We start from the raw sequence: 56,118 nt of genomic DNA on the forward strand, positions 1-56,118 counted from the left end.
TCGGCTCAGCCGAGCCAGTTCATTTCGTCCGGGTCCGGGCCGAGGCGGCTGTCCGAGTTCAGTGCCTCCACGGCGCCCATGTCGGCCGCGTCGAGCTCGAATCCGAAGACGTCGATGTTCTCGCGGATGCGGGACGGCGTGACGGACTTGGGGATCACGACGTTCCCGATCTGCAGGTGCCAGCGCAGCACGACCTGGGCGACGGTCCGCCCGTGCTTCTCGGCGATGCCGGTGAGGACCGGGTCCTGCAGCAGGTCCTTGCCCTGGCCGAGCGGCGACCACGCCTCGGTGGCGATCCCCTGGTCGGCGTGGTAGGCGCGGGGCACCGGCTGCTGGAGCCGCGGATGCAGCTCGATCTGGTTGAGGGCCGGCACGGTGCCGGATTCGTCGATCACGCGCTGCAGGTGCGAGGGGTGGAAGTTGGACACGCCGATGGCGCGGGCCCTGCCGTCCGCCAGGATGCGCTCCAGAGCCTTCCATGTCTCCGCGTAGCGGTCCTGTTCCGGCACGGGCCAGTGGATCAGGTACAGGTCGACGTACTCCAGGCCCAGTCGCTCCAGCGAGGCGTCGAAGGCGCGGAGCGTGCTGTCGAAGCCCTGCTCGCTGTTCCACAGCTTGGTGGTCACGAAGAGCTCGTCCCGCGGGATGTCCGAGGACGCCAGCGCCTGGCCGGTGCCCTTCTCGTTCTCGTAGATCGCCGCGGTGTCGATGCTGCGGTACCCCGCATCGAGGGCCGCACCGACCGCGTCGGCGGCCTCGGCGTCCGGCACCTGCCAGACACCGAAGCCGAGCTGCGGCATCGTGACGCCGTTGTTGAGGGTGATCGTGGGGACGGTGGGGGTGGTGGTCACCGAGTATCGTCCTAACAAGTCGGGTCGGCGATGGTTCCGACGGACACAACGATCACCGGACCCGGCGCATTCCCCGCCGCGGTGCGAAGGTTCCGGTTCCGGCCCGACGTGCCTGGGCGCACGCGGTCCCACCGTCATCACGCATGGTAGAGAGCTTCGATCTCCACCGCGTAGGCCTTCTCGATCGCGTTCCGCTTGAGTTTGAGGGACGGAGTGATCAGTCCCTCCTCCTCGGTGAACTGCGATGCCAGTATCCGGAAGGTCCGGATGGACTCCGCCTTGGAAACCTGCGTGTTCGCGGACACCACCGCGCGCCGGATCTCCGTCTCCAGGTCGGGGTCGCGCACCAGCTCCGCGGCGCCCATGGACGGTTTCCGCCGCATGGAGAGCCAGTGGTCGACGGCCTCCGGGTCGAGCGTGACCAGCGCGGAGACGTACGGCCGGTCGTTGCCCACGACGATGCACTGCGCGACCAGGGGATGCGCCCGCACGCGGTCCTCCAGCGCGACGGGGGAGACCGTCTTGCCGCCGGAGGTGACCAGCACCTCCTTCTTGCGCCCGGTGATCGTCAGGTAGCCGTCCTCGTCGAGGTGACCGAGGTCGCCGGTGGAGAACCAGCCGCCGTGCAGGGACCCCGACGTCGCCTGGGGGTTGTTGAGGTATCCGCCGAACACCTGACCGCCGTGCACCCAGACCTCGCCGTCCGGCGCGACGTGGATCGTGGTGCCGGGGATGGGGCGTCCCACCGTGCCGAAGCGGGTCTGCTCCGGCGGGTTCGCCGTCGCAGCCGCCGTCGTCTCGGTGAGTCCGTACCCCTCGAAGATGCGCACGCCCGCACCGTCGAAGAACAGCCCGAGCCGCCGTTCCATTGCGCTGCCGCCCGACATCGCGTGGACGCAGCGCCCGCCGAGCGCGGCACGCAGCTTGCTGAACACCATCTTGTCGAAGAACTGGTGCTGCAGGCGCAGCGAGGCGCCGGGCCCCGGGCCTCTCCCGAACGCGCGCCGCTCGGTGGCCTCCGCGTACCGGACCGCCACTTCCACGGCCCGGTCGAACGGGCCTTCCTTCCCATCGAGTTCCGCCTTCCGCCGCGCTGCCCCGAAGACCCGCTCGAAGATGTAGGGGACGGCGAGGATGAAGGTGGGCCGGAAGGCCTTCAGGTCAGGCAGCAGCGCCGTCGCGTTGAGGTTCGGCTGGTGCCCCAGCTTCACGCGCCCCCGCACCGTCGCCACCTCGACCATCCGCCCGAAGACGTGGGCGAGCGGCAGGAACAGCAGCGTCGACGCCTCGTCGCCGGGACGGGAGTGGAACACCGGCTCGTACTTGGCGACGATGTTGTCCGTCTCGGCCATGAAGTTCGCGTGGGTCAGCACGCAGCCCTTGGGGCGGCCCGTGGTGCCGGACGTGTAGATGATCGTGGCGATGCTGTCGGGAGTGATCGCCAGCCTGTGCCGGAGCACCACGTCGTCGTCGATGTGTGCGCCGGCGGCCGTCAGCGCGCCCTCCGCGTCCGAGTCCATCTGCCACAACTGCTTGAGCGCGGGCAGCCGTCCGACGACCGACCCGATCGTCATCGCGTGGTCCTCGTGCTCCACGACCGCTGCGGAGACGTTCGCGTCGTGCAGCATCCAGTAGACCTGCTCGGCCGACGACGTGGGATAGATCGGGACGGGCTGGGCGCCGATCGTCCACAGCGCGAAATCGAACAGCGTCCACTCGTACCGGGTACGTGACATGATGGCGACCCGGTCGCCGAAGCGGACACCCTGCGAGAGGAGTCCCTTCGCAAGAGCGAGCACCTGGTCGCGGAAGGCGCCGGCAGTGACATCACGCCACTGCCCGTCGGCGCCTTTTCGGGCAAGAGCGACCCGGTCCGGATCGGTTTCGGCATGCTGGAAGACGCAGTCGGCCAGACCTCCGACCTCCGGCTCCGTCACCACAGCGGGGACGGTGAACTCGCGCAATGGTTCCGCTCCTCCAATGGCAGGGCGACAGCGACGCGACCGTATCCGATTTCGAACGGCGTGTGACAGGCGTTACTCTGCCGGGCAGCCGGGTAATTGTGGTCACACCCGGACGTCGCGGACCAGGTCGTTGCGAATCGCTCCGCACATCTGCACCGAACCTCCGCCGCACCGGGGCGGCAGGTGACCGGATCCAGCCGGGCACCGGAACACGCGAGGAACGGACCGCCCCCGGATCGTCGCCCGGACGACTGGACGCCGCCGTCCCGACGCTCTCGCGTCACCGGCCGTTCGCCCGGGTGAACTGGAGTGGAGACGGGCCGGGGCACGATTCCCGGCCCGGAGACACGGCACGTCGGTGCCACCGGGGGAGTCCCGGAGGCACCACCAGCGAAGAGAGGCGTCAACGGATGCGGGACGCGCGCAAGCACAACGTCGGCAAGGGACTGCGCCGCCGGGGACGGCTGCTCGCAGAAGCGCTGCGTCCGCCGCAGCGCACGGGCGGTACCGTCCCCGGTCGGGTACCCTCGCACGGTTCTCCCGCGCGCACCCGTGCGGAAGGCGGCGCCAAGGCGGCCGACGACTCCGCGCCCGCGCCGAAGAAGGGCGAGTACGTGGCGCCCCGCGCCACCCGGCTCGTCGAGTCCCCGGTCTTCCTGCTGTCACCCGTGCGTTCCGGCTCGACGCTGCTGCGCGTCCTCCTCAACAGCCACACGCAGATCCGTGCCCCGCACGAGATGCACCTGCGCACCGTGCACGTGAGGATGAGCCGCGACTTCACACCCAAGGCCATGCGGGAGCTCGAACTCGACCGCAGCGAGCTGGAACACCTGCTGTGGGACCGGATCCTCCACCTGGAGCTCGAGCGGACCGGCAAGAGCGTCGTCGTCGACAAGACACCGGCCAACACCTTTGTGTGGCGCCGCCTCCACGAGAGCTGGCCCGACGCCCGCTACCTCTTCCTGCTGCGCGACCCTGCGGCGATCGTCACCTCGCTGGTGAACCGCCGGCAGGACCCCGACCTGGAGCAGATCCACACCGAGGTCACGCGGTACACCGAGCGGCTGGAGGAGGCCCGGCAGAAGCTGGACGGACTCACCGTGCGGTACGAGGAACTCACCGCCGAGCCGGAGAAGGTCACCCGCAGCATCTGCGACCACCTCGGCGTCGAGTGGGAAGCCGGCATGCTCGACTACGGCACCCACGACCACGGAACGTTCCGCCCGCACATCGGCGACTGGAGCAGCAACATCCGCTCCGGCCGCATCCAGCCCGCACGCACGGAGAGCGGCGTCGAGCTCCCGCCCCGGCTGGAGCGCATCGCCGAGAAGTGGGGCTACCGCGCGGACGGCTGAACCGGCGGCTCCTGCACCCCGGCCCCCGCCACGCGGTGCGTCCCGGTGTAGACGTTCATCGAGCTGCCGCGGAGGAAGCCGACCAGCGTCATGCCGGCCTCCTCCGCCAGCTCCACGGCGAGCGACGAGGGAGCCGACACCGCGGCGAGTACCGGGATCCCGGCCATGACGGCCTTCTGGACCAGCTCGAACGACGCCCGGCCGGACACCAGCAGCACTGCCTCCGCCAGCGGCAGCAGGCCCTGCCGCAGCGCCCGGCCCACCAGCTTGTCCACCGCGTTGTGACGCCCGACGTCCTCCCGCACGTCCAGCAGGTCGCCGTCCGGGGTGAACAGTGCGGCCGCGTGCAGGCCGCCGGTGCGCTCGAACACCCGCTGGGCGGAGCGCAGCGTGTCCGGCAGGGTGCTCAAGGTCTCCGGGGCCAGCGTCAACGGCGAGGCGGACCCCTCGTCCGGCGGCCAGCGGGCGGTGGTGCGGACCGCTTCCAGGCTCGCCTTGCCGCAGACGCCGCAGGACGAGGTGGTGTAGACGTTGCGCTCCAGCGTGATGTCCGGGACCGGGACACCTTCCGTCAGCCGCACGTCGACCACGTTGTAGGTGTTGCCGCCGTCCTCGGTGGCGCCTGCGCAGTACACGACCTGCCGCACCTCCTCGGCGGCGGCCACCACGCCCTCGCTGACCAGGAATCCCGTCGCCAGCGCGAAGTCGTCGCCCGGGGTCCGCATCGTCACCGCGAGCCGGCGTCCGTTCAGCCGGAGCTCCAGCGGCTCCTCGGCCACGAGCGTGTCCGGCCGCTCCGACACGACGCCGTCCCGGATACGGACGATCCGCCGCCGTTCGGTGACCCGTCCCATGCGTGCAACTCCCGTCCGTGGCGTCGATTCAGTGTTGTCGTCCCCACCCGGTTCGGGCCGCCGCGGCGGCCCGAACCGGGTGCGCGCTCCCATCGTCCCCCACGCGCACGGCACGGGACCGCCGGGAACCCGGGCCGGCCGGAAGAAGCCGACGAGGACGGCGGGTGCCCGCCGCGGGTACCGTCGGGCGTGTCGGGCTCCGACCCCACTCACCCGAAGGAGGACGCGTGACCTCTGCCCGCCCGCTCGCGGTCTTCGACCTCGACGGCACGCTGTCCGACGTGCGGCACCGCCTGCACCACCTCGCGTCGGTCCCCAAGAACTGGGACGCGTTCTTCCGTTCCGCCGTGGACGACCTGCCGCTGCACGCGGGCATCGCGCTCGCGAAGGAGTGGGCGGAGCGCGCGGACCTCGGCTACGTCACCGGGCGGCCGGAACGCTGCCGCCGGGACACCGAGGACTGGCTCGCGGCGCAGGGACTGCCGGCCGGAGAGCTGTGGATGCGCGACGACACCGACCGGCGGCCCGCCCGGGTCACCAAACCACGACTGCTGGGCCGGGTCGCACGCGACCGCACGGTCGCCGTGGTCGTGGACGACGATCCGTTCGTCTGCGACGCCTACCGGCGGGCCGGTTTCAGCGTCGTCCGCGCCGACTGGATGCCCCCTTCCGAGGACCTCGAACAGGCGCAGGAGGACAGCGGTCGCACCTGACGCCCCAGGCGGCGCGCGACGCCGCACCATCGGCTACCGGTCGACGCGTCGCTCCGCACATCGGAATGGGCCGAACGAGCGACAGTATCCCGCCAAGAGGTGGATGTCCCCGTACGACCGCGTCTGGTGCGATAAGACCGATGCGCACACACCGCAGGACGCGGAGCACGTCTCCGCGCACACACTCGGGAGCACTCACATGCGCATCCTCCGACTCGCCGCGGCTGCCCTCGGCGCCACGGCTCTGCTCACCTCCGTCGTGACTCCGGCCACCGCGGACTCCCTCGGTGGTGGCAAGCACCCCGTCCACGGCTGGGCCTACCTGAACGGCGACCAGGAGGTCCCCGGGCCGGGTGACCGCAACGGCAGCGGGCGTTTCCGCTACACGATCAAGCACAAGACGCTCTGCTACAGCCTCAGCGTCCGCCGTATCCAGACCCCGACCGCCGCCCACATCCACTTCGGCCCGAGAGGCCAGGCGGGACCGGTGGCCGTCACCCTGGACACCCCGCCCCGCAACGGCTGGGTCCGGGACTGCATCCGTGCCCGCAGCTGGCAGAACCCGAGCAACGCTGACCGCGTGCTGACCTTCTGGGAGCTGAAGGGCATCAAGAAGGACCCGTACTTCTTCTACGTCAACGTGCACAACGACAGGTACCCGGACGGGGCGATCCGCGGCCAGCTCATGAGCCGCCGCTGACAGCGCGCCGCTGATCGCGACGGGGTGGGAGGTCGGTCGGACCGGCCTCCCACCCCGTCGGTTTACCCAGGTGAGGAGCACCGGAGATCCTTGATAAGGTGTTCTCCGTCGGCACGGCGATCCGCCGTGCGAGACACCCTGTCCGGGTGGCGGAATGGCAGACGCGCTAGCTTGAGGTGCTAGTGCCCTTTATCGGGCGTGGGGGTTCAAGTCCCCCCTCGGACACCACGCTTCTTTGTGCCGTCCACCGTGTGGACGGCTTCCTTTTGGGATGTTCCGGGCGGAGTTCTTCCGCAGCTTCGGCATCCGCTTCTTCTCTCTCGCTCCTCACCGAGGCCCGCCTTGGTGGGCGCAGTTCCGCCTGAGTAGGGTCTGCCCGTACTCGGCCCGATGCGGCCGGTGACGAACAGACGAAAACCGGGGGAGATCATGCGTCGTTGGGTGAAGGCCGCGGTGGCGGCAACGGTGTGCGTGGCGCTGGGAGGCTGGTTCGCCGTACCGTACGCCCAGGGCTGGTGGAACACCCTCGACCCCTGCGACGGAGCTCTGCCGTCCGACGCGGTTCGGGAACTCGTCCCGGACGGCCACCACGTGACGACTGAGCGGACGCGGCACGTCGAGAGGCTCGGATCCATGAGCTGCGTGATCCTGCTCGAAGAAACCGAGCTCGGGCACGCATGGCTGCTCGAGGCCGACGCGTTCACGCGGAGGGATGACCAGGACCGGGAGCTGATGTCTGCTTTCTCGGACCAGGGATTTGAGGCACAGTCACCACTGCCCGACGGACTGCCAGGATTCCGCGACAGGGCGAACAATGTCGTTCTCCGACTCCCCTGCCCGGCACTCGGCAACGACGCCTCCGGAAGGCCCCGAACGATGCTGGTGAACTTCACCATGAGCGTGGAAGTGCACTTCGAGGAACCGCGGCGCGCCCCCTACGAGGCGGCCGTGGCCTTCGCCAACTCCTCCTCGAAGAATCTGGGATGCGGTGCCGAACCGCTCGAGGTCCCGGACGAGGACCGACTGCCCTCCTCGCCTCCCGACCCGGAGCATCCCAGGACGGTGCCGCTGTCCGAGGTGACGGGCGCGACCTGCGGCTGGCTCACCGAGGCGGAGCTCCCCCGTACCAGGACCTGGCGCGTCTCCGTCCGGTCGAACGGAGACGGCCCCACCGGCCGTTGCGACGTGGACACACCGGTCGACGCGTACGACGAGACGGACGCGGGGATGACCTTCTTCGCCTGGTACGGGGACTGGAGCCGCCGCCTGGTGACCCAGGACGGCACACTGCGGGACATGACGGCGACGGCCCGTTGCCGGGGAGAGGCCGCCCACTTCGCCCTGCGCTACGCGGAAACGGTGCCCGGGCTCGACCCCCGGGCCCAGCGCAACCTGCTGAAGCGCTTCGCCCGCAACGAGACCCACCGGCGTGACTGCTCGGGCCTCCGCTTCCACTGGTGAGCCTCCGTGCGACGAGCGGGATCACACTCCCGTGTGCCACAGCCCGCGTACGTAACCGTCCTCCAGCAGTTGACGCATCACCTTCGCTCGCTCGCTCGGCACCCCTCGCAGTTCTGCCCACCGGTCGAACACGGTGAAAAGCTGGTGCCTTCCGTCCATCAGCGGGCCACGGATCGGTCCCGTCACCGGGCGTTCGGCGATGCGGCCCATCGGCTGAACCGAGGTCAACCGACGTGATGCGGGGCGAAAGGTGCCACGGGTACGGTGGCGGACGACTGCGTCGAATGCCTCGAGGTCACTGATCGTGCCCCGTCTGGCGTGGTCGGCGCGGTTCTGCATCAGGTTGGCGACGTTCTCGCCGGTTTGCCTCAGGTCGCGCTCGACCCAGGACGAGTGCTTGTCCTCGGCATCCTTCTGTGGTCGGTAGTTCGGGTCTTCACCCTGGTCGGTGAGGTGTTCGAGGTAGTAGGCGAAACGGGCGCGCTCGGCGTCGTACAGCGTGGCGAACGCCACCGGGTCCTTCGCCAGTTCGGCGATCAGCTGTTCGAGGTTGGGGTGGGGGACGCCGGCGGAGCTGTCGTACGCGAAGCCTGCGAAGCTGTCGCGCGGCGACAGAAACCTGCCGGTACGGGTGAAGCCGCTCGGGTCGAGTGCGGCTGCGGAGGAGGGGAGCGCCGGGGCCTCTTCGCCGTGGTGTTCCCACAGGAGACCTCTGGTCACGTCCAGGGGATACTCGGCCAGCATGCGGGCGACGCCGGGGGCGAGTCCCTCGGGTATCTCCCGGTAGGACAGGACCGCGACCACCGCGTAGGCGCTCCGCGCCTGAGCCATGGTGTGCGGTCCGCCCTTACCCGCCGCCCCGGTCGCGGCCTCCACCATCCGGCCGAGTACGCGGGCGCCGTCGCCGCAAACGTGGTCGTGGGTCAGGAGCGAGGAGGCTTCGTCGATCCGGAAGAGGCTTTCACCCGGGTCCAACGCCTCGGTCGCCTCGGCTGGAGCGTCCGCCAACTCCTCGACCGAGGCGGGTACCTCCCAGCAGTCCGGCTCCCCGGATGCCACGACGGGAACGGTCACGCCCGACCCGATCAGCGCCGTCACTGCCGTCGCCAGGATCACCCAGTGACGCCGCCGCATCCGGCTGAACCGGCGTGCCGTCCGCCGCGCTTCCCCGCCTTCGGTGCCGTCCGGTCCGGCGCCGGTCCCGGGGTGCGTCTCCGCCGTCGCGTGGAGTTCCGTACCGTCATCTTCTGTGTTTTCCCCGTTACTCACCCGAGCAGGGTAGCGGTGGCGTCCGCTGCGCGGGGGACCGGCTGCGCCTCGCCCGGAGGGCGGGCCTCACCCCTTCAAGCCCGTGGCGGCGACGCTGCGGATGAACCAGCGCTGGAAGACCAGGAAGACCAGCAGCACGGGCGCCACCATCATCACGCCGAACGCCATGATGTCCCCCCACTGCAGTGGTGGGAGGGTCTGGAAACTGCTGATCCCCACTGACAGGGGACGGTACTCGGCACCGCTGGTCACCATCACCGGCCACAGGAACGAGCCCCACTGCATGAGGAAGCTCAGGATGGCCACCGTGGCCATGACGGGTTTCGCCAGCGGCACGACGACCTGGAGGAAGGTGCGCCACGGGCCGGCACCGTCGATGCGGGCGGCCTCCTCCAACTCCGTCGGTACGTCGAGGAAGAAGGTGTAGAAGAGGTACACCGAGAGGGCGTTGGCCACGAACGGCACGATCTGCACCTCGTACGAGTCGCGCCACCCCCATTCGGTGACCATGGCGAACAGCGGGATCGCGATCGCCTCGAACGGCAGGATCATCAGGGCCAGTACCACGGTGAGCGCCACCCGCCGTCCGCCCCAGGGGAGTCGGGCCAGCGCGTAGCCGGCGAGCGAGTTCACCACGATTCCGCCGGCGACGACCGCGCCGGTGATGAGCAGGGAGTTGAGCAGGAAGCGTGTGAAGTCGACCCGGTCGAACACGTCGCCGTAGTTCGTCAGCGAGGCGTCCGTGGGCCACAGCGCGCGCCAGGAGTCGCCGTCGGCGAGGACCCGGCCGTCCGGTTTGAAGCTCGCCACGATCATGAAGACGAGCGGTGCGGCGAAGAGCAGCGTCACGGCGACCAGCGCCAGGTACCGGCCGGTGGTGGAGCGCGCCCTGCGGGCACGCGCCGCGCGGCGGGCGGCGCCGGCCGAGGTGGTGGGCACGGTCATCGTGGGTCACTCCCCTTCCGCACGGCCCGCCGCTGCAGCAGCGCCAGGCCGAGGACGATCACGAAGAAGACCACGGTCATCGCGCTCGCCTCGCCGATCTGCTGGCGTTCGAACGCGGTGGTGACCGTCTGGTACATCACCGTCGTGGTGCGGTCGTCGGGACCGCCGGAGGTCATGATGTAGATCTGGTCGAACAGCCGGAAGGCGAGCACGGTGGTGACGAGTCCGACGAAGACCAGGGTGTTCCGCAGGCCCGGCAGCGTGACGTGGCGGAACTGCCGCCACTTGCCCGCACGGTCCAGCGAGGCGGCTTCGTACAGCTCTCCGGGGATCTGCTGCAGTCCCGCCAGCACGATCACCATCTGGAAGCCGACGCCCTGCCACAGCGAGGTCAGGATGATCGCGGGCATGGCCCACGCCGGGTCGTTCAGCCAGTCCGTCGGATCCCAGGCCCCGAAGGAGACTGTGTGCAGTACCGCGTTCAGGACACCGGACGGCCCGGGGGCGTAGATGAGCATCCACACCACCGACACCAGAGCCATGGGGAAGACCACGGGCAGGAAGACGACGGAACGGAAGAAGGACATGCCCTTGAGTGGCCGGTTGAGCAGCAGCGCGAGCCCGAGGGCGAGGGACGTCTGCACCGGCACCACGATTCCGGCGAACAGGGTGTTGTTCAGCAGGCCGTGGAGGAACTCGGTGTCCGTGAGGATACGGGCGTAGTTGCGCAGCCCGACGAACCCGGTGGGCAGCGGTGAGTCGAGGCTCCGGTCGGTGAAGGAGTAGAAGACCGCCAGCACGAACGGCACGGCGATGAACAGGCCGAGGCCGGTGAGTGCCGGGGCGGCCATCAGCCGGCCGGCCCGGCGGCGCGGGGCGTCCGTGGCCGACGATGCGCCGGTGCGCTTCCCGGTGCGGGACCGGTCCGGCGTCTTCGGTGGTGCGGCGGAGGTGGTCATGGCGTGCCTTCGAGGTCGGGCGGGCGCCCGGGTGCGGGACGGCGGATCGTCCCGCCCCCGGGCGTGGCGTCAGGGCTGCTCGTAGCCGTGGTTGTCCTCGATGTCCTGGTCGATCTCCTCGACGGCGTCGTCCAGCGCGGCCTTCGGGTCACCGCCGTCGTAGATGTCCTCCCACGCCTGCTGGAAGGCGGAGGTGATGACCGGGTACGCCGGGGTCAGCGGCCGGGGCACCGCGATGCAGTCGGGCGTGGGCTGCCCGGTGCCGCAGCTGGCGTCCAGCTGTGCGGCGAAGCGCTCGAGCGGCTTGCCCGGCCCGTACAGCTTCGACTTCTCCATGGCGCTGCTGGTCGCCGGAGGGGCGCCGTTGGCCTCGGACATGGCGAGCACCTGCTCGTCCTGCATCAGGTAGAGGAGGAACTTCGCCGCTGCCTTCTGGTTGTCCGAGGAGGAGGTGATGCCCCAGTTCCACGAACCCTGACCGGTCTTGGTGCCGTTGCCGAAGTCGGGCAGCGGCAGGACGACCAGGTCGTCGCCGAGGGCCTCGGAGAAGGTGGGGTACTGCCAGTGGCCGTTCCAGGACAGCGCGGTGCGGCCCTCGACGAACCCGGAGGCGTCGGTGTCCGGGTCGATGTTCTTCTTCCAGCCCTGAACGGTGCGGAAGGCGTCCACCACCTTCGGCGAGTTGAGCGTGCCGTCCGCGCTCGCGTAGTCCTTGCGGTCGATGAGGTCGCCGCCCGCGGACCAGATCACGGGGCTGTAGCCGTAGGTGAACCACTCGCCCTTGCCGTTGCCCAGGCCCAGGTCGAGGACCTTCTCCCGGCCGGTCTCGGCGGCCACCTTCTTCACCGCCGCGGCGAACTCGTCCGCGGTCCAGGAGCCGCCCGGCTTCTCGGGGTAGTCGACGCCCGCGGCGTCGAGCATCTTCTTGTTGCCGTAGATGCCCATGCCGGAGTCGAACGTGGCGAGGGAGTACAGCTTGCCGTCGTAGGTGCCCTGCGCCTTGGAGGCCTCAGTGAGGTTCTTCTCCACGTCGTCGGGCACGAGGTCGTCGAGCGGTGTGAGCTTCTGCTTGTAGACGTAGTTGTAGAGGAACGGGCCGTCGAAGTCGAGGAGGTCGGGGAGGTCGCCCGCCGCCGACGCCGCCTGCACCTGGTCGTTGTACGACCCCTCCGGCAGCAGCGTCAGCTCGACCTTGACGTCCTTCTGGGAGGCGTTGAACTCCTTGACCTGCCGTTGCAGCGTCTCGCGTTCCGAGCCCTGGCCCGAGTGGAACCAGACGGTGACCTTGCCGGTGCCGTCTCCGGCGGAACCGGCTTCGGACCCGGAGGAGGAGCAGGCGCCCGCGGTCAGTGCGAGGGCCGCGGCGGCGGCGACCGCGGTGGTGGTGCGGCGCCGGGTGCGGGGGGTGCGGTTCGGGGTTCTGCGGGTTTCTCCAGTTGGTGACATGGCGGCTTCCTTGGCTAGGAGGGACGGGCCGGGGACGGGGTGCGATCGCTTCCCGGCGGGGGTCCGGTGGACCCCCGCAGGACGAGTTCGGTGGGCTCCACACGGTGGGCGGGGGCGCGGTCCGCGTTCTCGGTGAGCGCGGCCAGGAGCTGCTGCCCCGCGACGGCGCCCAGTTCGCACAGCGGCTGCACGACGGTGGACAGGCCCATCAGCTCCGACATGTCGTGGCCGTCGAAGCCGATGACGGAGACATCGCCCGGCACGTCCAGACCTGCCTGGCGCAGCGCCCGCATGGCGCCGTACGCCATTTCGTCGGAGTGCGCGAAGACAGCTGTGGGTACCGGGCCGTCGCCGGAGAGCAGCCGGGTCATGGCGCGGGTGCCGCCGTCGACGGTGAAGTCGGCGACCGCCTCGGTGGCCGGGTCGGGTTCGACCCCGGCCTCCCGCAGCGCGTCGAGGTAGCCGGTGCGCCGGTCGATCTGGGAGGTGAACGGCATGCCCTGGTCGTAGCCGACACCGCCGATCAGGCCGATGCGGCGGTGTCCGAGGTGCAGGAGGTGGCGCACGGCGGTCCGGGCGGCGGCGACGTCGTCGATCCGCACGCCGAAGAACTCCGGTTCCAGGGCGCCCACGACGGCTACGGGCACGTCGAGCGACCGGAGCGCTTCCTTCTCCTCCTGCGTCATGGGCAGGTAGAGCACGAGGACGGCGTCGACGCGGCCGCGCAGACGGTTGCCGGCGAACATGCGGCGGCGGCCCTCGGCATCGGCCAGGTTGTACAGGAGCATGTCGAGCCCGGCCATGCGGAGCACGGCCTCGGCGCCCTCGATGATCTGGCCGTACGACCAGCGACTGACGAACGGGACCACGACCGCGACCGTGCCCGTCCGGCCGGTGGCAAGGCGGGAGGCGGAGGGGGACACGCTGTAGCCGAGCTCCTGCGCGGCCTCTCTCACCCTGGCCCGCGTCGATTCCGCGACCCGTCCGACACCCCGCAGGGCACGCGAGACGGTGGCCGTGGAGACTCCGGCCCGTCGTGCGACGTCGCCGATGTCGGCCATGGTCGTACCCTTCCGTTCCACGGCGGGCACCAGTGCACCGCCGCCGAGCCGTGACGAACGCTGGGAGCGTAAGCACCGGCCACACCGTGAGTAAACCCTTGCACTCAAGATTTTCTGCTTCTGAGCTTGTGGCACCCGGTTGCACGGGCTCTATGGTGGAGCCTCCGATGCAAACGCTTGCTCACCGAGGAGTGCCGTGCGCTACGCACCTCCGGGCCTGTGCCTGAACGACTTCGATCTGCAGCACGTGGACGGCGAGTGGCGCCTGCTGCACCTCCAGGCGCCCCCGCTGCACCCGTTCGACGCCTCGGTCCTGGAGACCTCGTACGGGCACGCCGCCTCCAGCGATCTGGTGAACTGGACGCCGCTGCCTCCCGCTTTCGGGATAGGCAGGCCGGGCGCCTTCGACGACAGCGCCGTGTGGACGATGCATCAGGTGCCCACCGCGGAAGGGTCGGCACTCTTCTACACCGGCGTGAGTCAGGGCGACGACGGCGGCGCCCGCCAGGCCGTCGGCCTGGCGTTCTCCGACCGCCGGGACGGCACGGGATGGCGTCGCGCCAACGGCGGCCGCCCCGTCGTCACCGCCGATCCCGCCTGGTACCGGACCGGCCCCGACATGGCGTGGCGCGACCCCTTCGTGGTCCGGGACGACGCCCAGGACCGCTGGTTGATGGTGATCTGCGCACGGGTTGCCGACGGCCCCGCGGAGCGCAGCGGTTGCGTGGGCACGGCCACCTCCACCGACCTGCTCCACTGGACGGCCGGCCCGCCGCTGCTCGTGCCCGGCGACATCGACGAGTTCGAGTGCCCGGTGCTCGAACGCGTCGCCGACGGCTGGCTGTTGATCGGCAGCATCGGTCCGGACCACGACGTGCACACCTGGCACGCCCCGGACCTGTCGGGCCCGTGGGCACCGCAGGGCCGCCTCGGCCCCGCCGGCATCTACGCCCCCCGGCTGACCTCGCACGACGGGCGGCGCCTGCTGCTCCACACTCTCCAGCGCCGGCACGGCCTCACCGACACCGGACCGCTGGGCCGCGGTGTCCTGGCGCAGCCCAAGGTGCTGCACCACACCCCGGGAACGGCGCCGCAACTCCTGTGGTGGGAGGGCTCGGACCGCCACCTGCAGGCCGATCGTGCCGAGGGGGCCGCCGAGGGCGACACCGCGCGGGACGGCTGCCTCGACGCGGTGTTCGACGGTCCGGTCGCGGACTTCTCGCTGCGGCTGCGCGGAGATGGGACCGGCGACGGAAAGGGAGCCGTGCTGCTGGAGTACCGGAACGAGGAGCTGACGGTCTCCTACCCCGACGGCACTCCGCTGGCCGGGACTGCCGTGCCCGCGGCACCGGCCCGCTCGCTGCGGGTGCTGCACGTGGGCGAGTACGTGGAGGTGTATCTCGACGACGTGTTCGTGCTCGCCACCTGTGCCTACGAGCCCTCCGGCGACGAGGCGGACCTCACGGTCGGCGGCGCGCCGCACCCGCTGCGCCGGCGCCGGCTCGCGCCGGCCGATCGTCGCGACGACGTCGGCGCCGTGAGGACTCCGGCTCCCTGACCGGGCATCGTCCCGAAGTCCCCGCGGGCGTCGCCCGCGGTCCGGCACGGGTGACGCCCGCGCGACCCGTCGCCGTGCGGGACGGTGTGCCGTGCGGGCGCCGGTGCCGGCATGACCGCGTGACGCCTCCCAGGGCGTCCCGTGGTCAGCGGGAGAGCGACTTGAGCGTTTCCTGCAGGTCGCCGGTGCGCGGCCGGTTGTGGGGGAGCTTGCCCAGCATGACCGCCATTCCGCAGGTGTTCGTCACGGCGGAGAAGACGAGCCCGGCCGCGATGCCGGCCGAGAGCAGCTGGAACGCGGGGTGCACCAGGAGGCCCAGCAGGAGGCCGAGCAGTACGACGGAGCCCGCGGTGAAGCGCACCTGGCGCTCCATGCCCCAGGTGGCACGGGCGCCCTCGGGCTGGTGCACGTCGTGGCCTGCTTTGGACCAGGCGTCGGTGCCGCCGTCCATCGTGGTGGCGGCGATTCCCTCCGCCGCGAGCTTCTCGCAGGCCTGTCCGGAACGGGCACCGGAGGCGCACACGACGAGCAGTTCGGTGCGGGCGGAGGCGTCGCGCAGCGCCGCGAGGGCGGAGGGGAGCTCGTCCAGCGGGATGTTCAGTGCGCCCGGCACATGGCCGGAGGCGTACTCGCCGGGGGTCCGGACGTCGATGACGGTGTACTCGGCGAGCCGCGGGGCTGCCTGGGCTGGGAGAATCGTGCTGGGGGCGGGCATCGGCGGATGTCCTCTCGTGATGGTCTGACCGGTTCCCCCAGAGACGATACAATACCCTCAGGGGTATCGGAGAGGAGTGGTTGTGCAACTGGACATGGCCGCCGACGAACTCAAGTCGGCACTGAACCGGCTTCGACGGGCCCAGGGCCAGCTGGCCGGGGTCATCAAGATGATCGAGGAGGGCCGCGACTGCGAGGACGTCGTGACGCAGCTGGCCGCTGTCTCCCGGGCGCTCGACCGCGCCGGCTTCGCGATCATCGCCACCGGACTGCAGCACTGCCTCACCGAGGAGGTCCAGGAGACCGGCGGGCGGGAGCAGCTGCGGGCCCGCCTGGAGAAGCTCTTCCTCTCGCTGGCCTGACTCGCGTCTGCCGCGCAGTCGCGGAAGTCTCGACCGCTGCGCTTCTCCCGTCCTCGCGCCGGGCCGGGCATCCGGTCCGGCGCCGATGCGTGAGGTCGGCGAGCTGCCGGTGTCCCTGATCTCTTCCTCTCTCCTCTCGCCCCGTTCCCTCCTCCGATGCGGTACCACCGGCGCTCCGGGGGTACCCGGAGTCCTCGTGGGGGTCGCTGTGGAATAAATACCCCGTGGGGTATTGTCGGAGCAGTTGGAGTCGGCGGCCGCTGCCGCAGTCCCTGTGCTGCGTCCGTCGTTCACCACAACCTGAAAAATACCCCCTGGGGTAGAGGAGGTTTGCTGATGCGCCACACGGTGCGCGAGGTGACCGTGGAAGAGCTGGACGCCGCACGCGGAGCGGGTGCTCAGGTTCTGGACGTCCGCTCGCCGCAGGAATTCGCAGAGGGCCATGTTCCGGGTGCGGTGAACGTGCCGCTGGAGGACCTGCTGGCAGCCCCCGCCGCCTCGGCCGAGGAAGGTGCACACGTCGTGTGCCGTTCGGGACGCCGCAGCGCCGAAGCGGTCGGCGCCCTCGCCGCAGCCGGCGTGAACGCCGTCTCCGTCGCGGGCGGCACGGTGGCGTGGATCGACTCCGGCCGCGAGATCGAAGGAGGAGAGCAGTGACTGGCACCGCAACCGAACGGGGAACCGGGACTCCGGCCGGTGGACTCACGGTGTCCACCGTGGCGACGTCCTCGCTGGGCGACCGCAGCTATCTCGCGTCGGACGGCGCCGTGGCGGTGGTCGTCGACCCGCAGCGCGACGTGGACCGGATGCTCGCCGAGGCAGGCCGCATGGGCGTGCGTATCGCCGCGGTGCTCGAGACGCACGTGCACAACGACTACGTCTCCGGCGGCCTGGAGCTCTCCCGGCTGACCGGCGCCGAGTACGGGGTCTCCGCGGCCGACGAGGCACCGTTCCCGCACCGGCCGCTGCACGACGGCGACGTGCTGGAGATCTCCGGCCGCATGCGGGTACGCGTCGTCGCCACGCCGGGGCACACCTTCCACCACCTCTCCTACGTGCTGGAGGGCGACGATGGTCCGGTCGGCGTGTTCACCGGTGGGTCCCTGCTGCTGGGCACCACCGGCCGCACCGACCTCCTCGGCGAGGAGCACAGCCACGAACTCGCCCGCCACCAGTACACCTCCGCCCGCAAGCTCGCCGACCTGCTGCCCGACGGCGCACAGGTGTGGCCCACCCACGGGTTCGGCAGCTTCTGCTCCGCCACGCAGGCGGCCGGCGACACCGCGGACATCGGGGAGCAGCGGCGCATCAACCCGGCGCTCACCCTCGCGGAGGACGAGTTCGTCGAGCAGACACTCGCCGGACTCGACGCCTACCCCGCGTACTACGCCCACATGGGCGTCCGCAACGCCAACGGGCCCGCCCCCGTCGACCTGCGGCAGCCCGCCACGGCCTCGCCGCAGGAACTGGCCCGCCGTCTCGCTGCGGGGGAGTGGGTCATCGACCTGCGCCACCGGAAGGCGTACGCCTCCTCGCACCTCGCGGGGATCGTCAGTCTCGGCCTGGACGGCCCGATGGTCACCTGGCTCGGCTGGATGATCGAATGGGGCGCGCCGATCACGCTCGTCGGCGAGACGAGCGAGCAGGTCGCCGAGGCGCAGCGGGAACTGGCCCGCATCGGCATCGACGACCTGGCCGGGGCCGCCACCGGAACGCCCTCCGAACTCGCGGCCGAGCCCGCCCAGTTGCGGGAGGAGCCGACGGCGACCTTCGAGGACCTGGCTGCCGCCCTGGACGGCCGCCCCGGCACGCTGCCCGCCCCGGACGTCGTGCTGGACGTGCGTACCCACAACGAGTTCCGGTCGGCGCACGTGAAGGACGCCGTGCACATCCCGCTGTACGAGCTCAAGGAACGTCTCCCGGAGCTCCCCGAGGGAGCCGTCTGGGTGCACTGCGGAAGCGGCTACCGGGCCGCTGCCGCGTACTCCCTGCTGGAGCAGGCGGGCCGCACCGCGGTCGCGGTCGACGACCTCTTCGCCTCCGCCGAGGGAGCCAGCGTGCCCATGGCGGACGTCTGACGCTCCGCGACCGGGTCACCCGCCCGTCCGCCCCGCTGCCGCACGCCGCGCCCGGTGGGCGGGTGACCCCTGCCGCCCCGCCCCGTTGCCCGTACGAAACGACAAGAGGTGATCAGCATCCTGGCGGTGCTCTTCGGAGCCGTCATCGGACTCACCCTGGGACTCCTCGGAGCCGGTGGTTCGATCCTGGCGGTACCCGCCCTCGTCTACGGTGTCGGGCAGCCGCTCGACTCCGCCATCCCCACCTCCCTCGCGGTGGTCGCCGTCTCCGCCCTCGGCGGCGTGCTGCCGCGGGAGCGCCGCCGGGCGGTGCAGTGGCGCATCGCCCTCGTCTTCGGCGTCGCCGGTATCCCCGCCGCCTTCGCGGGCACCGCCCTCGGCCGACTCATGCCGCAGCGCTGGCTGTTCCTCGCCTTCGCCGTCCTGATGACAGTGGTGGCGATCCGGATGCTGCGCGGCGGTGACGAACCCACCGGCGCGTGCCGCACCAAGGACGGGGGCGTCGACTGGCGCAGCTGCCTGCCCAAGAGCCTGCTCGCCGGCGCGGGCGTGGGTGTGCTGACCGGACTGTTCGGCGTCGGGGGCGGATTCGTCATCGTTCCCGCCCTGAGTCTGCTGCTCGGCCTGGGCGCCCAGGCGGCCGTCGCCACGTCGCTGGCGGTCGTCCTGCTCAACGCCGTCGCCGGCCTCGCCGCCCACGCGAGCACCGTGGGCAGCATCGACTACTCCGTGCTGGTGCTCTTCGCCGCTTCCTCGCTCGTCGTGTCACTGGCGGCCGCGCGCCTGGCACCGCGACTCCCCGCCGCGACGGTGCGCCGCTGGTTCGCCTACGTCGTCCTGGCGGTCGCCGCGGCCGTCGCCGTGACGGCGCTGTGGGCCCCCTCGGTACTGACCGGCTGACCGTCCGGAGCGCCGGACGCGACGGCACTGCCGGCCGCGCACCGTGCGCGGCCGGCAGCACTGCGTTCGCGGCGTCAGTCCGTGCCTGCGGAGTCCTCGAACCAGGCGTCGAGGACCTCGTCGAGCTGTGTGGTCCACTCCTCCAGTCTGGTGCGGGACGCGGCCTGCACCTCGGCGTCGAACCGGCGGTGGTCCGTCGTGCCGACCGCCACCTCGAAACGGCGCCCGAAGCGCGAGGAACCGATCTCGACACTGCCGATCTCGCTCCACGCGAAGCGGGCCTCGGTCTCGTCCAGACGGAAGACGATGCCTTCCCCGTCCGCGGCGATCGAGCCGCGGTGGTCCGACACCTCGAACGACGGGCCCTCGGGCGGCGCGTCGTCGCTCTCGCCGCTCTCCGTTCCGTCCTCGCTTCTCTCCTCCTCGTCCACCGCGTCGGCCACCGGATCAGCCGGTGCCGCCGCGGTCTTCTCCGGCTCGTCGGACTCGACCGGGTCGAGGCCCGGGATGTGGGTCGGGTCGGTGCCCGCACCGAGCACGACCGGGCTGGGGGTTTCAGGACGTTGCTCCACGGCGCCCCAGTATGGCCCCTCCACGGGCGAGCACGCCCACCAGCCCCTGCCGTGCCCGCCCTTCCCCGGCGGAGCGGGCGGCCCGGGCGTGTCCTGCCGGCGCCGTCGGGCCCTGCCCGAGTCAGCGTGCACGGGCCGCGTTGAGTGCGTCCACCGCGGCCTTCGCGTTCCCCAGACTCGCGAAGTCGACCGCGACGAAGTTCACCGGCCGGCCCCGTTCCGCCCGGCAGCGCCGCGCCCGCCTGAGCACGAAGTCCCGCGCGTTCACCCGAGCGGCCTCGATGCGGCTCCCGCCGCCGTCCGTGACGAAGTGGTTCATGAGGAACAGCCGCTTCCCGGTCCCGCCGCGATTCGGGAGGCAGTTCATCTCCTCCGGGGAGGAGAACGCGTACGGCGTCTCCATGCCGTAGCGGTAGAAGTTCCGGTACCACCGCGCGGGGCCGTCCTCCCGCTCCGCGAACACGACCAGACGGTCGTTGGCCTCGACCATCTCGCCCAGCGTCGGCCACGGAGCCCGGGGATCGTCGTCCGGGGTGTACAGCAGGTGCTTCAGCCCCGCCCGCTCGAAAGCGGAACGCGTCTGCTCGCCGGTGATGCCGTCCTGCACGATGAGCGTCACCACCTCGCGCGGATGCTCCGCCATCCAGTCGCCGATGGTGCGCAGGGTGCCGACGAGCGGGCTGGCCCCGCCCCTGCAGACCGCGTGACACAGCCACAGCCCCGGTCGGGTCGGGCCCGTGCGGCCGACGGCGTCCGTGATCCGTTGCTGCATTCCGGGCCCGAACTCCGACAGCTTCAGGCGCCGCGTGATCTCGTCCGGCCGCTCCCAGGTGTGCGTGTCGAGCAGCAGCGCCCGGGCGCCGTTGTCGAGCTGGCTGGTGATGTTCCCGTCGTGCAGCGGACTGATGAACCTGTCGGCGGTCGTGGACATCGAGTTGTGCGTCGCCAGGTACGCGCCCTGGTCGTACCGCAGGTCGCACAGTGCCGCCGAGCCGTTGCAGTACTCCGGGTCGGTGTCGCGGGCCGCTGCCGGAGCCAGCGCCACCCCGAGCACGACCGCGGAGGTGGTGAGCACCGCCGACCCCACCAGCACCGCGGTACGGCGCCGGATCGGCAGCGGCCGCGGGTTGCGGCGGCGGGCCCACAGCGAGCACCCGCCCGCCAGGACGGCCCCGACGAGCAGCGGCGTGCCGGCCGCCACGACTCCGGCATCGGCGAGGGTGTGCAGCCCGTTGCCCTCCAGATCCTCCACGAGGGCTGCCAGCGACGGCGGCCACGACGCAGGGGCACGCCACACCAGCTCGTCCGCCCACCAGCCGAGAGCGGCGAACAGCAGCGCCGACAGCGCTCCGCCTGCCCCGATGATCCAGCCCACGGCCCGCAGCCGGCGCGTCCTCCCCGGGGGACCCGAGAGCCACAGGAACACGACCGACAGGACGCCCAGCAGCACCGACAGGGTCTGCGCCGGCCCCATCGCCAGGCTGACCGCGTCACGTGCCGAGTCCAGCGCACGCAGGTCCACGCCGGCGCCCCGCAGGTCGCGGACCACGTCCCAACTGCCACCCTCGGTGAGGCGGACCAGATCCCGCTTCCCCTGCTCGCTGCGGTCCTCGACCCTGCTGCCGGGCAGATGCGGTCCGACGACGGCGAGCGCGGTCGCCACGTCGCCCACCTCGAGAGCCCTGGAGACCTGCGGGCGCAGTGTCGCCCGCTCACGGTCCGGAACGCCGGACAGCAATACCTGTGTCGCCTTCCGCGCCGCCGGTTCGCTCAGTTCCACGTGCGGCAGGTCCGCAGGCCGCTCGCCCGCGGCCACCCGGTCCAGGGCGGCGTCGATCCGCGCCAGCGTCGCCGCGAGGTCGGCGTCGCTGCGCTCCTCCGGGCGCCCGGAAACCAGGCCGCCCAGGTAGACCTGCGCCAGCTGGTCCACGTTCGCCAGTACCGGCTTCAGATCCACCGACACCGACAGAGTGTCGGACTCCCCGCGCAGGTAGCCGAGCACACTGTCGATCTGTCCTCCCGTCAACTCCCGCACCGTGACCGGCGGCAGCACGATCTTCAGATTCGCCGTCACCACCGCCTCCGGCACCGGCAGACTGGCCAGCAGCCCCTGCGTCACCGGCCGCGCCTCCGGATCGACGAGCACCTCGTCGTACAGGCGGTCGTACGCGCGTTCGTCGTCCAGGACGCCCTGGTAGAAGCCGCGCTCCAGGACCGTGCTGCGCAGTGTGCCCGCAGTGGCCAGGACCATCACGCACAGGATCGCCACCGTGTACGCGAGCGCACGGGCGAAGGGCACCCACCGCGCCGACTGCCATCCTCTTCGCGGGACGAGCCGGGAGAGAGTCGCTCGTACGACGGAGGATGCGGCACGCAACGCCGTCCGCCGTTCGGGTTCCACGGCACGGGTACTCATGGGGCACGACCCTAGGCGGACCTCGCCACCGCAGGGAGCCCGCCACCCGCACCGCGGCGCAGTGCCGCCCCGTCGGCCGATCGGCCGCATGGCGCAGGCACGCCGTGGCATGCGGGTGGCCGTCCCCGCAGCGGCTGCCCCGGACGGCGGAAGAGGGGCAGACTTGGAGTGACAGCCCGTCGGAGTCCGGAGTGCCCATGCCAACGCCCCGACGCGGACCGGACACAGCTCCGGTTCCGTTCAGCCGTCCGGTCGCTGCGGTGATCGAGGCGGACGGCACCGTGGCGTTCTGGAGCCGTGAGGCGGCGGCGCTCCTGGGGCACGACGCCCGTGACGTGGTCGGCACCCCGGCACGGAACCTGCTCTCCGGACGGCACTATGCCAAGGACGCCGAACCGCAGGGCGGCGCCCCCGGCGGACGGGTGCTGCGGCTGCGGCACCGGGACGGCGGCATCGTCGACCTGTGGGTGCGGCTGCTGCCGCTCAGCGGCACCTCAGCCGTCCTGGCGCTCGGGATGACCGTGGAGGAACTGGGAGCCTGGAGCGACACCACCTCGATGGGGCGGTCGATCCTCGGCCAGGACTTCTGGCAGGTCGCCCTGCTCGGCCCCGACCTGCGCGTCACCGGAGCCAGCCCGGCCGCGCGGTCCGGCCGCAGGCTCCGACCGGGCGAGGAGGACCCGGCCTGCCGGATGGCCCTGCAGGAGGGCGAAGGAACCGGCGCCGACCTGCTCAAACAGGTGATCGAGACCGGGCGCCCCATCACCTCCCACGTTCTCAGGGAACCCCGGCCCGGCCGGCACGACACCTACTACGCCCTGCGGGCCATGCCGCTCCACGACCTGAAGGGGCAGGTGAGCGGTGCCCTCACCTCACTCGTCGACGTCACCGACCGCTATCGCTCGGCACGCCGTCTGGACATCCTGTACCAGGCCTCCCGCGTCAGCATGGGCAGCCTCAACGTGGAACACACCGCTCAGGGCCTGGTGGACGTCCTCGTGCCCGCTCTCGGAGACCTCGCGGCCGTCGAGATCGCCGACGCCACCCTCCGGGGACGCGAGCCGTCACGCAGCGTGCACGGTCTGCGCGGCGACTACCGCAGGATCGCCGCCAAGAACGCCCACGGCCCCTGGCCCGCCGACCAGGTCCAGCCTGGCCAACTGCTGCCCCCCGTACCCGACCAGCCCGGATTCCGCCGACTCGAGCAGGGAGAAGTCCTCGTCGCCAACGACCCCCGGGAGTACCGCGACTTCCTCGGCGGAGCCCCCCGCGGCAACGAAGTCCTCCCCGAGGGCCTCCGCGCCTCCATCGGCGCCGCCATCGTGGCCCGAGGCTCCGTACTGGGCTACGTCCAGGTGTACCGGACGCGCCAGCAGCAGGCCTTCGACGGGCAGGACGCCAAACTCTTCAAGGAGATCGTCGGCCGCGCGGCCCTCGGTATCGACAATGCCCGCCGCTACACGGCGGAGCACCGAACCGCCGTGATGCTGCAGAACAGCCTGCTGCCTCCGGGGTCCGCCACCACCTCGGCCGCCGAGACGGCGGGCATCTACCTGCCGGCCCAGGGCGAAGCCAGCGTCGGCGGCGACTGGTTCGACGTCATCCCGCTCTCCTCGCTCCGCACCGCACTCGTCGTCGGCGATGTCATCGGCCACGGCCTGCGCGCCAGCGCCACCATGGCGCGGCTGCGCACGGCCGTGCAGACACTCGCCGAACTCGATCTGGGGCCGGACGAGTTGCTGACCCGCCTCGACGACCTCGTGCAGCGCATCGCTCTCGAGGCGGAACATCCCGACACCACCGGCGCCTCCTGCCTGTACGCCGTGTACGATCCCGTCACCCGCCGTTGCAGGATCGCCAGCGCCGGTCACCCCGCCCCCGTGGCCGTGCTCCCGGACGGCACCAGCAGGGTCATCCCCGTCATTCCCGGTCCCACTCTGGGCGTCGGGGGCATGCCCTTCGAGGTGACGGAGACCGAGCTGCCGCCCGGCAGCGTCCTCGCCCTCTACAGCGACGGTCTGCTGAACCCGCTGCGCGACACCTACCGCGACCCGGAGCGGGAACTCGCGGTGCGCCTTGCCGATGTCCACCGCCCCGGACGCGGACTCGACGAGACGGGGCAGCACTGTGTGCGGCGCATCCGCTCCGGTCTGGAGCGCACCGAGGACGACGTCACCCTGCTCCTCGCCCGCACGCGGTCGATCGCCGACACCGACGTCGCGCAGTGGCGCTTCCCGTCCGACCCCGCCGCGGTCGGCCGCGCGCGCGAAGCCGCCATGGACACCCTCCAGGGCTGGGGCATGCCGGACCAGGCCTTCGCCACCGAGCTGGTTGCCAGCGAACTCGTCACCAACGCCGTGCGCTACTCGGACGGCCCGATCGGTCTGCGCCTGATCCGGGACCGCGTCCTGGTGTGCGAGGTGACCGACACCAGCGACAGCCAGCCGCGGCTTCGGCGTGCCCGCAGCACCGACGAGGGTGGCCGGGGCCTGTTCCTCGTCGCACAGGTCACCAACCGATGGGGAAGCCGGTACGACACGTCAGGGAAGACCGTCTGGACCGAGCAGAGTCTCGAACGGGAATGAGGACCGGCGCAGGTCCCTCCGCGAAGGCTCCGGCGTGTCACGTCTCGTCAGGCCGCAGCAGCGCCTCGAGGGTCAGGCGGCGCGCGGTCAGGGCCTGCGCGGTCTCGCTCAGCCGGGACCGTGTGCGGACCGCGTGGCGGCGGAGAATTGCGGCCGCCTCCGGAATGGTGGTTCCCGCGTACTCGGCGATCATCCCCTTGGCCGTCTCCAGGGTGACCTTTGCGGCGATGGCGTTCTGCACCCGCGTGAGGATGTCCTCCTGCGTCGTGGGCTCCTGGGACCAGTGCAGCAGAGCGAGCGCGGCGGTGTCCGCCAGGGCCTGGGCGAGTTCCCTGTGATCGGGGGAGACGTTTCCGCTGCGGGTGTGGAACAGTGCGACCGCACCGAGCGTGCGGTGCCGCAGGCGGAGCGGGACGGTGTGCACCGCTCGATAGCCGGCGTCGAGCATGGCGTCCGAGAAGACGGGCCAGCGGTCCCCGTCCTGCGAGACGTCGGGTATGTCCACGTGGTTCCCGGTCAGATAGGACGTCCGGCAGGGACCGTGGCCGTCCTGGAGCCGGAGGAGTTCCAGCAGGTTCGCCTCGTCGCGGGACGCCGCCATGGTCCGCAGCACACCCCGTGCGTCGGCCATGAGGACGGCGGCCGAGTCGACCTCCAGCAGCTCCTCGCAGTTCCCGACCAGGCGGTGGAAGAGATGCAGCGGGTCGAACTGCTCGGACAGGGTGTCGGCCAGCCCCACGAATGCTCTCGCCAGCTGCCGTTCGCGGCTCATCGTCGCCTCCCGTGACCGGTCCCGTGCCTGTTCCTCAGTCATTACCGGTGACGTCCGTTCTGCGGTTGACGATGTCGCGGGCCAATTCTGTCGCCGTCCTTCCCTCCGCGAAGGCGCGGGCCCGCAGCAGAGTGAGTGCCTCGTCGATGTCCACGCCCAGCCGCACCATGATCATGCCCGTTGCCTGGTGCACTTCCTCGTGCCCGGCCTCGGCGTCCGCCAGCCACGCCATGTGCTCCTCGGTCACCGAAGCATCGCGGTCCAGGGCCACCAGGGCAAAGGTGGCCACGTCGGCCACGGTCAACGCGACGCGTTCCTCCCGCACGCTGAGCGGCCCGGGCTGCCTGCGGTACATGTCCAGTGTCCCGAGGCCGGCACTCCCGCCTCCCAGGGGCACCGAGAAGACCGCGTGGGCGCCCGACCGCAAGGCCTCCGCGGTGAACAGGGGCCATCTCCGGGCCGGGGGGTCGTTCACGAGGTCGGCCACGAACACCGGGGCGACGCACGAGCAGGCCTGACAGCTCGGGCCCTCACCCAGCGTGTACTGGATCTCCGCGAGCCGGGCGGCGACGGAGTCCGTCGCGCAGAGCGTGGTGTGGGTGTCGGCACCGCTGCCCGAGACGGACAGCGAGATCCCGGACACCGGGAGGATCCGCAGGCACGATTCGCACAGCCTCCGCAGTGACTCCCGGGGCGAGGGCGCGCGCAGGGTTTCGGCGAGGGTCTCGGCAAGCCGGCGCGCGTCGGGAGGGTCGCCCGGGGCACTGCCCCGGCCGTGCCCGCCGCCGTCGTGCGTCACGCGGCTCCCCCTCTCGTTCGACGAAGTGCGGGGGATCCGGGTACCACCCCACCGGGACGCTCATTCTCCCCCGGAGGCACCGCGCCGCCGCAACGGTCCGACCCTGCGGTCCGGACCGGCAACGACCACACGGCGAGCAGATGTTGACCCCCTCGGGTGATTCTGCCATCACCAGCACCCTTGTCCCTGACGGTGCGTCCGCCGGGGAGGCACCGGAGAGGGAGGAGAGGGGGAGGTGTGTGTCCCCGCAGGGCCGGAGCGCCGACGGGAGGGGCCCGAGGCGGGCGCCCTCGATAGACGGCACGGACTCCCACTCACCCCTTCGGGGCGCATTCCCCGCGTCGGCGTGCCCGCAGGCCGTTCCGTCGCGGACGATGGGGCATCCGGACCCCGGACAGGCGGGTGACGGCATGTCACAGCCCACTCCGTGGTCCGTACGGGTGAACTCTCGCGCGCGACCGCGCAGGAGTTCGCCTGCGTCGTTTGACCATTGAGGGCGGCGGCATGGAGGCTGCCCGCAATCCGACATGTACGGCAGTCGCCGGTACGGGTGAAACGGTCCGTCCGGCCCTGTTCCGGGAAGGTTGAGCCATGGCCGAAGAAACGTTGTATCCCGTCAGCGCCGATGTGGTGCGCCTGCCGGGACAGGCCAGAGGCTCGGTGTGGTTGCTGCGTCCCGAGGGGGAGATCGGCAGTGCCGACCATCCGCTGTTCACGCTCGCCGTGCAGCCGCCACCCGAATCCCGCGCCGTAGCGATGGACCTGACGGCCGTCACCCTCATGTCCGTTCGGGGGCAGGGCGGGCTGCAGCGCTGCGCCCGCCAGGTCGCCGCCTCGGGGCGCACGCTCCACCTTGCGACCGCCGACTCCCGACTCGTCCGAGCTCTCGAGTCGCGGGGCGTGCTCGACGCGTTCGACGTGCAGCCCGACGTGCAGAAGGTGTTCGAGTCCTGTGCTGCCGGAAGCTCCGTCCCGGCCACCTCCGCCCCGCCGATCGGGGGGCCGCCGGTACCGGCGGTGTGGTTCTCCGACGGCTCGGACGCCGGAGCCGGCACCGGCCCGGCCGGCGCCTCGCAGGAGCTTCACGCGCTCCGCGCGGAGGTGAGGAATCTCCGTGCGAAGGCACGCACCCATCCGCTGATCGACCAGTCCTTGGGCGTCCTGATGGAGCGCTACGGGCTGCCGGGCCCCAGGACCGCATTCGAGCTGCTGCGCAGGTGCTCGCAGGCGTACAACGTGCGGCTCCGGACCTTGGCCGCCGCGCTGGTGGCCGATCCGCGCGGCGAACTGCTCACGACCGCGGTCGCCGAACCGCCGCCGCGCCTGTCGTTCCTCGAGCACGACGACGCCGTCGTCAACAGCGGGCTCGTCGTGAACGCGGTGCTGCAACGCACGCTGGACATCGTGGGGACGGGGCGGGGGAGCGTACAGCTCGTGGACCCGCTCACCGGCGCGCCACGCGTGGAGGTCTACGAGGGGCTCACCGAGGAGGTGGTCGACGTCCTGGACCGGGGCGGCCGGGACGGCGACACCCCCGGCGCGCTCGCCGTGCGGTGCCTCGCCCGGGTGACCGTCACCGATCTGCACGCCGACCCTGGGTTGCCGGACCGCGCGAGCGGGGTGCTCCTGGCCGCCGGGTGCCGTGCGCTGCACTGCACTCCGCTGACGGACGGCCAGGGCGCCGTCGTGGGAGTGGCGGAGGCCTACCTGCCCGGCCCGGGACGCGTGCTGGCATCGGGCCAGGCCCGGGCCCTGGACGAAATGGGTGCGGAGGCGGGCCGGTGGCTCACCTGGCACCGCAACACGGTCGTCCGCGACGCACTCAAGTACCTGCACGTGCGGGCACCCGGCTGCCGCGACGGCGTGCCGGGGTAGTCCGTCCGAGCGGTGCTGTCCGCAGACACCGACGAGGGGGCCGCGGTCCGGCGTTGCGGCCCACCGCCGGCAACGGTGCTGGACAGGCGGACATCACCGGGAACGTGGCCGACGACTTGCGGCTGCGGTGCGGGAGGAACACCCGAAAGGACGCGTCGTGCTGAGCGCCGTGTGCGTTGCGGAGCTCGACGAGTCTGTTAGCGTGCCGACCGCTGCTCACTGAGAGTGCCGATGGTGCTTCACAGAGTAGCTGTACGCGTGTTCGGAAAGTGCACGAAAGGTACGTCATCAGCCATGCGCAAATTGCAGTACATCGTCGTGGCCGCTGCGGCCGTCGGCGGTCTGATGGGTATGGGCGCCGGAACCGCGGTGGCCCACACCGACGGCACCACCAGTGGTGCGCCGTCGTCCCGGGGGGCCAGCCAGGCCGCCTCACAGCAGCAGGCGTCTCCCCGCGGGGAGACGACCTCGGGTCAGGTCACGGAGCAGCAGGCTGCCCCCGAGCAGCAGACGACTCCTGAGCAGACCTCGGAGCAGGAGGCCGCGCCGCAGCAGCAGGAGGCCCCGAAGGCCGAGGAGCAGGCCGCTCCCGAGCAGGCTCCGCAGCAGCACGAGGCCGCGCCGCAGCCGGCGTCGCGCACCCCCCACGCCACCTCGACCCGCACGAACTACATCAACCAGCCGGTGATGCAGTGCAACCCGCGGACCCTGGCTCAGGTGAACATCCCGATCGCCATCCTGCGCCCGGCGCAGACGAAGGGATTCACCTGTCAGCAGGAGACGGTGGCGTTCAACCGCTACTGAGCACCATTCGCTGAAACGGGTGTCGCGCGGCCCTGGTATCGGGGGTCGGCGGGCGTGCGGGTTCGCGTCGGTCGATCGGGCCGTGAGCATTGTTCAGGCGCCCGGCCGGAAATCCGGCCGGGCGCCACTCCTTTGCCCCGCAACCATTCTGCTACTCCCTTGCGGTCCAGGCTTGTTGCATGCCTCATTCGGACTATTTCCGCTAGCCGAGTGGGAGTTGAATTCACGTCTTCCGCAACGGCGTGTCCGGTCGCCGCTTTTGTCGTGTGGTCTCCATCATGGAGTCGTCTGATCGCGGACCCACGTCCGCGGCAACACTCTGAGAAAAAAGGAGAACGACATGCGCAAGATCCGCGCCGCCGCGACCGTCGCGGTCATGGTCGCCAGCCTGGGCACGATCGGCGCCGGCAGCGCCTTCGCCGGTGGCCACATGCCCGGTTTCGAGCAGGACAACGACGCTGCGTGCAGCCAGGCCGTGAAGCAGAACAGCGCGAGCCTGCTCGGCGACGTGAACCTGGGCCTGGGCCTCGGCCTCCTCGGCCAGGGCAAGGGCGAGGCCTCGTCCGACCGCTCGGTCAACCTGGCCTGCGAGATCGACCAGGAGAACGAGATCGACTGACTCGTTCCACGAGTTGTTGAGGGCTAAGTTCCTGTTCGGTTGAAGTTCGGCTCGGGGCGGCTTCTCCTTCCGGCAGGACACAGACCCCCGGTCTTCCGTCGATTTCCTGGGAATTCGACCGGACCGGGGGTCTGCTCGTAAGGATGATTTTCCCGATCCTCGGTCACTGCTCGCGCTGTACTGTACTCTCCCGGCGCCGGAAAGGGCCGGATCGCCTTTCTCCCCACGGGATTTCAGGTCCCGGCCGGAGATGCACTCCTCAGGGTCGGGACAACGGCCCGAGAAGGCGAACACCTGCGGCGGAGCGCTACCCGGCCTCGAAGGCGGCCACGTCGTCGAGCCTCGACCCTCGCGGCCTGCGTGGACTGCGATCCGCGGCCCCTTCTCCGGAACGGTTCTCCGGCCCCTGCCTCTCGTGGACCGGCGCCCGGTGGGCGACAGCGGGGCCGGCAGACGCACCGCAGGACGTGCACCGGCCCCGAAATTCGCCGCCGCTGCCGCGGCGGCACCCACGGCCGTGTCAGGCCGGAAAGGAATGCAGAGGATGAAGAGGAACAGAACCACAGCGCTCGCCGTACTGCTGGGCGCGTTCGCCCTGTTGGGTACCGGCCTGGCGCAGGCGCAGCAGGAGGACGCACCCGACGCTCCCTCGTGCACCACGACCGAGCACGGCTTCCGGTGCGTCCGTCACGTCGAGCGGACCTACACCACGGAGGGCCGCGAAGCGGAGTCCTCCAGCAGTGTCAGCTGCTCCGCAACGGTGGAGATCCCGCAGCAGGACGCCATGCGCCGGTCGACCGCTGCGGAGGAGGACGCCACCGAGGCGGACGCGGCACAGGCGCCGGAACAGCGGGAGCAGGTCAGGGAGGACACCACGATGGAGTGCTCCGGCGACTCCTCCCGCTGACAGCCCGAACGCACTTCGGAGGGCCTCCGGCCGGCGGTCCGCCCCGGACGCCCTCCGAAACCGCCGCACCCGTCCACGGGGACTCCCATCCCGCGGGGCGGGTGCGGTGCTCAGCGCGCCTTGGTCTCGATAAAGAGTCGGCAGGTGGGATCGCGTGATGCAGCGCTGTTGCGCTTGACCGGCCTCCCGCACGTTCCTGGCGGCCGGGACCAGAGACTCCAGGAATGGGCTCGGCGTCCCGTGCCAGAAGAGGTTCAGGCTGTCGCGCGCTCGTGTGGCAGCGACGAAGAGGAGCGAGCGGGCCCGCTGAGGAGGGGCGTCCGCTCGGGTCGGCCTGTCCGGTCGAGGTCCGACCGCCGCCTGGCCGGGCGCAATGCCCGACCGCACTCGGGCGGCAGGTCTGCATAACGTGGATGCGCGCGTGCGGCCCCAACGCCGAGGCCGGCATGCCATCGACGACATGTGGGGCACGGTGACCGACATCAGCGAAGTAGGCGTATTCCTCGGCCTGGATGTGGGCAAGACCGCGCATCACGGCCACGGCCTGACGCCGGCAGGGAAGAAGGTCTTCGACAAGCAGCTGCCCAACAGCGAGCCGAAACTGTGGGCCGTCCTCGACAAGCTCCGCACCAAGTTCGGCACTGTCCTGGTGATCGTGGACCAGCCCGCCTCCATCGGCGCCCTGCCCCTGGCGGTCGCCCGGGATGCGGGCTGCCAGGTCGCCTACCTGCCCGGGCTGGCGATGCGGCGGATCGCTGACCTCTACCCCGGTGAGGCGAAGACCGACGCCAAGGACGCCGCCGTCATCGCCGACGCCGCCCGCACCATGCCGCACACCCTCCGCGCCCTGATGCGGGCGACGAGACCACGGCCGAGCTGACCCTCCTGGTCGGCTTCGACCAGGACCTGGCCGCGGAGGCCACCCGCACCTCCAACCGCATCCGCGGCCTGCTCACGCAGTTCCACCCCAGCCTCGAACGCGTCCTCGGCCCCCGCCTGGACCACCCCGCCGTCACCTGGCTGCTGGAGCGCTACGGCTCCCCGTCCGCCCTGCGCAAAGCCGGCCGGAACAAACTCATCGAGATCATCCGACCCCAAGCCCCCTGCATGGCCGAACGGCTGATCAACGACGTCTTCGACGCCCTGGACGAGCAGACCGTCGTCGTCCCCGGCACCGGTACCCTCGATGTGATCGTGCCCTCGCCGGCGAAGTCCCTCGCAGCCGTCCACGAACAACGCCGGGCGCTGGAGACGCAGATCGAAGCGCTACTGGAGGCCACCGCCGCCCACCTGGCCTGCTACGCCAGCCTCGCACCGGCAACCAAGTCCTCCGGGACCTCCATCCACGGCGAACACGCCCCCAGAAGCGGCAACCGGCAGCTCAAACGCGCCATGTTCCTCTCCGCCTTCGCCGCCCTCCACGACCCCGACTCCCGGGACTACTACGACCGCTGCCGAGCCCGCGGCAAGACCCACACCCAAGCCCTCCTCCGCCTCGCCCGCCACCGCATCAGCGTCCTCTTCGCCATGCTCCGAGACGGCACCTTCTACGAACCCCGCGTCCCAGCCACCGCTTGACCAAAGACATAGAGGGACCCCGCAGCGCGTCGAGCCGGTGCGAGACGAGCCGCCTGGCGAGACGGGCACCGCGCCTGGTGGAGGTGAAGATCATGGCCTGGCACTCGGGCGAGGTGATCTGGTCGTTGGTCGCACCGAAATTCTGGCTCCGCGACCCCCTGGTCACTACCACCTGTGGCTGTACGGACGCCCTCTGTGCGAGACTCGACAGGCCGACGAGGGGGGCACCACGGTCAGCGGGGCGGTTCTCGCGATCTCCGCGCCGCCCTCCGGAACTGGTGAGGCGCGGCCGGAAGTTCTCGACGTGGAGTTCGAGGAGACGGCCAGGCGTGGTCTCAACCTGGACTCGGCATCTTCGTCGGACGCGCCCTGCGCCGTGGGTCGGGTCAGGCCGCGTGAGTCGTGGTCGGCTCTCCGGATCAGGGGAAGCGCGGGGTCTCCTCGGCTGCAATGCCGCTCTGTGTACCGGTGGCGTGATGAGGGGCTGAGTATCGTGCGAGCATTCTGGAACGTCCAGCCCTGCGGTGCCTGGCCTCGGCCCTTGCCGGGTAGTCGGTGTGTGCGATGAGCTGCGCTGAATGAAGCCGCCGACCGGCTCGCCAGTCGAGTCGGCGGTCGCCATCGCGAGTCGTCAACGGGGGATCACACGTGACCGTGCCATGTACGTCTGTCGACCGGTCGACAGACGGGAGCCTGCCGACCCGGACTGCGATGACCGTCGGTCAACTGCCTGTCGGCGACGAGTGCGACGGTGCAGTGCTTTGAGAGCCGTGGTCACTCTTGCGGCACCTCATTCCGATGCCCCCCTCCCGACCTGGGGATGGGTGCTCTTCGGTGTGCTCGGCGTATGGGGAGCCATCGCACTGACCCTGTCCTTGGTCGAGGAGGTGAGGGGGCGGAAGGTTCCGGTGGGGACTCAGAAGAGAAAGTTCACTGAGGACTTGCGTGCGGTGCCCATCGACAGGCGCGGCTGCGTGCGACTCAGTCGCGGAAGATATCCCAGCCTGACGGAACCAGAAGCGGAGCGCCTCGCAGCGGAATCCGGGTTCTACCGGCAGAAGTTCGACACGAAGGCAGGAACCTGGTTGTTCCGGCCAGAGCGCGACCCGGCAGAGGTCGGCACGCCCATTCCGAAGCCTGACACATCTCCGATGGGAGAGCGAGGGGACGGGGTTTCGTCTCGCCCACGGAACACGGAGGGGAGGATGATGGGGGGCACGTTGCTCCTCCTCGCCGGTGTCGCCGCCGCCCTCGCGCATATCACCAACTGGCTCAACGGGAACATGATGGAGTACATCGAGCTGGGTGACGGGCCGTCGCTCATGGCGACGCACGTCGTCAACGTTCTGGTGCTGGTGTGGGGTATCCGGATCACATTCACGCCTCCCAAGCGGTAGTTCCGTGCTGTGAAAGGCGCTGAGTTCTGACTGATCCAGATAGCCATGGAGGGGGAAAAGTCGAGCTCCAGCTTTCAAGTTGATCTTGATGAGTTGCGCAGGTTGAAGAAGAAGCCGCAAGTCAGCAGGGAGCGACTTGAGGATTCGCAGCCGGACTGGGGGGCGGTGGGGGATCAGTGGGAGCAGGTGGGCGAGGACTTCTCCACCTCGCCGTGGCAGGACGTCGCGGGCCCGGAACGGTGGGACGATTCCGACTGGCAGTGGGACGGGCCCCGGCCGAGCTCGAGCAGGGCGGAGAGCAAGGGGACGGACAGGGCCAGGGCGACGGGAGAAGTGACCGGTGGGGCTGGGATTCGATGACGTTACCGGCGCCTTCGAGAAGGGCGCCGAGCTCGCCGGTGAGGGCGTCGAATGGGTAGGGGACAAGACAGCCGACGGTCTCGAGGAGGTCGGCCTCGACGGCGCAGCCGAAGGTGTCCGGGACGCGAGCGAGTGGTCGGCGGACACGCTCAGCGCCGACGTCGCGGAACGCCGACTGGGCGAGACGGAGGACCCGAAGGAGATCATCCACGGCGACGTGGAGAAGCTCACCGACCGTGGAGAGCACCTGCGGGACTTCTCCAAAGCCTCCGACCTACCCGGGGCGGTTCAAAAAGCGCCGCCCGGCGCTGCCGGCGGCCGCTCGCCCTTGCTCCGCTGCTCCCGCGCCACTCGGCTGCTGCGGCCGTGCGAAAGGGCGGCGCCGGGCCCCGGCGGGCTCGGCGCCGCCCCCTGCGGCGATCGGCCTGACGGCCCGTCCTCAGGACTGCGGACGGCTGCCGTGGTTGGCGCCGTTCTTGCGGCGGGCCTTCTTCTTGCGGCGACGCTTCGACGACATCGCGTTCTCCCTTCCCCTGCGGGCCTTCGGTGCCTCCCGGAAGGGGTACTCCAGGTGGTCACTCACTGTCCCACCAGGGGTATCACGTGCCCCCTCGCAGGCGCGAAATTCGCTGCGGGAGGCATCGGGCGGCTCGGTCACTCGCGTTCCAGCGCGATCTCCTCCAGATCGAGTTCGCGCATCACGCGGCGCATGACCTCCTCGTCGATGCGGCGTTCGTCACGGAGCCGTACGAAGACCTCCCGCTCCGCCGAGAGCATCTCGCGCCGCAGCCTCCGGTACACGACACTGGGCCGTTCCACGCCGCCGGGTTCGGACCGCCCCAGGCGCTCCCAGGCGGCGTTGCTGCGGGCGCGTGCATGGCGCCGCAGGGTGTCCAGCACCGAGTCGTGCGCGGGCAGATCCCCGGCGAGTTCGTCGAGGCGTTCCAGTGCAGCCTGGGCGGCCGTGTGCTGGGCCTGGGCCTCGTCCAGCCTGTCCGCGTACTCCTCGCGCCCCTCGACTCCGAGGCGCCGGATGACCGCCGGCAGCGTCAGGCCGTGCAGCAGCAGCGTGGCCACCGTGACGAAGAAGGCGAGGAAGATGATCTCCCGGCGCCCCGGGAAGGCCGCCCCGGAGTCGACGGCGCGCGGTACGGCGAACGCCGCCGCGAGCGTCACCACCCCGCGCATGCCCGCCCAGGACAGCACCGCCGCCTCCTGCCAGGGAGGCGCCGGCCCCCGCGCCCGCAGCCCGGCGGACACCCGCCGCGGCAGGTACGTCGTCGCGAAGATCCACGCGAACCGGGCGACGACGATCACGACGGTCAGCAGCGCGCCGACGGCCAGCATGTACGGCAGCCCGCTGTCGAGCTCCACGACGATGCCGCGCACCTGGAGTCCGATGAGGGCGAAGACGAACGCCTCCAGCACCGTGTCCGCCGCCTGCCACACGGCCGCGTCCTGCAGCCGGGAGGCGGCCCCGACCTCCGGGGCGTGGTGCCCCAGGTAGAGCCCCGCCGTCACCACGGCCAGCACGCCGGAGGACTGCGCCTCCTCGGCGACCAGGTACGTGCCGAACGGCACGAGCAGCCCGGCGGCGCTGGCCAGGTTTCCGGGCAGGAGGCGGCGCGCCCGGTGCACCGTCCAGCCGACGGCCCAGCCGATGCCGGCGCCGCCGAGCGACGCCACCGCGAAGATGCCCAGGCCCTGCGGCAGCGTGTACCCCGCGCCCACCGCGGAGGCCACGGCGACGCGGAACGCGGTGAGCGCCGTGGCGTCGTTGACCAGGCTCTCGCCGCTCAGCAGCGTCATCAGGCGGCGCGGCAGTCCGAGCCGCCGCCCGATGGAGGTGGCCGCCACGGCGTCCGGCGGTGAGAGGACCGCTCCCAGGACGAGCGCCGCGTCCAACGGCAGCCCGGGCACCAGCCACCAGGCGCCCGCACCGACCGCCAGCGTGGTGAACAGCACCAGCCCGACCGCGAGCAGGCCGATCGGCCGCAGGTTGTCCCGGAATCGCAGGTAGGAGCTGTCGAGGGCGGCCGAGTACAGCAGCGGCGGCAGTACGAGCAGCAGCACGATCTCCGGGTGGATGCGGTAGTCGGGCATGCCGGGGACGAACGACAGCGCGAGACCGGCGGCCACCAGCAGCAGCGGCGGGGAGACACCGACGCGCCGCGCGAGCGCCGACACCGCGAGCGCTCCGGCCAGCAGCGCGATCAGCGACAGGCTCTCCACGACTGGCTCCTCACGACACGGGCGGCACGGTGGTCGTACCGTTTAAACATGGCCGCTTGCCAGGATCTTGCTGACGCGCCGGAGGGCGTGACCCCGGCGCCGCCGCTGGACGGCTGCGCCGACTGCCTTGCGGAAGGGCGTCGTGACTGGGTGCATCTGAGGCTGTGCCTCGACTGCGGGCACATCGGCTGCTGCGACAGTTCGCCCAGGCAGCACGCCAGCGCCCATTTCTCCGAGGCCGGCCACCCCGTCGTCCGCTCGTACGAGCCGGGCGAGGCATGGCGCTGGTGCTTCACCCACGCGGTACTGGGCTGAGACCGTCCGGTTCGCCCGGGGGCGGGTGCACGGGTGTCGTTTGCGTCCGCCCGCGCAGGTCACCCGGTTCCGGCCGGACCAGCCGCGCGGAAGGAGACGGCCATGCGTCGGACCGGAGCGGCCGCGGCCGCCGTGACCGTACTGCTCGGACTGTGCGCGTGCGGTGGGGGCGGCGACGGGAACGGGCCCAGCGTCGCCGACATCCGGACGGCGTTCGACAGCGACGAACCGGGCACCGTGACGGGCGAGAAGACCACCCTCACCGGCACCGTCACCCAGGTGATCTCGACATCGGCGTTCCAGCTCTCCGAGGACGACCAGCCGCTGCTGGTGCTCACGAAGAAGAACGAGCAGGTGCCGAACGAGGGCGACGACGTGCGGGTCCGCGGTACGGTGCGGGAGTTCCACGCCTCCGACGCGCAGGACCGGCTCGACGAGCGCCAGGCGGACCGGCTCGGCGGGCAGCGGGAAGGCGATCCGTACCTGCGGGCCACGTCGGTCGAGCCCGACGGCGGCGGCGGATACTGACGCGGACCCGCGTCGTGCGGCGGGGCGACGTCCTCGACGAAGGGTGCCGTCATGGCCGAGCCGCGCACACCGTCGGCGAACCTCCCTCCCACGTCCGCGGTGCGCCGTCCCCGGGCGCGGGACCTCGGTCTGGTGGTGGATGCGGGCGAGCCGGGGCGGCACAACGCGCTCACCGACGTGCCCGGTGTCGCCGTCGGCCACACCACCCTCGCCGCGCCGCCCGACGTCCACACCGGCGTCACCGCCGTCGTCCCCTCCGGGATCGGACCGGCGCCCGCGGGGCGGCTGCCCGCCGGGCTCTTCACCGGCAACGGCTACGGCAAGCTGGTGGGCGCCACGCAGATCGCGGAGCTGGGGCAGCTGGAGTCGCCGGTGGTGCTCACCTCCACACTGTCGGCGTTCCGTGCTGCGGACGCCGTGGTGGGCTGGATGTTGGCGCAGCCCACCCACCGGGAGGTCGAGTCCTTCAACCCGGTCGTGGGCGAGTGCAACGACGGCTGGCTCTCCGACATCCGGGCACGCCCCGTCCGTGAGGAGCACGTCCTCGCGGCGATCGAGCAGGCGTCGACCGGGCCCGTCGCGGAGGGCTGCGTGGGAGCCGGCACCGGCACCTGCGCGCTCGGATTCAAGGCCGGCATGGGCACGGCGTCCCGCCGGGTCCGGTTCGGCGCCGGCAGGACGGCGACGCTCGGTGCGCTCCTGCAGGCCAACTTCGGTGGCACCCTCCGCGTGGGCGGCACAGAGGTGGAGCCGCCGGGGCCGGGGCCCGCGGACGACGGCTCCTGCATGATCGTTGTCGCGACCGACGCCCCGCTCGACGCCCGTCAGCTCGAACGGGTCGCCCGCCGCGCCGTGTTCGGTCTGGCGCGGGCCGGTGCCTCCTACGGCCACGGCAGCGGCGACTATGCGCTGGCCTTCAGCACCCGCCGGGCCGCCGCTCACACCGCTCCTGCCGGGCCTGCCGCGGCCGGAGTGCCGCTGCCGGACACCGACCTCGACCCGCTGTTCCGCGCCGCGCTCGCGACGGTGGAGGAGGCGGCACTGAATGCCCTGTGCGCGGCGACCACGACCACGGGCCGCTGGGGGCGCACGGCGCGCGCGGTGCCGTACTCGCGGCTCCGCGACCTGGCCCGCGGCGCGGTGCGGGGACCTGCCCCTCCCGGCAGGTGACGCACCGGGCGGAGCGGAACCGCCTTCGGGGGCGGCGGCGCCGAGGGCGGGTTCCGGGGCCCGTCGATCGGTCGTGAAATCCGGTGTACGGGGCGGGAGGTGCGGGGTACCCGGGCGGTGCTCCGCGGCCCCGTCCGGAACGTCCGGTACCGGCGCCCGCAGCGCGGAGGAGTGCGTCGAACTGCTGCTCCGCCGCGTGTCGCGGGCCGGTGCACCGGCCGCGGCGGGGGCGCACATCGTCGACACCGAGGAGTCGCCGTGAAAGCCGTCGTGTATCAGGAGCCGTTCAACGTCACCGTGGAGGACGTCCCGGAGCCGCGGCTCGAAGCACCCACCGACGTCATCGTGCGGGTCACCACGTCCTGCATCTGCGGATCCGACCTGCACATGTACGAGGGCCGCACCGGCGCCGAGCCGGGCATCGTGTTCGGGCACGAGAACATGGGGGTGGTCGAGGAGGTCGGCTCGGGTGTCGCCTCCATCCGCAAGGGCGACCGCGTGGTGATGCCGTTCAACGTGGCCTGCGGATTCTGCAAGAACTGCCTCGCCGGGAAGACCGCCTTCTGCCTCACCGTGAACGAAGGGTTCGCCGGCGGCGCGTACGGCTACGTCTCCATGGGCCCGTACCGCGGAGGTCAGGCAGAGTACCTGCGGGTGCCGTTCGCCGACTTCAACTGCCTGACGCTCCCGCCCGGCGAGCAGCACGAGAACGACTTCGCGCTGCTCGCCGATATCTTCCCCACCGGCTACCACGCCACCGAACTGGCACAGGTCTCGCCGGGGGAGTCGGTGTGCGTCTTCGGGGCCGGTCCGGTCGGTCTGATGGCGGCCTACTCCGCGATGCTCCGCGGCGCCTCGCGGGTGTTCGTGGTCGACCGGCAGCCGGACCGGCTGCGGCTGGCGGAACGCATCGGCGCGACACCCGTCGACTACGGCGCGGCGGACCCCGTGGCGCAGATCAAGGAACACACCCGCGGGGAGGGCACCGACAAGGGCATCGACGCCGTGGGCTACCAAGCGACCGTGCCCAGCGGGGAGGAGCAGCCCGCGACGGTCCTCAACAGCCTGATCGAGGCGGTGCGTCCCACCGGCGCGCTCGGTGTGGTCGGTCTGTACGTGCCTTCCGACCCCGGTGGCCCCACCGAGGAGGCGAAGAAGGGGCAACTGCTGTTCGACACCGGTCGGTTCTTCGAGAAGGGCCTGCGGATGGGCACCGGCCAGGCCAACGTCAAGGCCTACAACCGCCAACTGCGGGACATGATCATCGCGGGCCGGGCGGAGCCGAGCTTCGTGGTGTCCCATCGCGTTCCGCTCGCCGAGGCGGCGGACGCCTACCGCCACTTCGACGAACGGGACGACGGCTGGACGAAGGTGCTGCTCGCGCCGCACACGAACGGAGAGAAGGCCGCCGTGTAGCCGGCGGGGACGGCGGGAGAACAGGGTGGAGGGCCGAACGGCCCTCCACCCTGCCCGGTCGGCCCTCTCCGCGCCGCCCGCGCCGGTGTGCACTGGAAGTGGCGGAGAGGACGCAGGAAAGACGCGGAGAAGCGGAGAGAATCCGCGCACCGCGCAATCGGGACCCGCGAGAAGTGGGTTGTCCTCTCCGTCCGCACGGACGCCCGCCGGTCGCCGAACGAGCCGTCCGGACTCCTCGCACCGCCCGGCGAACGCCGCGAGGAGCACAGGACGGAACGAACGGAACCGGAGGCGGACATCCATGCAGACCCTGAGCATCATCAAGGCCGACACCGGCGGCTACGTGGGGCACTCCGCGGTGCACCCCTCCCTGATCGAGACCGCGCGCAGGGCGGTCGCCGAGGCGTGCGAGGGCGAACTGCTCCTGGACGGACAGGTGGCCACCTGCGGTGACGACCTGTCCCTGATCATGAGTCACCAGTACGGCACCGACTCCCAGCTCATCCACGAGTTCGCCTGGGACGTGTTCCAGCGCACCACCGCGGAGGCCGAGGACCTCGGCCTGTACGGCGCGGGCCAGGATCTGCTCTCCGAGGCGTTCTCCGGCAACCTGCGCGGCATGGGACCGGGCTACGCCGAGCTGGACTTCGAGGAGCGGCCGTCCGAGCCGGTCCTGTGCTTCCTCGCGGACAAGACCGAGCCCGGCGCGTGGAACCTGCCGCTCTTCAAGATCTTCGCAGACCCGTTCAACACGGCGGGTCTGGTCATCGACGCGAAGATGCACGGCGGGTTCGTCTTCGAGGTCTACGACCTGTTCGAGGAGAAGCGGATCCTCTTCGCGTGCCCGGAGGATCTGTACGACCTCCTCATGTACATCGGCGCACCGGCGCGCTACGTGATCCACAGCGTCCGCTCGCGGGCTCTGGGAGAGGTCGCCGCCGCCACCAGTACCCAGCGGCTCTCCCTGATCGCGGGAAAGTACGTGGGCAAGGACGACCCCGTCATGATCGTCCGCTGCCAGTCCGGGCTGCCCGCGGTCGGCGAGGTCCTGGAGCCGTTCACCTTCGCGTACTCCGTCGCGGGCTGCATGCGCGGGTCGCACCACGCGCCGCTCATGCCGGTGACGGTGGGGGACGCCCACCCCTCCCGGTTCGACGGCCCGCCCCGCGTGGTCGCCCTCGGCTACCAGATCCACCACGGCACGCTGACCGGATACCGCGACATGTTCGACGATCCGGCCTTCGACGACGCCCGGAGGCAGGCGAACGCGGCCATGGACTACCTGCGCCGCCACGGCCCGTTCGAACCCCATCGGCTGCCGCTGGAGGACCTGGAGTACACCACGATGCCGACGCTGGAGCGCCGCCTCGCCGACCGCTGGCACTCCCTGCTCGGCGATCTGGAACCCGTCGGCCCGCCGCAGACGGTGCAGGAGGAGCCGCGGACCGCGTCCCCCGCGGCAGCCGGGCGCACCGAGGCGCGCTCCGGCGCCGCCGGCCGGGACTGAAGGAACGGGCGGCCCGCCGGGTGCTCCCGTCGGGCCGCCCGGCAGGAAAGGGAGGACGGGACGGTGAGAGCGTCCTTCGTGCTGGCACGCATCGCGGGCGTCCGTGTCGGCGTCCACTGGAGCGTGCTGGTCATCTTCGGCATCATCGCGTTCGCGCTGGCCCGGAGCCGGTTCCCCGAGAGCCACCCGGGGCGGCCCGAGGTGGAGTACTGGGCGGCAGGGCTCGCGGCCGCCGTCGTCTTCTTCCTCTCGCTGCTGGCCCACGAGCTCGCCCACGCGATCGTCGCCCGCCGCAACGGAGTGGAGGTCGACGACATCGTGCTGTGGCTGCTGGGGGGCGCCGCCAAACTCCGCTCCGAGGCCGCCGGGCCGGGTGCGGAACTGCGCATCGCCGGTGTCGGCCCGCTCGTCAGCCTGCTGCTCGGCGGCTTCTTCGCAGGATGCGCCTGGCTGCTCTCCCTCGCGTCCGCAGGAGGCATGGTCGTCGAGGTGGTCGTGTGGCTCGCCGCGATCAACATCCTGCTGGCCGTCTTCAACTCCGTCCCGGCGGCGCCCCTGGACGGCGGACGGCTGCTGCGCGCCTTCCTCTGGTGGCGCACCGGCGACCGGCTCCGGGCGACCGCGGGCGCCACGGCTGCGGGCCGCACGTTCGGATGGCTGCTCGTGGCCTTCGGACTCGTGCTGTTCGCGACCGGTGCCGGCTTCGGCGGCCTCTGGATGGCGCTGGTCGGCTGGTTCCTCCTCGCCGCCGCCACCGCCGAGGGCCGGCAGGCGCAGCTGCGCGAGGCGCTCACCGGCGTGGCGGTGCGCGACGCGATGACCCCCGAACCGGTGACGGTGCCGACCGTGCTGAGTATCGCCGGATTCCTGGCGGGCGACCGGTACCGCTACCGGCACTCCGGGTTTCCCGCGGTCGGGGACGACGGAGCGCCGGCGGGACTGGTCACTCTGGACGCCGCCAGGGCGGTGCGCCCACCGCTGCGGGAGGAGACCAGGGTGCAGGACGTGATGCTGCCGCTGTCCCGCGTGACGGTCGTGGGTCCGCAGGAGCCGCTGGCGGATCTGCTGCCGCGTATGGAGCCCGGAGCGGAGCACCGGGTGCTGGTGGTCGACGACGGCCGCCTCGTCGGCATCGTCTCCTCCTCCGACGTGAGCCGAACGGTGAACTGGCTGCTCCCGACCGGTTCCGGACACCGGAGCCGGTGAGGCGGACGGGGCGACGCACCCCCGGCCGGCCGAGGGCCGGGCGCCGCTCGGTCGCGCGGGCCGCGAGTCGGTTCTACAGTGAGTGACGCATATCACCATCAATCCGGCAGAACTCGCGGAAGCCGCGACACGGCGGACCTTCGCGCGCCCCCAGGAGGGCTCATGAGCCACATCTCGGTGAAGGTGGACGGAACCACGTACGAGGACGAGGTCGAGCCGCGGCTGCTCCTGGTGCACTACCTGCGCGACCGGCTCGGACTCACCGGAACCCCGATCGGCTGCGACACGGGCAACTGCGGGACCTGCACCGTCGACGTCGACGGCGAGAGCGTCAAGAGCTGTTCGATGCTGGCCGTGCAGACCGACGGCTCCACGGTGACGACCGTGCAGGGCCTGGAGTCCGGCGGTGAACAGCACCCTCTGCAGAAGGCTTTCCACCAGCAGCACGCCCTGCAGTGCGGCTACTGCACCCCCGGAATGATCATGGCTGCCCGGGACCTGCTGGCCGAGAACCCCGACCCGACACCGGCCGAAGTGCGTGAGGCCCTCGAAGGGAACCTGTGCCGCTGCACCGGCTACCAGAACATCGTCCGCGCCGTGCTGGCCGCGGCCGGAGAGCTCCGGCGCCGACGCGAGGCCCCGACGCCCGAGGACGGAGCCTCCCGCGACGTGGCAGCCGCCGACACTCCCGCGACGGCCGACCGGAGCGACACCCGCGGAAGGAGGGCGGCCGTATGACCATCCAGCAGAGCCCCGCCGACGACCGCGAGGTCGGCCGCGCCCGCGTCCGCCGCGAGGACGCCCGGCTCGTCACCGGACAGACGACCTGGACCGACAACATCGCCCTCCCCGGCATGCTGTACATGACGCTGCTGCGCAGCCCCATGGCGCACGCCCGCATCGACCGCATCGACGTCGCGCCCGCGCTGCGCATGCCCGGTGTGGTGGCCGCGTTCAGCGGCCGCGACCTGGCCGACGACATGGGGTCCCTGCCGTGCGCGTGGCCGGTCACCGAGGACATGGTGCACCCCGACCACCCGCCGCTCGCCGTCGACGAGGTGCGGCACGTCGGCGACCCCGTCGCCGTGATCATCGCCCGCGACCGCTACGAGGCAGCAGACGCGCTGGAGGCCGTGGAGGTCGACTACACTCCGCTGGACCCGGTCCTCGACATGGAGGCCGCGCTCGCCGAGGACGCGCCGCTCGTGCACGCGGCCAAGGGCACCAACCGCTGCTACTCGTGGCCGCTGGCGACGGGCGACTGGGAGGCCGTGCGCGAGCGCGCCGACATCGTCGTCACCCGGCGCTTCCGGCAGCAGCGGCTCATCCCGAACGCCATGGAGCCCCGTGCCGTGGTGGTCACCCCGCTCTCCGCGTCCGGTGAGTACACCGTCTACTCGGCGACGCAGGTGCCGCACATCCTGCGGGTCATGCTCGCGACCGTCACCGGCGTCCCCGAGCACAAGCTGCGGGTGGTCGCACCGGACGTCGGTGGCGGATTCGGGTCGAAACTCCAGGTGTACGGGGAGGAGGCGCTGGCGCTCGCCGTCGCACGGCGCCTGGGACGCCCGGTGAAGTGGACGGAGTCCCGGTCCGAGGGCTACCAGGCGACCCACCACGGACGCGACCAGATCCAGGACGTCCAGCTCGCCGCCACCTCCGACGGCACGCTCCTCGGACTCAAGGTCGACCTGATGGCCGACATGGGTGCCTACCTGATGCTCGTCACCCCGGGCATTCCGCTCCTCGGCGCCTTCATGTACCCGGCGATCTACAAGATGGATGCCTACTCCTTCCGGTGCACCGGCGTGTTCACCACCAAGACCCCCACCGACGCCTACCGCGGCGCCGGACGCCCCGAGGCCACCTTCGCCATCGAACGGATGATGGACGAACTCGCCGCCGAGATCGGCGTCGACCCGATCGAGCTGCGCCGCCGCAACTGGATCGGACGCGAGGAGTTCCCCTACACGAGCATCGCCGGACTCACCTACGACAGCGGCGACTACGAGGCCGCCACCGAGAAGGCCCTCGGCCTCTTCGGCTACCACGACCTGCGCGCCGAGCAGCGCGCCCGCACCGAACGCGGCGACCCCGTCCGGCTCGGCATCGGCGTCTCCACCTACACCGAGATGTGCGGCCTGGCCCCCAGCCGCGTGCTGCGCGACCTGCGGTACGCCGCGGGCGGCTGGGAGGCGGCCTCCATCCGGATGCTGCCCACCGGCAAGGTCGAGGTGATCACGGGCACCAGCCCGCACGGCCAGGGACACGTCACCTCGTGGGCGCAGATCGCCGCCGACGCGCTCGGCGTGCCCTTCGACGACGTGGAAGTCGCCCACGGCGACACCCGCGTCGCGCCGCAGGGCATGGACACCTACGGCTCCCGCTCCCTCGTGGTCGGCGGTGTCGCCGTCCACCACGCGGCGCAGAAGGTCGTGGAGAAGGCCCGCAGGGTCGCCGCGCACCTGCTGGAGGCCGGCGAGGACGATCTCGAGTTCACGGACGGCGTGTTCGCGGTGCGCGGCTCGCCCGAGGCGCGCAAGACCATCCAGGAGGTCGCGTTCGAGGCGTTCTCCTCGCACGACCTGCCGGACGGCATGGAACCCACCATCAACGCCGAACACGTCCTCGACCCCGAGAACTTCTCCTACCCGCACGGCACCCACCTGTGCGCCGTCGAGGTCGACACCGAGACCGGACGCGTCCGCATCCGCTCCTACGTGTCCGTCGACGACGTCGGCAAGGTGATCAACCCGATGATCGTCGAAGGGCAGGTCCACGGCGGCATCGCCCAGGGCGTCGCCCAGGCGCTGTACGAGGAGGCCGTCCACGACGCGGACGGCAACCTGGTCTCCGGCACCCTCGCCGACTACCTGGTGCCCTCCGCCCCGGACCTGCCCGACTTCGTCACCGACCGCACCGAGACTCCGGCAACCTCCAACCCGCTCGGCGTCAAGGGCGTCGGCGAGGCCGGCACCATCGCCTCCACCCCCGCCGTGGTCAACGCCGTCGTGGACGCGCTGCGCCCGCTCGGCGTCACCGACATCGACATGCCCTGCACACCGCAACGCGTCTGGCAGGCCGTCTCCGCCGCTCGCGAGAGCACCCGCAGCAAGGAGGGAGCGGCATGATCCCCGCCGCGTTCGACTACGCACGGCCCGAAACCCTCGACGAGGCCGTCACCACCCTCGCCGAGGGCGGCGAGGACGCGAAGATCCTGGCCGGCGGCCAGAGCCTCCTGCCGATGCTGCGCCTGCGCCTCGCGTTCCCCGAGCTCATGGTCGACCTGTGCCGGGTCCCCGACCTGCGAGGCGTCCGCGACGACGGCGACCACCTGGTCATCGGCGCCATGACGACCCACCACGACGTCCTCTGGGACCCGCTGGTCCGCCGTCACGCCGGACTCCTCGCCCGGGCCACCGCCACCGTCGCCGACCCCGCCGTGCGGCACCGCGGCACCCTCGGCGGCTCGCTGGCACACGCCGATCCCGCGGGCGACCTGCCGTCGGTGATCCTCGCCCTCGACGCGGAACTGGTCTGCGCCGGCCCGCAGGGCCGCCGCACCGTCCCCGCACGGGAGTTCTTCGACGACTACCTGCAGACGGCGCTCACCCCCGACGAACTCCTCGTCGAGATCCGGGTGCCCAAGACCGACGGCTGGGGCTTCCACTACGAGAAGTTCACCCTCTCCGCCCAGGCCTGGGCCGTCGTCGCCGTCGCCGCCCTGGTGCGGCGCGACGACGGACACATCGCCGAAGCCAGGATCGGACTCACCAACATGGGGCAGACACCGTTGCGCGCCGCAGCAGCCGAGGCCGCGCTGGCCGGTGCCGACGCGACCCCGGAGGCCGTCGCCCGCGCGGCGGACCTCGCGGCCGACGACACCAGCCCCGCCGCCGACCTCGGCGCAACTCCCCGGTACCGGGAGCACCTGGCGCGCGTCCTCACCCGCCGTGCCGTGCTCGCCGCCGCCGGAGCGGAGTGAGGGAACCGGTGCCCGGTCAGGACGGCAGGCCGTCACCGGCGGCGGGAACGCGGGCCGGGCCGGAGGAGGACCGGCCCCACCCGGACACGGCCCGCCACGGAACGACCGGCCCGCAGGACATCCGCCGGCGCCTGGAGCACACGGGATACCTCGCCGACGACGGCCTCGCCGTCGCCTGCCACCTCGCCCTCACTCTGCACCGGCCGCTGTTCTGCGAGGGCGACGCGGGCGTCGGGAAGACCTCGCTCGCCCCCGCCCTGGCCCGCGTTTTGGGAGCGGAACTCATCCGCCTCCAGTGCTACGAGGGCATCGACGTCTCCCAGGCCCTCTACGACTGGGACTTCCCCCGCCAGCTCCTCCACCTGCGTGCCGCCGAGGCCGTCGGCGCCACCGACGCCGGAAAACTGGAGGACGAACTGTACGGCCGGCGCTTCCTCGTCGCCCGGCCCCTGCTCCGCGCCCTCGAGTCCCCGTCCGCCGTGCTCCTCGTCGACGAGATCGACCGCGCCGACGACGAGTTCGAGGCATTCCTGCTGGAACTGCTCTCCGAATACACCGTCACCCTCCCCGAACTGGGAACGCTGCGCGCCGAGAACCCGCCCGTGGTCGTCCTCACCTCCAACCGCACCCGCGAGGTGCACGACGCGCTCAAGCGCCGCTGCCTGTACCACTGGTTCGACCACCCCGACTTCCGTCGCGAACTCGCCATCGTGCGCACCCGGTTGCCCCGCATCTCCGAACGCCTCGCCACCCAGGTCACCACCGCCGTGCAGACCCTGCGGCGCCAGGACCTGCTGAAACCACCCGGCGTCGCCGAGACCGTCGACTGGGCCGAAGCCCTGGACGCTCTCGGCGCCGACTCTCTTGACGCCGACCTGGCCCTCGCCACGCTCGGATCGGTGCTCAAGTACAAGGAGGACACCGACAAGGCCCGCGGCCTCGACCTCGCGGCCGTCCTCGCCTCCGCACCGGGAGGGGCGGCGCCGTGACACCGGCCTTCACCCCCGACGCGCCCGCCGCCCTCGTCGGGTTCGCGCGAGCCCTGCGCGCGGCCGGTGTCGACGCCGGGCCCGACCGGGTGCAGACCTACCTCACCGCGGTCGGACAACTGCGCCCGGAACGGCGGACGGACCTCTACTGGGCCGGCCGCCTCACCCTCTGCGGCACCCACGACGACCTCGCACGCTACGACCGCGTCTTCGACGCCTACTTCACGCCCGGAAACGACCGGCCGGTACGCCCCCGCCCCGCACCCGCACCGGAGCGCCTCCGCGTCCACGACGACACCTGCCCCCCGCCCGCCGCGACCGGCGAGGAGCAGGAACAGGACGAACACCGCCCGGCCGCCGCCCTGGCGAGCACCGCCGAAGTGCTGCGCCACCGCGACCTGGGAGGGCTGACGGCCGCCGAACGCGCGGACGTCCGACGGCTGCTGGCCGCTTTCACGCTGCCGGGCGAGGAACGCCGGACCCCGCGGTTCCGCTCCGCCCGGCGCGGCGCCGTCGACCCCCGCCGGACAGTGCGGGAGATGCTGAAGGCAGGCGGCGAACCCGCACGACTGCGCCACCGCGCACGTGCCGCCGTCCCCCGCCGGGTGGTGCTGCTCATCGACGTCAGCGGTTCCATGACGGCCTACGCCGACGCGCTGCTCCGCTTCGCCCACGCCGCCTCGCACGGAGACCGGACCCGACGGGCTCACACGGAGGTGTTCACCCTCGGGACGCGCCTGACGCGCGTCACCCGGGAAATGAGCCACCGCGACCCGGACACCGCACTGCGGGCCGTCGGCGCGGCCGTACCCGACTGGAGCGGCGGCACCCGACTCGGGGCGATGCTGCGCGCCTTCCTCGACCACTGGGGCCGCCGCGGCACGGCCCGCGGCGCCGTCGTCGTGATCCTCTCCGACGGCTGGGAACGCGACGACCCCGCGCTCCTGGGGGAGCAGATGCGTCGCCTGCACCGGCTCGCGCACCGGGTGGTGTGGGCCAACCCCCGCAAGGCACGACCCGGTTACGCGCCGGTGGCCGCAGGAATGGCCGCCGCGCTGCCGAGCGTGGACACCTTCGTCGAGGGACACAGCCTGGCCGCGCTCGAGCACCTCGCCGACGTCGTCACGGGGGCAGCCGATGCGTGAGATCCTCCCCGAACTGGCCCGCTGGTACGCGGCGGGGGAGCCGTTCGGCCTCGCGACCGTGGTCGACGTCAGCCGCAGCGCCCCCCGCGGCCCCGGAGCCGCGATGGCCGTCGGGCCCGGCGACGACGTCGTGGGCAGCGTGTCCGGCGGCTGCGTCGAGGGCGCCGTCTTCGCACTCGCCCAGGAGGTGGTGGAGACCGGGCAAGCACGCCTGCAGACCTTCGGCTACAGCGACGAGGACGCCTTCGCCGTCGGACTCACCTGCGGCGGAGAAATCACCCTCCTGGTCCGTCGTGTGTCGCCCGCCGACGACCCCGGACTGGGCGAGGTCGCGTCGTCGGTGGCCGAGCACCGGCCCATCGTGGTGGCGACGGTGCTCGACGGCCCGGCCCCACGCGGCGCCGCGCTCACCGTCCGGCCCGACCGGGTCACCGGCACGCTGGGCTCCGAAGGACTCGACGCCGCCGTCACCGACGACGCGCGCGGCGAACTCGCCCGGGGCGCCACCGTGCGCCGCCACTACGGAGCGGACGGCGAACGGCGCAAGGACGAGGTCACCGTCTTCCTCCACTCCTTCGCCCCGCCGCCCCGGATGCTGGTCTTCGGCGCCATCGACTTCGCCGCCGCCGTCGCCCGCCTCGGCGTCTTCCTCGGCTACCGGGTGACGGTGTGCGACGCGCGTCCCGTCTTCGCCACCCCCAAACGCTTCCCACCGGACGTCGAGGTCGTCGTGGACTGGCCGCACCGCTACCTCGCCGGCACGCCCACCGACGACCGCACCGTGGTCTGCGTGCTGACCCACGACCCGAAGTTCGACGTCCCGCTGCTGGAGGTCGCACTGCGCGCCCCCGCCGCGTACATCGGGGCGATGGGCAGCCGGCGCACCCACCGCGACCGGCTCGACCGGCTCCGCGAGGCCGGGCTGGGCGAGACCGAACTCGCCCGGCTGCGCTCGCCCATCGGCCTGGACCTGGGCGCACGCACCCCCGAGGAGACGGCCGTGTCCGTCGCGGCCGAGATCGTCGCGCTGCGGTGGCAGGGCAGCGGCGCGCCGCTGACGGGGACCCGCGGACCCATCCACGAGGTGAGGAGCTGAAGGGACATGGAGCTGCGACACGAGTTCACCGTTCCGGTGCCGGTGGAGGACGCATGGAGGGTGCTCCTCGACATCGAGCGGGTCGCGCCCTGCATGCCGGGAGCGACGGTGAACGGATTCGACGGGGAAACCATCGACGGTTCCGTGAAGGTCAAGGTGGGGCCGATGACGGTCACCTACCGGGGCACCGCCGCGTTCCGGGAACGCGACGCGGCGGCACGGCGCATCGTGCTCGCCGCACAGGGCAAGGAGGCCCGCGGCCAGGGAACCGTCCGGGCGACCGTCACCGGAACCCTCGCCGAGGACACCGCGGGCGGGCCGGCGTCGACGACGGTGACGGTGCACACCGATCTGACGGTGACCGGGCGCCCCGCGCAGTTCGGGCGCGGTGTGATGGGCGAGGTCGGGGACAAGCTGATCGGACGGTTCGCGGACTGCCTCTCGGGGAAGCTGGCGGAACCCGCCGCCGCTCCCGCCTCCGCCGCACCGCCCGCGGCCACGGCGGGAACCACGCCCGCAGCCGGCCCGACGCCGTCTCCCGGCGGTCACCCGTTCGCGGCGCCGGACCTGGCGGTGTCCCGGACCGAGCACGCCCACCCCGACGGAGACACTCCGCAGGCCGCCGTCACGGCGGAGCCGGGGCACGACGAGCCCCTCGACCTGCTCCGGGAGGCGGGCCTCCCGGTGGCCAAGCGTGCCGCCGCCGCTCTCGCGGCGGCCATCGGCCTCGCCGTACTCCTGTCGTGGCTGCGGCGCCGGCGGCGCTGAGCGGGACCGGCCGTGGCGCACCGTCACCGCACGGCGAGCACCACCTTGCCCTGCGCACGGCGCTCGTCGAGCAGCGCCAGCGCGTCCGCCGCCTCGTGGAGGGGAAGCACCGGGCCCAGCACCGGAGCCAGCCGTCCCGCCGTCACGTGCGGCAGCAGCGCGTCCCACTGCTCCTTCAGGTAGGAGGGCCGCGGCAGCCAGAAGGGCCCCCAGCCGACACCGACCACGTCGAGGTTGTTCAGCAGGAGCCGGTTCACCTTGACCGTCGGGATCTCCCCGCCGGTGAAGCCGATGACCAGCAGCCGGCCCTCCGGAGCGAGACTCCGCAGCGAGTCCGTGAACCGGTCGCCGCCCACGGGGTCCACCACCACGTCCACCCCGCGCCCGCCGGTGAGTGCGGCGACCGCCTCCTTGAAGCCGTCCGCCGGCACCGTCTCGTGGGCCCCGGCCGCCCGCGCAGTCCGCTCCTTCGCCCCCGACGAGACCACCGCCACCACCCGGGCCCCCAGAGCCGCCGCCATCTGCACGGCAGCCGTGCCGACACCGCCCGCGGCACCGTGCACGAGCACCGTCTCGCCCTCGCGCAGCCTGCCCCGGCGCACCAGGGCGAAGTGGGCCGTCAGGTAGTTCATGGGCAGTCCGGCACCGGCCTCGAACGGGACGTCGGCAGGGAGCGGGAACACCATGGCCGGATCGACGGCGATCTGCTCGGCGAAGCCGCCGAAGCCCGGGAAGGCGGCCACCCGGTCCCCGGGCGCGAACCCGGAACCCTCCGCGGCGGCCCGCACCGTCCCCGCGACCTCCGATCCCGGGACGAACGGCGGGTCGGGCTTGAACTGGTACCGGCCGCGGCTGAGCAGCACGTCGGGAAAGGTGACGCCCGCGGCGTGCACGTCGATCAGCACCTGCCCGTCCGCCGGCTCCGGGTCGGGAACCTCTCCGACGACCACGTCCTGCGGTCCTGTCAGTCGGGTCACCTGTACTGCGCGCATCCGGGCGTCCTTCCGTGCGGTGTGGCTGTCTCGGTGGTGGTGGACGCAGCGGGCGTCGGTGGCGGGGCGGCCGACCGTCGCGGTCCCGCTGCGGGGGGCTGTCGCCAACTCATTCTGCTGACCAGGGTGAGCGGCAGGCGGCGCATCGCGAAACCGAGGGGTACCCACGGCCCGGCGGGCACCTTCGCCTGCGCCGGCTCGGCCTCGATCACCCGGCCCGTCCCGGACCGGGTGATCGAGGCGGCCGGTGCGGGGCCCGTCCGTCACGGGACGGAGGAGCGTTGCACACCGCCGAGCCGGTGGACCTCCTCCAGCGGGTACGGGGTGCGCCTGCTCCGGCTCTCGAATCCGTGGTGGAATTCCGACATCACGGCGGCCATCGGTGCGTGCCGGGAGATGAGCGCTGCGGCCTTCGCGGGAATTCCCGCCGGCCGCTCACCCTCGGCGTAGGCGCGCACCTGTGCGCGGCGGCCCTCCCGGTCGTCCCTGCGGTAGCCGCACAGTGCGGTGACCAGCCAGTTGACCAGATGGGCGGCCGTGTAGCACCGGTCGTAGGTCCGATGCCGGTCGAGGAAGTCGCTCTCGGCCCGGGACAGCTCGAACCTCGAGGAGGAGGCGAGGCCGAAGTCCGCGAAGTAGAGACGACGTCCGTCGGTCAGGATGTTCTCGAAGTGGGCGTCGAAGTGGACGAGTCCGCGGCTGTTCATGAACGAGGTGGCGGCTGCGAGTTCCCGCTCCACCATGACGCACGCCCGGTCGGCCGCGTCGTCACCTGCTGCGACCCGGGTGCCCAGCCAATGGTGCAAATTCTGCGGGATGTGCTCCAGAAAGACGGCGACGCTCGCCGAGGACTCCCGGAGAGCCCGGAGCCGCCCGCGCATCGACTGTACGCCGCCCCAGTAGTCGACGGCGCGTTCGATGTCGGCCAGCTCCGCGGGCAGCGGCGTCGTATCCGGCAGCACTCTCCAGTGGTACATCAGCGGGAAGCCCTGGTACTCCGCCGCGAGCACCCAGTTCGTCGTCATGACGTGCACGGCCAGCTCCCTCCAGGCCCCGAAGCCCGGACTGCCGATGGAGCCGACGCCGTACTGGCAGAAGGCGGGCAGGCCGAACAGGTTCGCCGTCGACCGGACGTTCCGGGGTTCCCGTTCCAGGTCCGTGAGCGGCAGCCGCTTCACGAACACCGGCGTGCCGGCGACTTCCAGCAGCCCCGCCTTCCCGCCGATGCCGGCACCGAGCGGTGTCGCGCCGGCCACGAGCTCGCTCAGGGTGCGGTCGCTGCACAGCGCCAGGGACGTGGAGACGGCACCGTGGGCCGTCAGTCGTGCCGCGTGCGACATGCCGAGGGTGCTCCCTTGCGTGGCTCCGTCAGGACGTGTGTTCCACCCTGCAGTTCAGACTACGGGCCGGAGCCGGCGAGGTGCGCGGATTGGGCTCTTCGGGTCGTTCGGCGGCGCGCCACCGGAAACCTCGTGCGCACCGCGAGGACAGCGTGGCAGGCTGACGCACCAGCAGAGGGGCGTAGCTCAGCCCGGTCAGAGCAGCGGACTCCAAACCCGCGAGTCGTAGGTTCGAATCCTGCCGCCCCTGCGTTGTGGTGTCGCAGGACATCGGAAACGATCCCGAACCCGCCCCGAGCGGGTTCGGGATCGTCGTCGTGGTGAGCGGACGCCGCCTGTTGCCGGTCCGGACATCCCGTAGGGTCGCGCCGTTACGCACGCCGCACCCCGAGGGAGACGGGAACGCCATGGCGCCCGACCGATCCGCCGCCCGACTCGCAGGACTGCTCGCCGCGACCGGGACGGCGCATTTCGCCGTCCCGCGGCCGTTCGACGCGATCGTCCCCCGCGGTCTGCCCGGCTCGCCGCGCACCTGGACCCTGGTCAGCGGTGCCGCGGAACTCGCACTGGCGGCCGCGGTCGCCCACCCGAGGACCCGGCGCCACGGCGCACGCGCCGCCGCGGCCCTCTTCGTGGCTGTCTTCCCCGCGAACGTGCAGATGGCCAAGGACTGGAGCGACCGCCCCGCACCGCTGCGCGCCGCGGCTGCGGCGCGCCTCCCGTTGCAGGTTCCGCTGGTCCGCTGGGCGCTGCGGGTGAGCCGGGAGGCCGCTCAGACCTCCTGAACCGTGGCGCCGTCAGCCGGCCCGGAGCACCAGCGCGTACGACCCCAGTCCCACCATGCGCCGGGCGCCGACCGTCTCCTCCGCCACGGCACCGCCGCCCACCACGAAGGTCAGCAGCGCGCCGGACTCCGGGTCGAACTCCGCGTCCGTCACCTCGCCGATCTCGGTGCCCGTCTCCGTCAGCACCCGCTTGCCCAGCACCTCGCCGTGCTTCACGGCCTCCTTGGCCAACGACTCGCCGTCCTCGTCGCCCGCAGGCCGCACCATGACCGCGTCCGCCCCCACCGCCCGGACCCGGCTCCACTCCAGCACCGCGCTCCGCCCACCGGACCGCCGCAGACGCAGCGCGGCCAGCCGCGGCTCCTGCGGATGCACGACGAAGCCCGACACCGTTCCCAGCGACGTCGCGTCCGCCACGCCCACGACCTTCCGGTCCAGCGTCTCCGTCAGCCGCATCACGACCCCTCCTTCCGCAACCGGTCACGGAACGCGCGCACGGTCTCGGCGAACCCCGGCAGGTCCTCCGCGACGAACTCGGCTGCGAGCGCGGGCACGACCAGGGCCTCGCCGGAGACCGCGAGAGTGTCCGGCAGCGACAGGTACACGCGCCGCTCGTGACGCCCCAGCGCGGGAGTCGAGGCGATCTCGTACCCCACCGCCCGCGCCTCGCGCTCGTCCACGTCCAGCACCACATCCACGACCTCGCCGAGGTCCGTCCCGTCGTCGGTCAGCACCCGCGCGCCCAGCACGTCGCCCTCGCGGGCCTCGCCCCGGGCCACGACGTCGCCCTTCCCCTCGAAGACGTCCTCGCTGCCGATCATCACCGCGTCCGGGCCCAGCGCATGGACGCCCGACCACGGAAGGCTCTTCCGCTTCGGTCCGGACAGCATGCCCCGCCCGCTCAGCGTGAACCCCGCGACGCGGCCCGCCCGCCCCTCGAAGACGGTGTCCTTGACCTGCGCCACGTCCTCCCCGCCGAGCGTGACGACCGGGCGTTGCGTCAGCTCACCGGCCAGCAGCAGACTCATCGCCGCCTCCTCCTGCCGGACCCGCCGCGGCCGGCCGCGATCACGCCGCCGGCGCGCCGACGTGCCTGCACCCACACGGCCGTGCCGGCGAGAACGGCCACGACGACCAGGATCAGCACGACCCAGAGCCACCAGTCCACGGCACCGCCTCCGTTCCCACCGCAGCCGCCAGCCGGCGGCCTTCCTCCAGGATCGGCCGTGGCAGGTGCGCTGTCCACGCGGGACAACGGCGCGGACGGGTGGCTCCGCACCGCCGCACCGGCTACTTCAGGAACCGGGAGGTCCGGCGGTCGGCCAGCGGCTTCCCACCCGTCTGGCAGGTGGGGCAGTACTGCAGCGACGTGTCGCTGAAGGACACCTCCCGCACCGTGTCGCCGCACACCGGGCACGGCTCCCCGGCCCGCCCGTGCACCCTCATCCCGACCCGCTTGGTGGACTTCAGGTCGCCAGCGGCCAGGCCGCGGGACCGCTCGACCGCGTCCCCGAGCGTCTCGACCAGCGCCCGGTACAGCTGCTCCGTGTCCCGCTCGGACAGCTCGGCGGCCAGCCGGAACGGCGACATGCCCGCAGCGTGCAGGATCTCGTCCGAGTAGGCGTTGCCGATGCCCGCGACGACGCCCTGGTCGCGCAGCAGACCCTTGATGCGCCGCCGCTCTCCTCGCAGCAGCCGCGCGAACACCTCCGGGGTGAAATCCGGCGCGAGCGGGTCCGGGCCGAGACGCGCCACGCCCGGCACGTCCTGCGGGTCCCGCACCACGTAGACCGCGAGGCCCTTGCGGGTACCGGCCTCGGTGAGGTCGAAGCCGTCGTCACCGTCCGCGAGCAGGAGCCGCAGTGCCAGCGGTCCCCGGCCGGGGCGGGGAGGCGCGGACGGCGTGCTGTCCCGCCAACGCAGCCACCCCGCCCGGGCCAGGTGCACCACGAGATGCAGGGGTTCGGAGTCCCGGTCGCCGCCGGTCCCGGCTGCGGCGACCAGGTCGAGGAACTTCCCGTGCCGGTCGGCACCGGTGACGGTGCGCCCCTGCAGCGCGTCCAGCGGCGGGTCGTAGGTCTTCAGGACGCTCACCGCCAGCGGCACGGCACGCGCGACGACGCGCCCGGTCAGCCGCTCGGCGAGAAATCCGCGCAGCGCCTCGACCTCGGGAAGCTCCGGCACGACGACCTCCTCGACTGCAGCCCCCGACCGGCACCGACCTGCTCGCCCCCGGAGTCAGAGCAGCTTGGCCGTCAGGGTGATCTCGGTGCCCGTCAGCGCCTGACTCACCGGGCAGTTCTTCTTGGCGCCCTCCGCCGCCTCCTGGAACGCGTTCCCGTCCATGCCCGGAACCTCGCCCTCCACCGTCAGGTGGACGCCCGTGATGCCCGTGCCGGGCTGGAACGTCACGTCCGCCTGCGTGGTCAGACGGGTCGGCGGCGTCCCGGCCTTGCCCAGCGCCGCCGACAGCGCCATGCTGAAGCAGCTCGAGTGGGCGCCCGCGATCAGCTCCTCGGGACTCGTCCGGCCGTTCGCCTCCTCGGCGCGCGACGGCCAGGAGACCGGCTGCGAGGCGATCCCCGAGGAGTCGAAGGTCACGGTGCCCTCGCCCTCCTGCAGAGCACCGGTCCAGACGGTGTGAGCGGTACGTGTGGTGGCCACGTCGAGTCCTTCCGTTCGTCTCCGGTTCACCGAGGGCCCGCGAACAGCCGCCGCAAGCGCCTTCGGAACCGATCCTCCGCGCCGGAGCACATTCCGTCGAGCGCGG

Annotated in this window: 51 protein-coding genes, 2 tRNA genes and 2 pseudogenes; 33 read left to right on the forward strand and 22 right to left on the reverse strand. The window is 71.8% G+C overall.

What is annotated here, in order from left to right:
* Window positions 1-5 precede the first annotated feature (5 nt).
* Both ACL06G_RS18825 and ACL06G_RS18830 read right to left on the reverse strand, forming a co-directional pair.
* Window positions 6-800 carry an aldo/keto reductase gene (locus tag ACL06G_RS18825; RefSeq protein ID WP_412836395.1) on the reverse strand — a complete coding sequence of 265 codons (795 nt, stop codon included), beginning with the start codon at window positions 798-800 and terminating at the stop codon, window positions 6-8.
* A gap of 188 nt (window positions 801-988) precedes the next feature.
* The gene (locus ACL06G_RS18830; RefSeq protein ID WP_412836374.1) at window positions 989-2,815 is read right to left on the reverse strand and encodes an AMP-dependent synthetase/ligase; all 1,827 of its coding nucleotides are present in this window, start codon (window positions 2,813-2,815) and stop codon (window positions 989-991) included.
* A 410-nt stretch (window positions 2,816-3,225) separates the two neighbouring features.
* Between ACL06G_RS18830 and ACL06G_RS18835 the strand changes: the two genes are divergently transcribed.
* Window positions 3,226-4,170: a sulfotransferase family protein gene (locus ACL06G_RS18835; protein WP_412786708.1), complete on the forward strand. Its 945-nt coding sequence runs from the start codon at window positions 3,226-3,228 to the stop codon at window positions 4,168-4,170.
* On the opposite strand, the gene fdhD is transcribed toward ACL06G_RS18835, so the two are convergent.
* Window positions 4,152-5,024 (reverse strand): formate dehydrogenase accessory sulfurtransferase FdhD, encoded by an 873-nt coding sequence (gene fdhD, locus ACL06G_RS18840; protein ID WP_412836375.1) that lies wholly within the window; start codon window positions 5,022-5,024, stop codon window positions 4,152-4,154. The genes ACL06G_RS18835 and fdhD overlap by 19 nt on opposite strands.
* A 227-nt stretch (window positions 5,025-5,251) precedes the next feature.
* Here fdhD and ACL06G_RS18845 point away from each other — a divergent pair, with 227 nt between their 5' ends.
* The 4 genes from ACL06G_RS18845 to ACL06G_RS18860 all read left to right on the forward strand — a co-directional run bounded on the left by ACL06G_RS18845 (window position 5,252) and on the right by ACL06G_RS18860 (window position 7,898).
* Window positions 5,252-5,737 carry a phosphatase domain-containing protein gene (locus tag ACL06G_RS18845; protein WP_412786710.1) on the forward strand — a complete coding sequence of 162 codons (486 nt, stop codon included), beginning with the start codon at window positions 5,252-5,254 and terminating at the stop codon, window positions 5,735-5,737.
* Between the two features lie 199 nt (window positions 5,738-5,936).
* Entirely contained in the window at window positions 5,937-6,437 is a 501-nt protein-coding gene (locus tag ACL06G_RS18850) for a CHRD domain-containing protein (protein WP_412786711.1), read from the forward strand.
* Window positions 6,438-6,577: 140 nt separating this feature from the next.
* A tRNA-Leu gene (locus ACL06G_RS18855) sits at window positions 6,578-6,665 on the forward strand.
* Between the two features lie 201 nt (window positions 6,666-6,866).
* Window positions 6,867-7,898 carry a hypothetical protein gene (locus ACL06G_RS18860; protein WP_412836376.1) on the forward strand — a complete coding sequence of 344 codons (1,032 nt, stop codon included), beginning with the start codon at window positions 6,867-6,869 and terminating at the stop codon, window positions 7,896-7,898.
* A gap of 21 nt (window positions 7,899-7,919) precedes the next feature.
* Here the strand turns inward: ACL06G_RS18860 and ACL06G_RS18865 are convergent, their stop codons facing one another.
* The 5 genes from ACL06G_RS18865 to ACL06G_RS18885 all read right to left on the reverse strand — a co-directional run bounded on the left by ACL06G_RS18865 (window position 7,920) and on the right by ACL06G_RS18885 (window position 13,578).
* Entirely contained in the window at window positions 7,920-9,167 is a 1,248-nt protein-coding gene (locus tag ACL06G_RS18865; RefSeq protein WP_412836377.1) for a hypothetical protein, read from the reverse strand.
* A 66-nt stretch (window positions 9,168-9,233) separates the two neighbouring features.
* Complete coding sequence (locus tag ACL06G_RS18870) at window positions 9,234-10,112, reverse strand: carbohydrate ABC transporter permease (protein WP_412787395.1); 879 nt, start codon at window positions 10,110-10,112, stop codon at window positions 9,234-9,236.
* Window positions 10,109-11,071: a carbohydrate ABC transporter permease gene (locus ACL06G_RS18875; protein ID WP_412836378.1), complete on the reverse strand. Its 963-nt coding sequence runs from the start codon at window positions 11,069-11,071 to the stop codon at window positions 10,109-10,111. Before ACL06G_RS18875 ends, ACL06G_RS18870 begins: the two co-directional genes overlap by 4 nt.
* Before the next feature lie 69 nt (window positions 11,072-11,140).
* Entirely contained in the window at window positions 11,141-12,517 is a 1,377-nt protein-coding gene (locus tag ACL06G_RS18880; RefSeq protein ID WP_412836379.1) for an ABC transporter substrate-binding protein, read from the reverse strand.
* Between the two features lie 14 nt (window positions 12,518-12,531).
* Window positions 12,532-13,578, reverse strand: a complete 1,047-nt coding sequence (locus ACL06G_RS18885) for a LacI family DNA-binding transcriptional regulator (RefSeq protein ID WP_412836380.1) — start codon at window positions 13,576-13,578, stop codon at window positions 12,532-12,534.
* 196 nt (window positions 13,579-13,774) lie between these two features.
* Between ACL06G_RS18885 and ACL06G_RS18890 the strand changes: the two genes are divergently transcribed.
* A complete protein-coding gene (locus ACL06G_RS18890; RefSeq protein WP_412836381.1) occupies window positions 13,775-15,136 on the forward strand; it encodes a glycoside hydrolase family protein in 1,362 nt (453 codons plus the stop codon).
* A gap of 145 nt (window positions 15,137-15,281) precedes the next feature.
* On the opposite strand, the gene ACL06G_RS18895 is transcribed toward ACL06G_RS18890, so the two are convergent.
* Entirely contained in the window at window positions 15,282-15,851 is a 570-nt protein-coding gene (locus ACL06G_RS18895) for a rhodanese-like domain-containing protein (RefSeq protein WP_412787400.1), read from the reverse strand.
* A gap of 82 nt (window positions 15,852-15,933) precedes the next feature.
* Here ACL06G_RS18895 and ACL06G_RS18900 point away from each other — a divergent pair, with 82 nt between their 5' ends.
* The 4 genes from ACL06G_RS18900 to ACL06G_RS18915 all read left to right on the forward strand — a co-directional run bounded on the left by ACL06G_RS18900 (window position 15,934) and on the right by ACL06G_RS18915 (window position 19,190).
* Window positions 15,934-16,212, forward strand: coding sequence for a metal-sensitive transcriptional regulator (locus tag ACL06G_RS18900; RefSeq protein WP_412787401.1), 279 nt, complete (start codon window positions 15,934-15,936; stop codon window positions 16,210-16,212).
* A 336-nt stretch (window positions 16,213-16,548) separates the two neighbouring features.
* Window positions 16,549-16,869, forward strand: coding sequence for a rhodanese-like domain-containing protein (locus tag ACL06G_RS18905; protein ID WP_412787402.1), 321 nt, complete (start codon window positions 16,549-16,551; stop codon window positions 16,867-16,869).
* Window positions 16,866-18,290: an MBL fold metallo-hydrolase gene (locus tag ACL06G_RS18910; RefSeq protein WP_412836382.1), complete on the forward strand. Its 1,425-nt coding sequence runs from the start codon at window positions 16,866-16,868 to the stop codon at window positions 18,288-18,290. Before ACL06G_RS18905 ends, ACL06G_RS18910 begins: the two co-directional genes overlap by 4 nt.
* A 108-nt stretch (window positions 18,291-18,398) precedes the next feature.
* Complete coding sequence (locus ACL06G_RS18915) at window positions 18,399-19,190, forward strand: sulfite exporter TauE/SafE family protein (RefSeq protein ID WP_412787404.1); 792 nt, start codon at window positions 18,399-18,401, stop codon at window positions 19,188-19,190.
* A gap of 74 nt (window positions 19,191-19,264) precedes the next feature.
* On the opposite strand, the gene ACL06G_RS18920 is transcribed toward ACL06G_RS18915, so the two are convergent.
* Window positions 19,265-19,762: a hypothetical protein gene (locus tag ACL06G_RS18920; protein WP_412787405.1), complete on the reverse strand. Its 498-nt coding sequence runs from the start codon at window positions 19,760-19,762 to the stop codon at window positions 19,265-19,267.
* A gap of 121 nt (window positions 19,763-19,883) precedes the next feature.
* The gene (locus ACL06G_RS18925) at window positions 19,884-22,178 is read right to left on the reverse strand and encodes a phosphoinositide-specific phospholipase C-related protein (protein ID WP_412836383.1); all 2,295 of its coding nucleotides are present in this window, start codon (window positions 22,176-22,178) and stop codon (window positions 19,884-19,886) included.
* Window positions 22,179-22,438: 260 nt separating this feature from the next.
* Between ACL06G_RS18925 and ACL06G_RS18930 the strand changes: the two genes are divergently transcribed.
* The gene (locus ACL06G_RS18930) at window positions 22,439-24,763 is read left to right on the forward strand and encodes a SpoIIE family protein phosphatase (RefSeq protein ID WP_412836384.1); all 2,325 of its coding nucleotides are present in this window, start codon (window positions 22,439-22,441) and stop codon (window positions 24,761-24,763) included.
* Between the two features lie 37 nt (window positions 24,764-24,800).
* Here the strand turns inward: ACL06G_RS18930 and ACL06G_RS18935 are convergent, their stop codons facing one another.
* Together ACL06G_RS18935 and ACL06G_RS18940 are read right to left on the reverse strand one after the other, a co-directional pair.
* Complete coding sequence (locus ACL06G_RS18935) at window positions 24,801-25,577, reverse strand: GAF and ANTAR domain-containing protein (RefSeq protein WP_412787408.1); 777 nt, start codon at window positions 25,575-25,577, stop codon at window positions 24,801-24,803.
* The gene (locus ACL06G_RS18940) at window positions 25,570-26,334 is read right to left on the reverse strand and encodes a GAF and ANTAR domain-containing protein (RefSeq protein ID WP_412787409.1); all 765 of its coding nucleotides are present in this window, start codon (window positions 26,332-26,334) and stop codon (window positions 25,570-25,572) included. Before ACL06G_RS18940 ends, ACL06G_RS18935 begins: the two co-directional genes overlap by 8 nt.
* Window positions 26,335-26,925: 591 nt before the next feature.
* On the opposite strand from ACL06G_RS18940, the gene ACL06G_RS18945 reads away from it, so the two are divergent.
* The 7 genes and pseudogenes from ACL06G_RS18945 to ACL06G_RS18975 form a co-directional block, all read left to right on the forward strand.
* Window positions 26,926-28,209, forward strand: coding sequence for an ANTAR domain-containing protein (locus ACL06G_RS18945; RefSeq protein WP_412787410.1), 1,284 nt, complete (start codon window positions 26,926-26,928; stop codon window positions 28,207-28,209).
* A 294-nt stretch (window positions 28,210-28,503) separates the two neighbouring features.
* Window positions 28,504-29,013, forward strand: a complete 510-nt coding sequence (locus tag ACL06G_RS18950; RefSeq protein WP_412787411.1) for a hypothetical protein — start codon at window positions 28,504-28,506, stop codon at window positions 29,011-29,013.
* A 340-nt stretch (window positions 29,014-29,353) separates the two neighbouring features.
* Entirely contained in the window at window positions 29,354-29,632 is a 279-nt protein-coding gene (locus ACL06G_RS18955) for a hypothetical protein (RefSeq protein ID WP_412787412.1), read from the forward strand.
* A 544-nt stretch (window positions 29,633-30,176) separates the two neighbouring features.
* Window positions 30,177-30,539 (forward strand): hypothetical protein, encoded by a 363-nt coding sequence (locus ACL06G_RS18960; RefSeq protein ID WP_412787413.1) that lies wholly within the window; start codon window positions 30,177-30,179, stop codon window positions 30,537-30,539.
* Window positions 30,540-30,999: 460 nt separating this feature from the next.
* A pseudogene (locus ACL06G_RS18965) lies at window positions 31,000-32,117 on the forward strand (transposase).
* Between the two features lie 1,205 nt (window positions 32,118-33,322).
* Window positions 33,323-33,514 carry a hypothetical protein gene (locus ACL06G_RS18970; protein ID WP_412787414.1) on the forward strand — a complete coding sequence of 64 codons (192 nt, stop codon included), beginning with the start codon at window positions 33,323-33,325 and terminating at the stop codon, window positions 33,512-33,514.
* Between the two features lie 340 nt (window positions 33,515-33,854).
* Window positions 33,855-34,139, forward strand: a pseudogene (locus ACL06G_RS18975) (putative T7SS-secreted protein); the annotation flags it as partial.
* 174 nt (window positions 34,140-34,313) lie between these two features.
* Here the strand turns inward: ACL06G_RS18975 and ACL06G_RS18980 are convergent.
* Together ACL06G_RS18980 and ACL06G_RS18985 are read right to left on the reverse strand one after the other, a co-directional pair.
* Complete coding sequence (locus tag ACL06G_RS18980; protein WP_370443954.1) at window positions 34,314-34,391, reverse strand: 50S ribosomal protein bL37; 78 nt, start codon at window positions 34,389-34,391, stop codon at window positions 34,314-34,316.
* A gap of 137 nt (window positions 34,392-34,528) precedes the next feature.
* Window positions 34,529-36,106, reverse strand: a complete 1,578-nt coding sequence (locus ACL06G_RS18985; protein ID WP_412787415.1) for a Na+/H+ antiporter — start codon at window positions 36,104-36,106, stop codon at window positions 34,529-34,531.
* A 48-nt stretch (window positions 36,107-36,154) separates the two neighbouring features.
* Between ACL06G_RS18985 and ACL06G_RS18990 the strand changes: the two genes are divergently transcribed.
* From ACL06G_RS18990 to ACL06G_RS19050, 13 genes are all read left to right on the forward strand, one after another.
* Window positions 36,155-36,421 carry a UBP-type zinc finger domain-containing protein gene (locus ACL06G_RS18990; protein WP_412787416.1) on the forward strand — a complete coding sequence of 89 codons (267 nt, stop codon included), beginning with the start codon at window positions 36,155-36,157 and terminating at the stop codon, window positions 36,419-36,421.
* 102 nt (window positions 36,422-36,523) lie between these two features.
* Complete coding sequence (locus tag ACL06G_RS18995; protein ID WP_412787417.1) at window positions 36,524-36,949, forward strand: hypothetical protein; 426 nt, start codon at window positions 36,524-36,526, stop codon at window positions 36,947-36,949.
* Between the two features lie 51 nt (window positions 36,950-37,000).
* Window positions 37,001-38,119: a P1 family peptidase gene (locus ACL06G_RS19000; protein ID WP_412787418.1), complete on the forward strand. Its 1,119-nt coding sequence runs from the start codon at window positions 37,001-37,003 to the stop codon at window positions 38,117-38,119.
* Window positions 38,120-38,377: 258 nt separating this feature from the next.
* Window positions 38,378-39,535 carry a glutathione-independent formaldehyde dehydrogenase gene (locus tag ACL06G_RS19005; protein ID WP_412787419.1) on the forward strand — a complete coding sequence of 386 codons (1,158 nt, stop codon included), beginning with the start codon at window positions 38,378-38,380 and terminating at the stop codon, window positions 39,533-39,535.
* A gap of 301 nt (window positions 39,536-39,836) precedes the next feature.
* On the forward strand, window positions 39,837-41,042 hold the full coding sequence (fbp, locus tag ACL06G_RS19010; RefSeq protein WP_412787420.1) for a fructose-1,6-bisphosphate aldolase/phosphatase: 1,206 nt from the start codon (window positions 39,837-39,839) through the stop codon (window positions 41,040-41,042).
* Between the two features lie 63 nt (window positions 41,043-41,105).
* Complete coding sequence (locus ACL06G_RS19015; protein ID WP_412787421.1) at window positions 41,106-42,248, forward strand: site-2 protease family protein; 1,143 nt, start codon at window positions 41,106-41,108, stop codon at window positions 42,246-42,248.
* 162 nt (window positions 42,249-42,410) lie between these two features.
* On the forward strand, window positions 42,411-42,986 hold the full coding sequence (locus tag ACL06G_RS19020) for a (2Fe-2S)-binding protein (RefSeq protein ID WP_412787422.1): 576 nt from the start codon (window positions 42,411-42,413) through the stop codon (window positions 42,984-42,986).
* Window positions 42,983-45,379 carry a xanthine dehydrogenase family protein molybdopterin-binding subunit gene (locus ACL06G_RS19025; protein WP_412787423.1) on the forward strand — a complete coding sequence of 799 codons (2,397 nt, stop codon included), beginning with the start codon at window positions 42,983-42,985 and terminating at the stop codon, window positions 45,377-45,379. Before ACL06G_RS19020 ends, ACL06G_RS19025 begins: the two co-directional genes overlap by 4 nt.
* A complete protein-coding gene (locus ACL06G_RS19030; RefSeq protein WP_412787424.1) occupies window positions 45,376-46,233 on the forward strand; it encodes an FAD binding domain-containing protein in 858 nt (285 codons plus the stop codon). Before ACL06G_RS19025 ends, ACL06G_RS19030 begins: the two co-directional genes overlap by 4 nt.
* Window positions 46,234-46,241: 8 nt before the next feature.
* Window positions 46,242-47,222 carry an AAA family ATPase gene (locus ACL06G_RS19035; protein WP_412836385.1) on the forward strand — a complete coding sequence of 327 codons (981 nt, stop codon included), beginning with the start codon at window positions 46,242-46,244 and terminating at the stop codon, window positions 47,220-47,222.
* On the forward strand, window positions 47,219-48,367 hold the full coding sequence (locus tag ACL06G_RS19040; protein WP_412836386.1) for a vWA domain-containing protein: 1,149 nt from the start codon (window positions 47,219-47,221) through the stop codon (window positions 48,365-48,367). The genes ACL06G_RS19035 and ACL06G_RS19040 overlap by 4 nt, the downstream gene beginning before the upstream one ends.
* On the forward strand, window positions 48,360-49,463 hold the full coding sequence (locus ACL06G_RS19045) for an XdhC family protein (RefSeq protein WP_412836387.1): 1,104 nt from the start codon (window positions 48,360-48,362) through the stop codon (window positions 49,461-49,463). Before ACL06G_RS19040 ends, ACL06G_RS19045 begins: the two co-directional genes overlap by 8 nt.
* 6 nt (window positions 49,464-49,469) lie before the next feature.
* Window positions 49,470-50,231: an SRPBCC family protein gene (locus ACL06G_RS19050; protein WP_412836388.1), complete on the forward strand. Its 762-nt coding sequence runs from the start codon at window positions 49,470-49,472 to the stop codon at window positions 50,229-50,231.
* Between the two features lie 23 nt (window positions 50,232-50,254).
* Here the strand turns inward: ACL06G_RS19050 and ACL06G_RS19055 are convergent, their stop codons facing one another.
* Together ACL06G_RS19055 and ACL06G_RS19060 are read right to left on the reverse strand one after the other, a co-directional pair.
* Window positions 50,255-51,223: an NADPH:quinone oxidoreductase family protein gene (locus ACL06G_RS19055; RefSeq protein WP_412787429.1), complete on the reverse strand. Its 969-nt coding sequence runs from the start codon at window positions 51,221-51,223 to the stop codon at window positions 50,255-50,257.
* Window positions 51,224-51,486: 263 nt separating this feature from the next.
* The gene (locus tag ACL06G_RS19060) at window positions 51,487-52,563 is read right to left on the reverse strand and encodes a protein kinase family protein (protein WP_412787430.1); all 1,077 of its coding nucleotides are present in this window, start codon (window positions 52,561-52,563) and stop codon (window positions 51,487-51,489) included.
* Between the two features lie 175 nt (window positions 52,564-52,738).
* Here ACL06G_RS19060 and ACL06G_RS19065 point away from each other — a divergent pair.
* Both ACL06G_RS19065 and ACL06G_RS19070 read left to right on the forward strand, forming a co-directional pair.
* Window positions 52,739-52,813: transfer RNA gene (locus ACL06G_RS19065), tRNA-Trp, on the forward strand.
* A 157-nt stretch (window positions 52,814-52,970) separates the two neighbouring features.
* Window positions 52,971-53,348 (forward strand): DoxX-related protein, encoded by a 378-nt coding sequence (locus tag ACL06G_RS19070; RefSeq protein ID WP_412787431.1) that lies wholly within the window; start codon window positions 52,971-52,973, stop codon window positions 53,346-53,348.
* A gap of 12 nt (window positions 53,349-53,360) precedes the next feature.
* On the opposite strand, the gene ACL06G_RS19075 is transcribed toward ACL06G_RS19070, so the two are convergent.
* The 5 genes from ACL06G_RS19075 to ACL06G_RS19095 all read right to left on the reverse strand — a co-directional run bounded on the left by ACL06G_RS19075 (window position 53,361) and on the right by ACL06G_RS19095 (window position 56,012).
* Window positions 53,361-53,804, reverse strand: a complete 444-nt coding sequence (locus ACL06G_RS19075) for a PRC-barrel domain-containing protein (RefSeq protein ID WP_412787432.1) — start codon at window positions 53,802-53,804, stop codon at window positions 53,361-53,363.
* Window positions 53,804-54,376 (reverse strand): PRC-barrel domain-containing protein, encoded by a 573-nt coding sequence (locus ACL06G_RS19080; protein ID WP_412787433.1) that lies wholly within the window; start codon window positions 54,374-54,376, stop codon window positions 53,804-53,806. Before ACL06G_RS19080 ends, ACL06G_RS19075 begins: the two co-directional genes overlap by 1 nt.
* Window positions 54,373-54,516: a hypothetical protein gene (locus ACL06G_RS19085; protein ID WP_412787434.1), complete on the reverse strand. Its 144-nt coding sequence runs from the start codon at window positions 54,514-54,516 to the stop codon at window positions 54,373-54,375. The genes ACL06G_RS19080 and ACL06G_RS19085 overlap by 4 nt, the downstream gene beginning before the upstream one ends.
* Window positions 54,517-54,638: 122 nt before the next feature.
* Window positions 54,639-55,532 carry an Fpg/Nei family DNA glycosylase gene (locus tag ACL06G_RS19090; protein ID WP_412836389.1) on the reverse strand — a complete coding sequence of 298 codons (894 nt, stop codon included), beginning with the start codon at window positions 55,530-55,532 and terminating at the stop codon, window positions 54,639-54,641.
* A gap of 54 nt (window positions 55,533-55,586) precedes the next feature.
* Window positions 55,587-56,012, reverse strand: coding sequence for an OsmC family protein (locus tag ACL06G_RS19095; RefSeq protein ID WP_412787436.1), 426 nt, complete (start codon window positions 56,010-56,012; stop codon window positions 55,587-55,589).
* Window positions 56,013-56,118: the final 106 nt, after the last annotated feature.

Origin of the sequence: Streptomyces callyspongiae (assembly GCF_047200695.1) — a bacterium.
GTDB lineage: Bacteria > Actinomycetota > Actinomycetes > Streptomycetales > Streptomycetaceae > Streptomyces.

Bases quoted from the DNA above. Each gene is read 5' to 3' on its own strand.
- ACL06G_RS18980 (WP_370443954.1), bottom strand. From the start codon at position 34,391: ATGTCGTCGAAGCGTCGCCGCAAGAAGAAGGCCCGCCGCAAGAACGGC.
- ACL06G_RS19000 (WP_412787418.1), top strand. From the start codon at position 37,001: ATGGCCGAGCCGCGCACACCGTCGGCGAACCTCCCTCCCACGTCCGCG.
- ACL06G_RS18970 (WP_412787414.1), top strand. From the start codon at position 33,323: ATGATGGGGGGCACGTTGCTCCTCCTCGCCGGTGTCGCCGCCGCCCTC.
- ACL06G_RS19030 (WP_412787424.1), top strand. From the start codon at position 45,376: ATGATCCCCGCCGCGTTCGACTACGCACGGCCCGAAACCCTCGACGAG.
- ACL06G_RS18945 (WP_412787410.1), top strand. From the start codon at position 26,926: ATGGCCGAAGAAACGTTGTATCCCGTCAGCGCCGATGTGGTGCGCCTG.
- ACL06G_RS18895 (WP_412787400.1), bottom strand. From the start codon at position 15,851: ATGCCCGCCCCCAGCACGATTCTCCCAGCCCAGGCAGCCCCGCGGCTC.
- ACL06G_RS18885 (WP_412836380.1), bottom strand. From the start codon at position 13,578: ATGGCCGACATCGGCGACGTCGCACGACGGGCCGGAGTCTCCACGGCC.
- ACL06G_RS18960 (WP_412787413.1), top strand. From the start codon at position 30,177: ATGAAGAGGAACAGAACCACAGCGCTCGCCGTACTGCTGGGCGCGTTC.
- ACL06G_RS19020 (WP_412787422.1), top strand. From the start codon at position 42,411: ATGAGCCACATCTCGGTGAAGGTGGACGGAACCACGTACGAGGACGAG.
- ACL06G_RS19055 (WP_412787429.1), bottom strand. From the start codon at position 51,223: ATGCGCGCAGTACAGGTGACCCGACTGACAGGACCGCAGGACGTGGTC.
- ACL06G_RS18990 (WP_412787416.1), top strand. From the start codon at position 36,155: ATGGCCGCTTGCCAGGATCTTGCTGACGCGCCGGAGGGCGTGACCCCG.
- ACL06G_RS19050 (WP_412836388.1), top strand. From the start codon at position 49,470: ATGGAGCTGCGACACGAGTTCACCGTTCCGGTGCCGGTGGAGGACGCA.
- ACL06G_RS19080 (WP_412787433.1), bottom strand. From the start codon at position 54,376: ATGAGTCTGCTGCTGGCCGGTGAGCTGACGCAACGCCCGGTCGTCACG.
- ACL06G_RS18955 (WP_412787412.1), top strand. From the start codon at position 29,354: ATGCGCAAGATCCGCGCCGCCGCGACCGTCGCGGTCATGGTCGCCAGC.
- ACL06G_RS18880 (WP_412836379.1), bottom strand. From the start codon at position 12,517: ATGTCACCAACTGGAGAAACCCGCAGAACCCCGAACCGCACCCCCCGC.
- ACL06G_RS19070 (WP_412787431.1), top strand. From the start codon at position 52,971: ATGGCGCCCGACCGATCCGCCGCCCGACTCGCAGGACTGCTCGCCGCG.
- ACL06G_RS18850 (WP_412786711.1), top strand. From the start codon at position 5,937: ATGCGCATCCTCCGACTCGCCGCGGCTGCCCTCGGCGCCACGGCTCTG.
- ACL06G_RS18860 (WP_412836376.1), top strand. From the start codon at position 6,867: ATGCGTCGTTGGGTGAAGGCCGCGGTGGCGGCAACGGTGTGCGTGGCG.
- ACL06G_RS18905 (WP_412787402.1), top strand. From the start codon at position 16,549: ATGCGCCACACGGTGCGCGAGGTGACCGTGGAAGAGCTGGACGCCGCA.
- ACL06G_RS18950 (WP_412787411.1), top strand. From the start codon at position 28,504: ATGCGCAAATTGCAGTACATCGTCGTGGCCGCTGCGGCCGTCGGCGGT.
- ACL06G_RS18995 (WP_412787417.1), top strand. From the start codon at position 36,524: ATGCGTCGGACCGGAGCGGCCGCGGCCGCCGTGACCGTACTGCTCGGA.
- ACL06G_RS19060 (WP_412787430.1), bottom strand. From the start codon at position 52,563: ATGTCGCACGCGGCACGACTGACGGCCCACGGTGCCGTCTCCACGTCC.
- fbp (WP_412787420.1), top strand. From the start codon at position 39,837: ATGCAGACCCTGAGCATCATCAAGGCCGACACCGGCGGCTACGTGGGG.
- ACL06G_RS18825 (WP_412836395.1), bottom strand. From the start codon at position 800: ATGCCGCAGCTCGGCTTCGGTGTCTGGCAGGTGCCGGACGCCGAGGCC.
- ACL06G_RS19045 (WP_412836387.1), top strand. From the start codon at position 48,360: ATGCGTGAGATCCTCCCCGAACTGGCCCGCTGGTACGCGGCGGGGGAG.
- ACL06G_RS18870 (WP_412787395.1), bottom strand. From the start codon at position 10,112: ATGACCGTGCCCACCACCTCGGCCGGCGCCGCCCGCCGCGCGGCGCGT.
- ACL06G_RS18925 (WP_412836383.1), bottom strand. From the start codon at position 22,178: ATGAGTACCCGTGCCGTGGAACCCGAACGGCGGACGGCGTTGCGTGCC.
- ACL06G_RS19075 (WP_412787432.1), bottom strand. From the start codon at position 53,804: ATGCGGCTGACGGAGACGCTGGACCGGAAGGTCGTGGGCGTGGCGGAC.
- ACL06G_RS18935 (WP_412787408.1), bottom strand. From the start codon at position 25,577: ATGACTGAGGAACAGGCACGGGACCGGTCACGGGAGGCGACGATGAGC.
- ACL06G_RS19025 (WP_412787423.1), top strand. From the start codon at position 42,983: ATGACCATCCAGCAGAGCCCCGCCGACGACCGCGAGGTCGGCCGCGCC.
- ACL06G_RS18875 (WP_412836378.1), bottom strand. From the start codon at position 11,071: ATGACCACCTCCGCCGCACCACCGAAGACGCCGGACCGGTCCCGCACC.
- fdhD (WP_412836375.1), bottom strand. From the start codon at position 5,024: ATGGGACGGGTCACCGAACGGCGGCGGATCGTCCGTATCCGGGACGGC.
- ACL06G_RS18835 (WP_412786708.1), top strand. From the start codon at position 3,226: ATGCGGGACGCGCGCAAGCACAACGTCGGCAAGGGACTGCGCCGCCGG.